At 31.3% G+C, this 57,671-nt stretch carries 54 protein-coding genes and 1 pseudogene (2 of these 55 cut by a window edge); 34 read left to right on the top strand and 21 right to left on the bottom strand.

Going from position 1 to position 57,671, the window contains the following annotated elements:
• The 4 genes from B4H69_RS11650 to B4H69_RS11635 form a co-directional block, all read left to right on the top strand.
• Positions 1–641 carry the 3' portion of a helix-turn-helix domain-containing protein gene (locus B4H69_RS11650; RefSeq protein WP_180906132.1) on the top strand. The gene continues 127 nt to the left of window position 1, outside the view, so the window shows 641 of its 768 coding nt (coding positions 128–768); its start codon lies beyond the left edge, outside the window; the stop codon is at positions 639–641.
• A 229-nt stretch (positions 642–870) separates the two neighbouring features.
• On the top strand, positions 871–3,012 hold the full coding sequence (locus B4H69_RS11645; protein WP_280046044.1) for a TonB-dependent receptor plug domain-containing protein: 2,142 nt from the start codon (positions 871–873) through the stop codon (positions 3,010–3,012).
• An 11-nt stretch (positions 3,013–3,023) separates the two neighbouring features.
• Positions 3,024–4,418, top strand: coding sequence for an HmuY family protein (locus B4H69_RS11640; RefSeq protein ID WP_280046042.1), 1,395 nt, complete (start codon positions 3,024–3,026; stop codon positions 4,416–4,418).
• A gap of 123 nt (positions 4,419–4,541) precedes the next feature.
• Positions 4,542–5,789 carry a T9SS type A sorting domain-containing protein gene (locus B4H69_RS11635; protein ID WP_180906135.1) on the top strand — a complete coding sequence of 416 codons (1,248 nt, stop codon included), beginning with the start codon at positions 4,542–4,544 and terminating at the stop codon, positions 5,787–5,789.
• A 650-nt stretch (positions 5,790–6,439) separates the two neighbouring features.
• Here B4H69_RS11635 and B4H69_RS11630 read toward each other — a convergent pair.
• From B4H69_RS11630 to B4H69_RS11615, 4 genes and pseudogenes are all read right to left on the bottom strand, one after another.
• Complete coding sequence (locus B4H69_RS11630) at positions 6,440–7,477, bottom strand: hemin-degrading factor (protein WP_280046060.1); 1,038 nt, start codon at positions 7,475–7,477, stop codon at positions 6,440–6,442.
• A gap of 81 nt (positions 7,478–7,558) precedes the next feature.
• Positions 7,559–8,263, bottom strand: a pseudogene (locus B4H69_RS11625) (heme ABC transporter ATP-binding protein); the annotation flags it as partial.
• The gene (locus tag B4H69_RS11620) at positions 8,263–9,294 is read right to left on the bottom strand and encodes a FecCD family ABC transporter permease (RefSeq protein WP_038334102.1); all 1,032 of its coding nucleotides are present in this window, start codon (positions 9,292–9,294) and stop codon (positions 8,263–8,265) included. The gene B4H69_RS11620 and the pseudogene B4H69_RS11625, both read right to left, overlap by 1 nt.
• A gap of 16 nt (positions 9,295–9,310) precedes the next feature.
• Positions 9,311–10,180, bottom strand: coding sequence for a heme/hemin ABC transporter substrate-binding protein (locus B4H69_RS11615; RefSeq protein ID WP_038334103.1), 870 nt, complete (start codon positions 10,178–10,180; stop codon positions 9,311–9,313).
• 229 nt (positions 10,181–10,409) lie between these two features.
• Between B4H69_RS11615 and B4H69_RS11610 the strand changes: the two genes are divergently transcribed.
• Entirely contained in the window at positions 10,410–11,138 is a 729-nt protein-coding gene (locus tag B4H69_RS11610) for a metallophosphoesterase family protein (RefSeq protein ID WP_038334126.1), read from the top strand.
• A gap of 229 nt (positions 11,139–11,367) precedes the next feature.
• Here the strand turns inward: B4H69_RS11610 and B4H69_RS11605 are convergent, their stop codons facing one another.
• A complete protein-coding gene (locus B4H69_RS11605) occupies positions 11,368–11,928 on the bottom strand; it encodes a DUF4256 domain-containing protein (protein WP_038334104.1) in 561 nt (186 codons plus the stop codon).
• Positions 11,929–12,155: 227 nt separating this feature from the next.
• On the opposite strand from B4H69_RS11605, the gene B4H69_RS11600 reads away from it, so the two are divergent.
• Genes B4H69_RS11600 through B4H69_RS11585 form a run of 4 tightly spaced genes read left to right on the top strand, consistent with a single transcriptional unit; the run spans position 12,156 to position 16,275 of the window.
• Entirely contained in the window at positions 12,156–12,728 is a 573-nt protein-coding gene (locus tag B4H69_RS11600; protein ID WP_038334105.1) for a helix-turn-helix domain-containing protein, read from the top strand.
• 10 nt (positions 12,729–12,738) lie between these two features.
• Positions 12,739–13,563: a DUF3347 domain-containing protein gene (locus B4H69_RS11595; protein WP_038334127.1), complete on the top strand. Its 825-nt coding sequence runs from the start codon at positions 12,739–12,741 to the stop codon at positions 13,561–13,563.
• A 21-nt stretch (positions 13,564–13,584) separates the two neighbouring features.
• Positions 13,585–14,013, top strand: a complete 429-nt coding sequence (locus tag B4H69_RS11590; protein WP_262487863.1) for a hypothetical protein — start codon at positions 13,585–13,587, stop codon at positions 14,011–14,013.
• A 12-nt stretch (positions 14,014–14,025) separates the two neighbouring features.
• Positions 14,026–16,275 (top strand): multicopper oxidase domain-containing protein, encoded by a 2,250-nt coding sequence (locus B4H69_RS11585; protein WP_291094056.1) that lies wholly within the window; start codon positions 14,026–14,028, stop codon positions 16,273–16,275.
• A 76-nt stretch (positions 16,276–16,351) separates the two neighbouring features.
• Here the strand turns inward: B4H69_RS11585 and B4H69_RS11580 are convergent, their stop codons facing one another.
• Genes B4H69_RS11580 through B4H69_RS11570 form a run of 3 tightly spaced genes read right to left on the bottom strand, consistent with a single transcriptional unit; the run spans position 16,352 to position 18,321 of the window.
• The gene (locus B4H69_RS11580) at positions 16,352–16,930 is read right to left on the bottom strand and encodes a TlpA family protein disulfide reductase (RefSeq protein WP_260392418.1); all 579 of its coding nucleotides are present in this window, start codon (positions 16,928–16,930) and stop codon (positions 16,352–16,354) included.
• Positions 16,931–16,932: 2 nt separating this feature from the next.
• Positions 16,933–17,907, bottom strand: a complete 975-nt coding sequence (locus B4H69_RS11575; RefSeq protein ID WP_280049714.1) for a TQO small subunit DoxD — start codon at positions 17,905–17,907, stop codon at positions 16,933–16,935.
• A gap of 51 nt (positions 17,908–17,958) precedes the next feature.
• Positions 17,959–18,321 (bottom strand): hypothetical protein, encoded by a 363-nt coding sequence (locus tag B4H69_RS11570; RefSeq protein WP_125350607.1) that lies wholly within the window; start codon positions 18,319–18,321, stop codon positions 17,959–17,961.
• 85 nt (positions 18,322–18,406) lie between these two features.
• Here B4H69_RS11570 and B4H69_RS11565 point away from each other — a divergent pair, with 85 nt between their 5' ends.
• The 9 genes from B4H69_RS11565 (at position 18,407) to B4H69_RS11525 (ending at position 29,731) form a co-directional block, all read left to right on the top strand.
• Positions 18,407–19,411, top strand: a complete 1,005-nt coding sequence (locus tag B4H69_RS11565; RefSeq protein WP_291094051.1) for a FecCD family ABC transporter permease — start codon at positions 18,407–18,409, stop codon at positions 19,409–19,411.
• Positions 19,408–20,397, top strand: coding sequence for an ABC transporter ATP-binding protein (locus tag B4H69_RS11560; protein WP_291094048.1), 990 nt, complete (start codon positions 19,408–19,410; stop codon positions 20,395–20,397). Before B4H69_RS11565 ends, B4H69_RS11560 begins: the two co-directional genes overlap by 4 nt.
• Positions 20,366–21,055 carry an SDR family NAD(P)-dependent oxidoreductase gene (locus B4H69_RS11555; protein WP_114999363.1) on the top strand — a complete coding sequence of 230 codons (690 nt, stop codon included), beginning with the start codon at positions 20,366–20,368 and terminating at the stop codon, positions 21,053–21,055. Before B4H69_RS11560 ends, B4H69_RS11555 begins: the two co-directional genes overlap by 32 nt.
• A gap of 120 nt (positions 21,056–21,175) precedes the next feature.
• The gene (locus tag B4H69_RS11550; RefSeq protein WP_114999365.1) at positions 21,176–21,865 is read left to right on the top strand and encodes a response regulator transcription factor; all 690 of its coding nucleotides are present in this window, start codon (positions 21,176–21,178) and stop codon (positions 21,863–21,865) included.
• Positions 21,849–23,216 (top strand): HAMP domain-containing sensor histidine kinase, encoded by a 1,368-nt coding sequence (locus B4H69_RS11545; RefSeq protein WP_280046041.1) that lies wholly within the window; start codon positions 21,849–21,851, stop codon positions 23,214–23,216. The genes B4H69_RS11550 and B4H69_RS11545 overlap by 17 nt, the downstream gene beginning before the upstream one ends.
• Positions 23,217–23,484: 268 nt before the next feature.
• Entirely contained in the window at positions 23,485–24,162 is a 678-nt protein-coding gene (locus B4H69_RS11540) for an MgtC/SapB family protein (protein WP_260392420.1), read from the top strand.
• Between the two features lie 41 nt (positions 24,163–24,203).
• Positions 24,204–25,334, top strand: coding sequence for an efflux RND transporter periplasmic adaptor subunit (locus B4H69_RS11535; protein ID WP_291094042.1), 1,131 nt, complete (start codon positions 24,204–24,206; stop codon positions 25,332–25,334).
• 13 nt (positions 25,335–25,347) lie between these two features.
• Positions 25,348–28,455 (top strand): efflux RND transporter permease subunit, encoded by a 3,108-nt coding sequence (locus tag B4H69_RS11530; protein ID WP_291094040.1) that lies wholly within the window; start codon positions 25,348–25,350, stop codon positions 28,453–28,455.
• Between the two features lies 1 nt (position 28,456).
• The gene (locus B4H69_RS11525; protein ID WP_291094038.1) at positions 28,457–29,731 is read left to right on the top strand and encodes a TolC family protein; all 1,275 of its coding nucleotides are present in this window, start codon (positions 28,457–28,459) and stop codon (positions 29,729–29,731) included.
• 162 nt (positions 29,732–29,893) lie between these two features.
• On the opposite strand, the gene B4H69_RS11520 is transcribed toward B4H69_RS11525, so the two are convergent.
• From B4H69_RS11520 to aroB, 4 genes are read right to left on the bottom strand one after another with little or no spacing between them, the layout of a single operon-like run.
• Positions 29,894–31,225, bottom strand: a complete 1,332-nt coding sequence (locus B4H69_RS11520; protein ID WP_291094035.1) for an MATE family efflux transporter — start codon at positions 31,223–31,225, stop codon at positions 29,894–29,896.
• 9 nt (positions 31,226–31,234) lie between these two features.
• Positions 31,235–31,621: a hypothetical protein gene (locus B4H69_RS11515; RefSeq protein WP_147279964.1), complete on the bottom strand. Its 387-nt coding sequence runs from the start codon at positions 31,619–31,621 to the stop codon at positions 31,235–31,237.
• Positions 31,622–31,667: 46 nt separating this feature from the next.
• A complete protein-coding gene (gene msrB / locus B4H69_RS11510) occupies positions 31,668–32,204 on the bottom strand; it encodes a peptide-methionine (R)-S-oxide reductase MsrB (protein ID WP_180906153.1) in 537 nt (178 codons plus the stop codon).
• A complete protein-coding gene (aroB, locus tag B4H69_RS11505) occupies positions 32,192–33,244 on the bottom strand; it encodes a 3-dehydroquinate synthase (protein ID WP_084106957.1) in 1,053 nt (350 codons plus the stop codon). Before aroB ends, msrB begins: the two co-directional genes overlap by 13 nt.
• A gap of 161 nt (positions 33,245–33,405) precedes the next feature.
• On the opposite strand from aroB, the gene B4H69_RS11500 reads away from it, so the two are divergent.
• The 7 genes from B4H69_RS11500 to B4H69_RS11470 all read left to right on the top strand — a co-directional run bounded on the left by B4H69_RS11500 (position 33,406) and on the right by B4H69_RS11470 (position 41,295).
• Positions 33,406–34,560 (top strand): GlmU family protein, encoded by a 1,155-nt coding sequence (locus B4H69_RS11500; protein WP_180906154.1) that lies wholly within the window; start codon positions 33,406–33,408, stop codon positions 34,558–34,560.
• A 129-nt stretch (positions 34,561–34,689) separates the two neighbouring features.
• Positions 34,690–35,727, top strand: coding sequence for a PLP-dependent cysteine synthase family protein (locus B4H69_RS11495; protein WP_038336998.1), 1,038 nt, complete (start codon positions 34,690–34,692; stop codon positions 35,725–35,727).
• Positions 35,728–35,820: 93 nt separating this feature from the next.
• Positions 35,821–37,080: an aminotransferase class I/II-fold pyridoxal phosphate-dependent enzyme gene (locus B4H69_RS11490; RefSeq protein ID WP_180906155.1), complete on the top strand. Its 1,260-nt coding sequence runs from the start codon at positions 35,821–35,823 to the stop codon at positions 37,078–37,080.
• A gap of 162 nt (positions 37,081–37,242) precedes the next feature.
• The gene (serC, locus tag B4H69_RS11485; RefSeq protein WP_180906156.1) at positions 37,243–38,313 is read left to right on the top strand and encodes a 3-phosphoserine/phosphohydroxythreonine transaminase; all 1,071 of its coding nucleotides are present in this window, start codon (positions 37,243–37,245) and stop codon (positions 38,311–38,313) included.
• 87 nt (positions 38,314–38,400) lie between these two features.
• A complete protein-coding gene (locus B4H69_RS11480) occupies positions 38,401–39,351 on the top strand; it encodes a D-2-hydroxyacid dehydrogenase (RefSeq protein WP_180906157.1) in 951 nt (316 codons plus the stop codon).
• A 33-nt stretch (positions 39,352–39,384) separates the two neighbouring features.
• Positions 39,385–40,632 carry a DUF1015 domain-containing protein gene (locus B4H69_RS11475; protein ID WP_180906158.1) on the top strand — a complete coding sequence of 416 codons (1,248 nt, stop codon included), beginning with the start codon at positions 39,385–39,387 and terminating at the stop codon, positions 40,630–40,632.
• A 3-nt stretch (positions 40,633–40,635) separates the two neighbouring features.
• A complete protein-coding gene (locus B4H69_RS11470) occupies positions 40,636–41,295 on the top strand; it encodes a YggS family pyridoxal phosphate-dependent enzyme (protein WP_180906159.1) in 660 nt (219 codons plus the stop codon).
• 77 nt (positions 41,296–41,372) lie between these two features.
• On the opposite strand, the gene B4H69_RS11465 is transcribed toward B4H69_RS11470, so the two are convergent.
• Together B4H69_RS11465 and B4H69_RS11460 are read right to left on the bottom strand one after the other, a co-directional pair.
• Positions 41,373–42,308, bottom strand: coding sequence for a pyridoxal-phosphate dependent enzyme (locus tag B4H69_RS11465; protein ID WP_180906160.1), 936 nt, complete (start codon positions 42,306–42,308; stop codon positions 41,373–41,375).
• A gap of 2 nt (positions 42,309–42,310) precedes the next feature.
• Positions 42,311–42,688, bottom strand: a complete 378-nt coding sequence (locus tag B4H69_RS11460; RefSeq protein WP_180906161.1) for a RidA family protein — start codon at positions 42,686–42,688, stop codon at positions 42,311–42,313.
• 105 nt (positions 42,689–42,793) lie between these two features.
• Between B4H69_RS11460 and B4H69_RS11455 the strand changes: the two genes are divergently transcribed.
• Complete coding sequence (locus tag B4H69_RS11455) at positions 42,794–43,291, top strand: MarR family winged helix-turn-helix transcriptional regulator (RefSeq protein ID WP_180906162.1); 498 nt, start codon at positions 42,794–42,796, stop codon at positions 43,289–43,291.
• A gap of 58 nt (positions 43,292–43,349) precedes the next feature.
• Here B4H69_RS11455 and B4H69_RS11450 read toward each other — a convergent pair whose 3' ends face one another.
• The 3 genes from B4H69_RS11450 to B4H69_RS11440 form a co-directional block, all read right to left on the bottom strand.
• Positions 43,350–45,752, bottom strand: coding sequence for an outer membrane beta-barrel family protein (locus B4H69_RS11450; RefSeq protein WP_180906163.1), 2,403 nt, complete (start codon positions 45,750–45,752; stop codon positions 43,350–43,352).
• A 150-nt stretch (positions 45,753–45,902) separates the two neighbouring features.
• Positions 45,903–46,265: a hypothetical protein gene (locus B4H69_RS11445; RefSeq protein ID WP_180906164.1), complete on the bottom strand. Its 363-nt coding sequence runs from the start codon at positions 46,263–46,265 to the stop codon at positions 45,903–45,905.
• Between the two features lie 54 nt (positions 46,266–46,319).
• Entirely contained in the window at positions 46,320–47,561 is a 1,242-nt protein-coding gene (locus B4H69_RS11440; protein ID WP_180906165.1) for a MutS-related protein, read from the bottom strand.
• Positions 47,562–47,662: 101 nt separating this feature from the next.
• Between B4H69_RS11440 and B4H69_RS11435 the strand changes: the two genes are divergently transcribed.
• From B4H69_RS11435 to B4H69_RS11400, 8 genes are all read left to right on the top strand, one after another.
• Positions 47,663–48,088 carry a VOC family protein gene (locus B4H69_RS11435; RefSeq protein ID WP_180906166.1) on the top strand — a complete coding sequence of 142 codons (426 nt, stop codon included), beginning with the start codon at positions 47,663–47,665 and terminating at the stop codon, positions 48,086–48,088.
• 75 nt (positions 48,089–48,163) lie between these two features.
• Positions 48,164–49,204 carry an o-succinylbenzoate synthase gene (locus B4H69_RS11430; RefSeq protein ID WP_180906167.1) on the top strand — a complete coding sequence of 347 codons (1,041 nt, stop codon included), beginning with the start codon at positions 48,164–48,166 and terminating at the stop codon, positions 49,202–49,204.
• Positions 49,201–49,812, top strand: a complete 612-nt coding sequence (locus B4H69_RS11425) for a DUF1684 domain-containing protein (RefSeq protein WP_280046037.1) — start codon at positions 49,201–49,203, stop codon at positions 49,810–49,812. The genes B4H69_RS11430 and B4H69_RS11425 overlap by 4 nt, the downstream gene beginning before the upstream one ends.
• A gap of 1 nt (position 49,813) precedes the next feature.
• Positions 49,814–50,836 carry an AMP-binding protein gene (locus tag B4H69_RS11420; RefSeq protein ID WP_280046036.1) on the top strand — a complete coding sequence of 341 codons (1,023 nt, stop codon included), beginning with the start codon at positions 49,814–49,816 and terminating at the stop codon, positions 50,834–50,836.
• 141 nt (positions 50,837–50,977) lie between these two features.
• Positions 50,978–52,111 carry a DUF4932 domain-containing protein gene (locus B4H69_RS11415; RefSeq protein ID WP_280046034.1) on the top strand — a complete coding sequence of 378 codons (1,134 nt, stop codon included), beginning with the start codon at positions 50,978–50,980 and terminating at the stop codon, positions 52,109–52,111.
• Between the two features lie 13 nt (positions 52,112–52,124).
• Positions 52,125–53,288: a sensor histidine kinase gene (locus B4H69_RS11410; protein WP_280046033.1), complete on the top strand. Its 1,164-nt coding sequence runs from the start codon at positions 52,125–52,127 to the stop codon at positions 53,286–53,288.
• A 2-nt stretch (positions 53,289–53,290) separates the two neighbouring features.
• Entirely contained in the window at positions 53,291–53,989 is a 699-nt protein-coding gene (locus tag B4H69_RS11405) for a LytR/AlgR family response regulator transcription factor (protein ID WP_280046032.1), read from the top strand.
• A 60-nt stretch (positions 53,990–54,049) separates the two neighbouring features.
• Entirely contained in the window at positions 54,050–54,922 is an 873-nt protein-coding gene (locus B4H69_RS11400) for a tetratricopeptide repeat protein (protein WP_280046031.1), read from the top strand.
• A gap of 123 nt (positions 54,923–55,045) precedes the next feature.
• Here B4H69_RS11400 and B4H69_RS11395 read toward each other — a convergent pair whose 3' ends face one another.
• From B4H69_RS11395 to B4H69_RS11385, 4 genes are all read right to left on the bottom strand, one after another.
• Entirely contained in the window at positions 55,046–55,705 is a 660-nt protein-coding gene (locus B4H69_RS11395) for a DUF4240 domain-containing protein (protein WP_180906170.1), read from the bottom strand.
• A gap of 233 nt (positions 55,706–55,938) precedes the next feature.
• Complete coding sequence (locus B4H69_RS16485; RefSeq protein ID WP_414647222.1) at positions 55,939–56,220, bottom strand: T6SS immunity protein Tdi1 domain-containing protein; 282 nt, start codon at positions 56,218–56,220, stop codon at positions 55,939–55,941.
• Positions 56,221–56,372: 152 nt separating this feature from the next.
• Positions 56,373–57,509, bottom strand: coding sequence for a glutathionylspermidine synthase family protein (locus B4H69_RS11390; RefSeq protein WP_180906172.1), 1,137 nt, complete (start codon positions 57,507–57,509; stop codon positions 56,373–56,375).
• Between the two features lie 9 nt (positions 57,510–57,518).
• Positions 57,519–57,671 carry the 3' portion of a hypothetical protein gene (locus B4H69_RS11385; RefSeq protein ID WP_180906173.1) on the bottom strand. 237 nt of this gene lie beyond the right edge of the window, so the window shows 153 of its 390 coding nt (coding positions 238–390); the start codon falls outside the window, past its right edge; it ends in the stop codon at positions 57,519–57,521.

Below are 57,671 nucleotides of genomic sequence, written 5' to 3'. Positions count from 1 at the left end.
AAGGTTACCAATATTTTCATATCGAACAAAAGATTTATTTAGTCCCTCAAAATCATGTTATTTGGATTCCTGCAAATAAGCTACATCGTACAACTTCTGAGGCGAAAACCGTCAATCCAATGTTGATTTTGTTTAAAGAAACTTTTAAGGAGGATTTTTACAACGATATTCATGTTTTTGTTGCACCGCCAATTCTAAAGGAAATGATGCTATATGCTTCAAAATGGAATAAATTTTTGGTAGAAGATAAGGAGCAAAAGATTTTCTTAAATTCGATGTTGTATAGTTTGCCTCATTTTTGTGATGAAAACCATAATTTGGAGTTGCCAGTTCTTGTTGATAAACGTTTAATTCCTGTGAGTGAGTACATTCATTTTCATTATTCGACAAATTTTAATTTGAATGAATTGACAGATAAAGCGAATATGTCTGCTCGAAATTTGCAACGAATTTTCAAACAAGAAACGGGAATTACACTTCAAAAATATATGCAACTTGTCCGAATTCTAAAAAGTATTGAATTAATAGATACCAATAATTTTACATTGAGCGAAATAGCTTATCAAGTCGGTTACAAAAGTTTGTCTGCTTTTACAGCGTCTTATTTTGCTGTTACAAAAACAAAACCTAAACGAAAATAATTCGTTTTAATTTCCTTCAATTTTTAGTTTCCTTAATTTAATTTTCAACAAATTAAGTTGATTGATAATGTTTTAACATCTCATTCTTTTATCAGAATTAGAAGATGAAACTCGATTTTTATCATTGTTCAATAAATTAATTTAGAATAAATAAAAATAAATTAAAAAATTCGTTTACATTTGTCTTATTAATTATTAGACTAATTCTAAATAATAAAATTAAGGACAAATGAAGAGGCGCTTTTTTCTACTAAGCTTACTTACAACACTAACTCTACAGGCTCAAGAAATTAATTCGTTTCCAAAAGATTCGACGATTAATTTGGAACAAACCGTTATTTCTGGGCAATATAATGCACAATCGGTCAGGAAATCTATTTACGAAGTAAAAGTGATTTCGCAAGAAATGATCGAGCGACAAGCAGGAAATACATTGGCAGATGTTTTAAATCAAACATTGAATATGAATATTATTCCGAGTTCTTCTACAGGAAAATCGACGGTGCAAATGTTTGGTTTGGATGCGCAATATTTCAAAATTTTGGTAGATAATATTCCATTAGTTAACGACGAAGGTTTAGGAAATAATACCGATTTAACGCAAATTAATTTAGATGATATTCAGCAAATAGAAATCGTAGAAGGTGCGATGGGAGTTGAATACGGAGCTAATTCTATAGCGGGAGTAATCAATATTATTACTAAAAAAGGAGGGAAGAATAAATTTGATATTTCTGCGACTTTGCAAGAGGAAACCATTGGCGACGAATACAATTGGAAAAATAAGGGAAGACATATACAATCCTTGAAAATCGGGCATAAATTTTCAGACAAAATCTACGCTAATTTAAGTTTTTCACGTAATGATTTTCAAGGATTTTTTGATGATAAAAAAGGAAAGAATTATCCTAATAATGATGGATTGAGAGGATACGAATGGTTGCCAAAAGAGCAAAATGCAGCAAAAGCATTTGTTCAATATAAAAAAGACAATTATCGTTTGTTTTATAAATTCGAATATTTCAACGAAGAAACCAAGTATTACGATCCCAATCCAATTGCTTCAACGAATGCGCCAACTGCGACAATTGATTATTTTGGAAAAGATAGAACGTATACAACAGATCGTATTTACAATCACTTAAATGCTTCTGGGCGATTTAGAAAAGCAATTAATTATGATGTTTCGTTTTCATATCAAGAACAAAAAAGAAAACTGAAATCGTATAATTATGAAATTCTTGAAGGTATTGAACATGATGTAAACAAATTCGAATATGAAAGTCGAAAAGTGTATTATTCTAAAGGGATGTTCAGCAATTTTATTAATAAAAATGATTATTTCGATTTTCAATTTGGTTATGAAATCGATCAAACAAAAGGTTTTGCTTCAACTTCGGCAGGAGAATTTTTTCAAAAACAGATAGAAAGAAAATTAGGAACTTATGATTTTTTTGCTTCTTCTGAAATTAATCTAAATGATAAACTTTCGTTTCGCCCAGGCGCTCGCGTGATGTTTTCGGAGCAATTTGATACACAATATGTAATGAGTTTGAGTGCGAAATATCTACTTGGAAAACAGTGGGAATTGCGTGCGATTGTTGGGACTTCGCCGCGTTTGCCAAATTATGAGGAAATGTATTCGTATTTCGTAGACGTCAATCATAATGTTCAAGGAAACGAAAATCTGAATCCAGAAAAAGGAGTTTCTGCTTTTGTTCACTTAAAAAAGAATTGGAATATCGGCGAAAATAATTCGTTGGAGCAAAAAGTTTCGTTGTGGAAAATTAATCTGAAAGATAAGATTGATTTGATTGTTGTTGAAGAATCTCCATTGAAATATCAATATCGTAATATTGATAATTATGATGTGCAAGGAGTTACTTATTTGAATCAATTCAAAGTTCATCAATTTATGGGTGGAATTGGCTTTACGTTGACAGGAATCAAGCAAGATATTGATGAAGCAGTTGCTGTAAATTCAGTTAAAAATAAATATTTCTATTCAACGCAAATCAATGCAAATGTATCGTACACCTTGCCTAAAACCAATACAATTTTCTCACTTTTCTATAAATACAATGGAGCGCAAGAGCAATTTGTCTTGAAAAATAATCCGTCAAATACAAGTGAACAAATTTTAGTAAAAGGCAAACAAGAAGCTTTTAACTGGATGGATGCGTCGATTAAACAAAGTTTTTGGAACAAAAAACTTGATTTAACAATTGGTGTGAGAAATCTGTTTGATGTGAAATATTTGAACAGTTCATCTGGAAATGATGGTGCGCACAGCCAAGATTCTACAAGTATTTTGTATGGATATGGACGTTCGTATTTTGCTAAACTTACGTTCAATTTAGGAATTAATTAATCAAAAAAATTATGAAAAAAATATTTATATATACCTTATTGTTTAGTATTTCTTTTTTGTGGTCGTGTAGCGAAGAAAACAATCCAATTGGACAAGATTTTGTTGTTGCTTTTAAGGATGCAAGTATCGATTTTAGTAAGATTGATAATGAGAAAACAATAAATTTAATTTATTCTAAAGTAGCAGAGCAAGATGGACAAATTCATATCAAAGTAACCGAAGATAAAGCAACTTATAATGTCGATTATTCAACTTCTGTTGCAGTTGCAAATCAAGAAATTATTATTCCAATCAAAAAAGGTGAAACGTCGACAAGTTTTACGTTCAAGAATTTGATTTATCCATTTGATCGTTCTGATAAAACAATTCAGTTTGAAATTACAAAAATTGATTATCCATCAGCGATTATTCAAGGATATTCGTCAACAAAAATCTCTTTCGAAAATTCGATTGGAGGAACAATGGATGTGGAAATCGGCGGACCAAATGAGCAATATCAGGTTTATGTAGACTTAAGTAAAGGAACGCAAACAAAGGTAAAAAGAGATTCTTGGGATTTAGGTTTTTACAATGGAACAAATTTCCGCGTGATGCTAAATACTTCTATTTATATGGCGGTAAAAGCGTTGGACGAAACCGATTTGTCGAAAGTAACAAAAGCATCTGTTGGGAAATTAATCAACGAAGTTGCGGTAGGTACATTTACAGATTCTAATAAAGAATATGTTGACGATCCTGCTGGAGATATTTTGAAAACAGCGATTGCGGAAATTAAAGAATCAGATAACCCAGTTTATTTACTGAATTTGGGTTACGAAGTCGGAACATCAACGCCTGCGGTTGGTTCTGCGGCTGTTGCTGGAAATTCACGCGGTTGGAAAAAAGTGAAATTCATCAAAAAAGATGAGCAATATGTGATGCAATATGCCGATTTAGATGATACGACTTACAAAGAAAAAGTTATAGCAAAAACGTCGACGCATAATTTTGTTCACTTCAGTTTTACGACGAATGATATTGTAGATGTTGAACCTCCAAAATTAGAATGGGATTTGAATTTTACAGTTTTCACTAATCTTATTACAGGAAATGGTTCTTATGGATATTCGGATTACGTAGTCAATAATCTGAAAGCAGGCGCAAAAGCCTATCGTGTGGATGTAACCAATGAAATTACCTACGAAAAATTTAATGAAACGATGATTGATGAAACAAAATTTTTAGACGATCAGCGTGCAATTGGTGATTCTTGGCGACAAGTTACTGCTCCTCAAAAATTATTTTCGGATCGATTTTATATCATCAAAGATGCAGAAAATAATTATTACAAAATTAAAATGTTAGCTTTTCTGAATGCTTCTGGCGTGAGAGGTTATCCAAAATTTGAATATAAACTTATCAAATAAATTTATCATAAACATACTCATTATTAGTGGTTAGAATGCGTCAATCCGAGTCATACGGGTCAGAGTGTAATCTCTCGGATTGACTGTTCTAATTCTGAATAACAATTAAAAAATTATTATATCATGAAAAACAAATTTACACTTTTAGCAACAATCATTCTAACATCTGTTGCAATAAATGCACAAACCATAAAAGGTGAAGTCACAATGGGTGCAGCTTATGCAAATGATGTTTATTATGGATTGGCAGATCAATCGACGAATTCTGTAAATAGAAGCGATTGGGATATTTCATTTTATCGAAAATCGAATATGTCAACAGGAATTCGAGTGAATGATGGTGCAGGAATTCAGGTGTACGAAGCATCAAATGATTTGTCGAAATGGAATGCAATTGATGTAGCAAATTTATCTACTTGGACTGCTTTGTATAATTCGGATACTGATTGGCAAAAAGGCGCTTTCAATAATGGTTCTGCGACATATGGTTGGGGTAATTATAGTATTGCAAATCATTACGTAAATGGTTCAATCATTTTTGTCTTGAAATATGCAACAGGAGAATATGTAAAATTGAAAATAGATAATTTTGCAGCTCCTTTAGGCGAATATAATTTTACGTATTCTAAATTGACAAATGGAACTTGGTCTGCTGATACAAAAGTAAATCTTCCACATAAAACCAATTCAACTAATTTGTTCAATTATTATAGTTTATTGACTGATAAAGCGGTTACACCAGAGCCAGACCAAAGTAAATGGGATTTGAAATTTACAAAATATGTTACACCACTTACGACGAATGATGGTGATATTGTGATGTATACGGTAACGGGAGTTTTGCAAAGTGATTTGATCAAAGTAGCGAAAACAGAATCTGGAAATCCTACTGATGATACAGCTTATGTAGCAGATATTAATGCAGTTGGATATAATTGGAAAACCTTATCGGGTTGGTCTTATGTAGTGAATCCAACGAATCATTTTATCAAAAATACATCTACGAATCAGATTTATAAATTAGTTTTCAAAACTTTTGAAGGAACTTCTACAGGAAAAATAACATTCGATTACGAAAATGTAACAACTAATTTAGGAACAACAGAATTAGCCAAAACGAAGTTTGAAATTTATACCACTTCTCAACCTAAAACAATTGGTTTGGTGTACAATTCTCAAGAAGCGAAATCGTCTCCATTAAATATTCAAATTTATGCGATAAATGGACAATTGGTGCATCAAGAAAGCTATCAACCAACGTCATCATTTACAAATAAAACAATACAATTAAATAAACTTTCGGCTGGAGTTTACATCGTAAAAGTACAATCTGCCGATAAAGTTGAAACGAAAAAAATAGTTTTGAAATAAAGTTTTGAGTACTTTATTTGTCTCTTTGTGTGAGGTCGTCTGAAAAGACGACCTTTTTTTATTATGTGATTTTATAATGCTTTAAAAATTGATAAGTTAGAAAGAATTGTAAAGTTGGTTATTAGATTTTACTTTCGCGAATTTTAGGCTAATCAAAAAAACAAAAAGAGTAAATATTTCTGAAAAAATAAATAGCATTAATGGTTCTATCAACTTTTCATTCAGTAAGTATTTTGAGATGGTAAGTTGAAGTAAAAATAAAGGTGTTATTGTACAGAATAAAACTAAACGTGTAAAATTTAATTTATTATCAAACACTAAATTTTGAAAAGGAAACTTGAATAAATAGATAAAAACATATATGAGTCCAAATATAACAGGAACAATAAAATCTACAATAAATACATCAATATGATCAAGAAAGATGGTTTTCAGAAGAGTAAAAAATAGTGTAAATCCTACTGAAAAAATCAACATACTTAATATATAAGGTTTGAAAATGAATTTTATTTTTTCTTTTGTCGTTAGCATAATCAAATATATAAAACTCTTGATGAAAGACTAAATTATAGTACAATAAAAACCCGATTAACATTTTCTATTAATCGGGTAAAATTTAGTGTGAAATATAAAATTTGGTAAGATTCTTCTTAATTCAATTCAGCGACAATCTCGCGCCATTGCTCCAATTCAGGGATACCTGGTTTTCTTTTTCCAAAGAATTGCACAATGATTTCTCCTTTATCATTAAAAACCTCAATCGCTGTTACAATACCGTCTTCAGTTGGTTTTCTAACAATCCAAGTTGAAGCAATTTTTGACATATCCAAGTGCATATTAAAATCTGGATCCAATATATTGAACCAGTTTTCATGCCACATCGTACGTTTAATTTCACCAGTATGAATCTGAATATTTCCTTTGTTTCCTGTGAAAACCATGATTGGCGTTTGCGTTTCGGCAGATTTTTCTAAGAACTGAACAATTGCTTCATTCGAAATTTGTTTTGCATGATAATCTGTCGGAGCCAAACGCAATGCTTGCGTACGTGTAACTCCGAATTTGCGTAACATTGTAAAGAAATTGTGCGTGTCTTTCAACTCAACCCAAGCTTGTTGAAAACCTTCAACATCAATCTCGTTATCAGGTTTTTCTGTAACATTATTTTCGATGATTTCTGTTGCAGGAATAGTTTCTTGATCTTCGTCTTTGTATTTCTCAACCAATGCATCAAAGGCTTCTACATTGCTTTGCGGAACCAAATATATTTTGTGAATAGCTTCGCCATCTTTCCCGAAAAATTGTAAACTTTTGCGTTCTCCATGTTCAGATTTTTCTACAACTGCAAAAGCTGTTTTCCAATGATTCAAGAAAATTCGCATATCAATATCTTCCCCAACAAAAAGTTGTGCGTGAGGCGAAGAAAAATCAGGGTTCAGATAAATACCTTTGCGTTCGTGCACACATTCGTTGTTGCGCGTCAAAGCCATCACTTTTCCAAGTGACTCTATTTCTTGTAAAATCGCAGCAAATTCAGGCTTTAATTTTGTAACATTATCGCCTAATTGCGTTGCTAAAAGTTCCATTTCGCTAACGCCAAGTTCTTTCGCTGCGTTACGTATTCTAATTTTAGGTTGATTTGCTTTCAAATCTTCCCATTGTTGTTTTAAATCTGTAAGTGTGTTCATTGTAATTGTTTTTTTACCGAATAAAATAAGTGGTTTTTGGTCGATTGGATTTTTACAAATGGTACAAGGAAATCTATAAATTTTGGAAATGATTTCTGGTCGGAAAACCTTTTCTGGACTATCTTGATAAACAATTTTTCCTTTGTTCATTAAGATCACTTCATCAGCAAACTGAGAAGCCAAATTAAGGTCGTGCATTACCAAAATTACTAAGTTTCCTTTTTGTTTAAAATCATTCAGAATTTCTAACAAATTAAATTGATGAGAAACGTCCAAATTATTCAAAGGTTCGTCTAATAATAGTAGTTTTTGATTGACTTCATTCTCTAATTGCACAAAAACGCGCGCCAAATGTACACGCTGTTTTTCGCCACCAGAAAGATGAATGTAATCCCTGTCTTTTAAATGATTGATATCGGTTTTGGTCATCCAATAATCAACCGAATCGATGTCTTGTTGTTGAGGTGAATTTTGGAAATATGGATAACGTCCCATCAGCACAACTTCCTTCACTGTAAGCGGAATATCTGTTGGTTGATGTTGCGAAAATTTAGCTTTATGTTGCGGTAAATCTTCTTTTTTCCAGTTTTTTAAGGCAATATCTTTTAGTCGAATTAGGTTAGCATTTGGTTCAATTTCATTCGCGATATAGCTCAATAAAGAAGATTTTCCTGCACCGTTTGGTCCAACGATTGCAATCATTTTTCCTGCTTTTGCATCAAACGAAATCGTATCTAAAATCTTGAATGATTTGTATTGATAATTAATATTTTCTACCGCTAACATTACAATGATTTTTTATAATTCATTAAAATTGAAATAAAAACTGGTGCGCCCATTAACGAAGTTAAAATACCGATTGGGATTTCAGATGGAGCAACCAATGTTCGACTGATTGTATCTGCAACAATGACTAATATCGCGCCTAAAAATGCAGATAAGGGAAGAATGATTACATAATTTGATTTGAAGACTAATCGTAAAATATACGGAACGATTAATCCTACAAATCCGATTGTTCCTGTAAAAGAAACAATTGTTCCGACTAATAAAGCTGAGAAAACAATGATTTGTCTTTTCGTTTTTTCGACATTAATTCCCAAATGTTCAGCATCTTTTTCGCCCAACATCATCGCGTTTAATATTTTTCCTTTTCCAATTAAAAAGTAAAAACTTACACTAACAACGATTGTTAAAATTAAGATTTTGTCCCAGTTGGCACTTGCAATGCTACCTAATGTCCAAAATGTTAGGTTGCGTAATTCTTCTTCTGATGATAGATATGTTAACAATCCGGTTGCAGATCCGCATAAAGCAGAAATGGCAACTCCGGCTAACAGTAAAATGGTGATATTTGTTTTTTGATGATGTGAAGAAATTTTATACACAAAAACTGTGGAACACATAGCGCCGACAAATGCCATCAAACTAAGCAATGAGTAATGGATAATTTCTGGAACAAAATCTTTGATATATCCTCCCAAAACAATCGTAATTGCAGCAAATAAAATACTTCCTGATGTTATCCCAATCAAGTCTGGAGATGCCAATGGATTTTTGAAAATACCTTGTAGACAAGTTCCCGCAACCGCCAAACCAGCACCAACCAAAATAGACATAATAATACGTGGTAATCGTAAATCGAAAAGCACATAATAATCGCTGTCGTTGATGGCAGTTCTATTGGTAATCGCTTTATTGATAATGGATAGGATGGATTCGTTAAATTGATAAACACCCAGAAATAATGCAAGAATTGCAAGACCAAAGATGCCTAAACTTAACAAAGAAAGATGTATTCTGATTTGCGGATACATATTGTTTTAGACTTTTTTATTTTTGAAGTAATTGATTTAATTGCGCTGCTGCTTGTCCAACACGTGGTCCAAATCCAGAAACCAATTGACCATCCATCGCGATGATTTTTTTGTTTTTTCCTGCATTTGTAGAAGCAACACCTTCTAATTTTAATACGCCGTCAACGCCACCAATACTTTCTAAGCCTTTGTCAAACATCAAAATATAATCAGGATTTGATTTTACAACCGCTTCTGGCGTTAATGGTTTGAAATCTTCAAATTCTGTAATAGCATTTTGTCCACCAGCAATTCCAATAATTTTTTCCATTGGTGTATTTGTTCCAGCAACCATCAAGTTTCCTGCTCCACGAGCGTAAATGAACAATACTTTTGGTTTTGTAGCCAAAGGTTTTACAGCTTTAAGATCTGTGTCAATTTTAGTAGTAATAGCATCGAAATCTTGTTTGTTTAGAGAAGTTGCAACTGTTTTTACTAACTCTTTCGTTCCTTCAACTGAATAATCTTGTTTGATAATTTCAGTCTGTATTCCTGCATTTTTTAGTTGTGCAATTTGTTCTGGATTCAAGTCTTTATCTGTCGCATATACTTTTGTTGGTTTCAAAGCCAATAAAGCCTCGATTGACAAAGAACGAGTATGCCCCAAATCTGTTGCTTTTTCCTTTACAGAAGCGGGGTAAGTACTTGTAACGTCAACACCAACAAGGTTATTTTCTTCTCCTAAATCAGCTAAAATTTCAGTAATCGCTCCATTTAAAGAAACAATTTTTTCTTTCGAAATAGTATTCTCTGTTTTTACTTCTTCAGTCGATTCATTTTTTGATTCTTTATTCGTGCAGCTTGCTAATAGAGCTAAGATTGCAGTAGAAATAAATAGTTTTTTCATTATTATTTGTATTAAGTCTAAATTAAAATACAAATATTAGGAAAAAGATTTAGTTAGACAATATTTATTTAGAATAATTTAAAATAAATGTATGCAATTAAAATTAATTGATTTGTAAATATTGTTTTAGAGATAAAAGTAATTTGATAATAATCATAGAATTGGAGAGAATAATTGTTTTTTAGTTTGTAATAAAAAATCTAAATTAGTTTTTTTAATGTGGGAAGAAATGATGAAGATTGCAATTATTAGTGACATTCATGGAAATTTATTGGCTTTGAATGAAGTTTTAAAGGATATTAAGGATAAGAATATCAATCAAATTTATTGTTTAGGAGATTTAGTTGATTTTGCACCTTGGAGTAATGAAGTTATTTCTTTTTTTATCAAGAATAAAATTCCATGTTTATTAGGAAATCACGATGAGCGAATTGCGTTAGATTTACCTTTATTTCCACTTTTACATCATGACGATATTGAAACTAAAAATAGATTTGAAGCGATTAATCATAGTAAAAGAACCATCAGTTTAGAACATAAAGAATGGTTAGGTAATTTACCTTATCAACTTGAATTGGTATTTAAAACTGGGAATTCGTTTAAGAAAATATTACTTGTTCATGCAAGTTTAGAGACCAACGACCAATATGTGTATGAAACCGATGATAAGCAAATGATGTATTCTTTTTTGAAAGATAAAAATATAGATGCTTTGGTGATGGGGCATACGCATCAATCTTATATTCAGCAGGTTTCGGATGTTTTATTCATAAATAGTGGTTCTGTAGGCAGAAGCAAGGAAGATGATAGGAAAGCAACTTATACAATTCTAACTTTGGATGAGCAGAAGATTGAAGCTGAAATTATCAAGGTTGATTATCCAATAGATGAAGTTGCATCTGCTATTTATTCGAGCGATATTCCTGATTTTTATGGTGATTTTTTATTAAAGAAATAATCTTGGTTTTGATGCAATCAAGAATTTATAGAAGTGTCTTTTTTAAGAGGAATAATTAATTTGAAAATGAATATGATAATTCCAATGATTTGAATAATGGAAGCTAAAAATAACATCAAATTGGCAGAAATAATAAAGTAAAAATGTGTGATTTTACACATAATGCCAATAATAAATAGAATTGAACCAAGAAGAAAAACAATTAATGGAAATACAAATTTCATAGTTTTTAAACTTTTAAAATTCCTCTAAAACCACGTGCTGCATAATACGATTGTGCGCCGTTGTGATAAATAAAAACAGTTCCATAACGATAATCACCAAATAAAGAGCCACCTAATTCTCTAATTTTTTCAGGAGTTTTTAACCAACTTGACGTTTTTTGATCTACAATTTCTACAGCTTGCAACAAACGATATTCTTCTTCGGTCAATAATTCAATTTTCATACTTTTTGCAACATCAATCGCATTGTTTTTTGGTTGATGCTCTTTGCGAGACGTCTGTCCTTCGTAATCATACGCCAAACTTCTACGCTCTTTCGGACTTTCTGCCGAACAATCTACAAAATAATATTCGTCTGTTTTATCATTATAAAAAATAACATCAGGTTCACCACCAGTAATTTCCATTTGATGTAAAGACCAAATTTTTTCGGGTTGATTAATGATCCTTTCTTCTATTTTTTGCCAATCTAAATCTTGATGTCGGTGCATATTTTTCTCAAAACGTTCTTTCAAAATCTGAATGCAGTTATTTTGTTCTGCTGGAGTTAGTTCTTTTTTTGTCATAGAATTTATTGTTTTGAGAAATTAATTTCTAACCAAATATATTCAAAAAACAGATGATTTTGGTAATTCATTTATCAAGAATAGGTTAATGAAAAATGATTAATCTGAAAATTATATACATCATCTTGCAAATTGTATAATCTTTTGAAATGAAGTTGTACGAAATTTGTAACATAAGATTTTGTAAATTTAAGTGAATTAAATCGCTCAATTTCGAAGAATATATTATGGAAAATACAAGTAAATTATTTATAAAAAATATGGTTTGTCATCGCTGTAAAGTAGTGGTTGGACGAATTTTGAAGATGAATAACATCGAAACAAATCATATCGAATTGGGAGAAGTTGAATTGAAAAATCCTATTGATAATGAACAATTAGAATTGGTTCGAAATGAATTAGAAGAAGTTGGTTTTGAGTTGATTGATGATAAAAGAAGTAAGTTGATTGAACAAATCAAAACATTGATTATTCAGCTGGTTCATCAAGAAAATAACGAACTGAAAGTCAATTTATCTGATTATTTGAGTGAGAAAACTAATTTGGATTACAAATATATTTCGAATCTATTTTCGGAAATGGAAGGGCAAACAATTGAGAAATATTTTATTCAACAAAAGATCGAAAAAGTCAAAGAATTAATGATTTATGACGAATTATCATTGAGTGAAATTGCGTTTCAATTGAATTATTCGAGTGTGGCACATCTTAGTGCACAATTCAAAAAAGTAACTGGTTTAACGCCTTCTGTTTTCAAACAATTGAGCAAACATACGCGTCGACCAATTGATAAAATCTAAATTAAAAATCATGAAAAAATATAGTTTTTTAGTTATCGGAAGTTTTCTTGCTTTTGCTGCAAATGCACAATTTAAAAATCAAGAAACCAAACAATTTCAAGTGAAAGGAAATTGTGCAAATGCAAAAGAATTAATTGAAAAAGCAGGAAATCAACCTCGAATTTCGAAAGTAGATTTTGATACAAACACCCAAACAGCTTCGATTTCATATAATAAAGCAAAAACAAATTCGAACGAAATCTTAAAAAATATTGCGCTAGCAGGTTTCGATAACTCAGAGTATATGGCGCCTGATGAAGCTTATGCAAAATTGGAAAAAGATTGTCAATATTCTCGGGATAAAAAAATGTTGATGAACCATCAAGAAATGGATCATTCTACTCATAATCAAGCTGAAACTTCTCAACAAAAAAATCAATTGTCACACGTTTTTGATGCTTACTTTTCGTTGAAAGATGCTTTTGTAAAAGCCAATGAAAGTGAAATTTCGAAACAAATTACTGCATTTACTAAATCAATTTCTGTTGTAGAAATGGGTAAACTTTCACATGAATCGCATATGATTTGGATGGAAGTTTTGAATGATTTAGAAACAACTTCGAAACAATTATCGCAAGAAAAAAATATTGAAAAACAACGTTCAACTTTTGCGAAATTATCACAACCAATGTACAAATTAGCTCAGAAAGCAAATCTTGGTTACACAGTTTATTATCAAAATTGTCCAATGTTTAATGGTGGTTCGAATTGGTTGAGTAAAGATTCGGATATTAAAAATCCTTTCTACGGAAATATGATGTTGACATGCGGAAGCACAGTTGAAACATTGAAATAATAATTAAAAAATTGAATGAAAATGAAGAATTTAAAGATAGTTTTAGGCGTTTCAATATTAAGTATTTTTGCATTAACATCTTGTCAAAATAAAACAGAAGAACCAACAGTTACTGCTCACGAAGAACAGATGTCAGATATGATGCAACCTTCGCAAACAATGGCTTACAATGTTGGAGATAAGGTTCCGAATAAGCAAGTTTGTATGGTGAACAACGCTTATATGGGCAAAGATCAGTTCGAAGTTCCTTATGATGGAAAAACGTATTATGGTTGTTGTAATATGTGCGTAGAAAGAATTCCGAATGATGAAACGGCGCGTAAAGCAAAAGATCCTTTTACAGGAAAGGAGATTGATAAAGCGAATGCGTATATCGTTTTGAAAGATCAACAAGGAAATGTTGATTATTTCGAAAATGAGGAGAATTATAAGAAGTTTAGTCAATTATAATAAATCATTCATATGAGGAAATTACTTTGTTTACTTTTTATTCCGTCGGCGATTGCTTTGCATGCGCAAAAACGTGTGGAATACGATTTATATGTACGTGATACCATTGTTAATTTTTCAGGAAAAGAGAAAAGAGCGATTTCGGTAAATGGTCAAATTCCTATGCCAACTTTGGAGTTTACGGAAGGTGATACGGCTGTCATTCGTGTACATAATAAATTGAATGAAGATACTTCTTTGCATTGGCACGGCGTGTGGTTGCCGAATAAGGAAGATGGGGTTCCGATGTTGACGCAAATGGGAATCAAACCTGGCGAAACGTACACGTATTCTTTTCCGATTATTCAGAACGGAACGCATTGGTACCACAGTCATTCAGGCTATCAAGAACAAATCGGGATGTACGGTTCGATGATTTTGAAGAAACGCGAAAATGATCCAACTTTCAGAAAAGGAATTGATGATTTACCTACAATTCCTGTGATGTTGAGTGAATGGACAGATCTTAATCCAAAAAATATTCAGCGAATGTTGCATAATGCAAACGATTGGGCGGGAATCAAAAAAGGTTCTACGCAAAGTTATGCAGAAGCAATTCGTGAAGGGCATTTCAAAACAAAATTGACCAACGAATGGAAACGTATGTTGGCAATGGATGTGAGTGATGTTTATTACGAAAAATTCTTGATAAATGCGCAGAATGAAAGTCAACTGAAACAATTCAAAGCAGGTGATAAAGTGCGTTTAAGAATTTCGAATGGTGGTGCGTCGACTTATTTTTGGTTGCGTTATGCGGGAGGGAAAATTACCGTTGTTGCGAATGATGGAAATGATGTAGAACCTTTGGAGGTTGATCGTTTGATTATTGGCGTTTCCGAAACCTATGATATTGTAGTTACAGTTCCCGAAGGTGGTTTGTCGTACGAATTTCAAGCAACTTCTGAAGATAGAACAGGTTCGGCTTCGTTGTTTATTGGTGAAGGAAAGAAACAATTGATGGAACCACTTCCGAAATTGAAATATTTCGAAGGTATGAAAATGATGAACGACATGATGAATATGGACGGAACGATGAACGATATGGGCATGAAAATGAGCTTGCAGCAAATGGACATGAATACCGTGATGTATCCTGAGATTTCTGGAGAAGCGAAAAAGAAATCCAAAAAATCAAAGAAAGATTCGGCAGAAAATCATCAAGAAATGGTTGAAATGGATCATTCTTCGCACGGAAATACATCCTCAAACATTACCACTTTAAATTACGGAATGCTAAAATCACCTGAAAACACAACACTTCCGAAAGATGCTCCAATAAAAGAAATGCGTTTCGAATTAACAGGAAATATGAATCGTTATGTGTGGAGTATGGATAACAAAGTGTTTTCGGAATCGGATAAAATTCCAGTCAAAAAAGGTGAGATTCTGCGTATTACCTTATATAACAATTCGATGATGCGTCACCCAATGCATTTACATGGTTTCGATTTTCGTGTCATTAATAAAAATGGTGAATATTCTCCGCTGAAAAACGTGTTGGATATTATGCCGATGGAAACAAATGTCATCGAATTTGAGGCAAATACAGAAGGTGATTGGTTTTTCCATTGTCATATTTTGTATCACATGATGGGCGGAATGAATCGCGTTTTTGAGGTTGGAGATTATCAAAATCCTAATTTACCAAATAAAAAACATGCTTATAAAATGTTGCAAATGGAAAGTAATATGAAGCATGTTATGGTAGAAAATGATTTCGCTACAAATGGTTTAGATGGTATGTTGATGGTGCAAGATGCACGTTGGGCTTTTACTTCGGAGTGGGGAATTGGTTACAAACCAGAACACGGTTATGAAGTAGAAACACATTTGGGACGTTTTATTGATCGAAATCAATGGTTTCAAGTTTTTGTAGGTTTTGATTGGAATCAACACAAAATGTTAACAGACCACGGAATTGTAGAAAAGAATATTTTTGGTCAAAAAACAGATAGAAACAAAGGATTATTCAGTGCTGGTTTTGTGTATAAATTACCAATGTTAATTGATTTTCAGACCGAAATTTATCAAACAGGAAAAGTTCGTTTGCAACTGATGAGAGAGGATATTCCAATTTCAAAACGAGTTCGCGCTGGTTTTATGTGGAATACAGATAAAGAATATATGGGCGAGTTGAGCTATATCTTGAACAGAAATATGCACATCAGAACTCATTACGATAGCGATATGGGATTCGGTGTAGGATTGAGGTTAGTTTATTAGAAATATAAATAGTATAAAACATAAAAAGCTTCGAGAATTTTCTTGAAGCTTTTTGTTTTTAGATGATGTTGAATGATTAATCCATCGCTTTCAGTTCATTTAAGAAATCAACAATATCTTGTCCAGAATAATCCGCCATTCCCATTGTTGTATGTGCAATATTTCCTTTCTTGTCTAAAATAACTGTTGTTGGTAACGAACCATTAAAAAACTCAGTAGGAATAGATGAATTTGGATAAACTACAGGCAACGATAAATTTTTACGTTCCATAAATTTTGCTACTTTATCACGTTTTCCTTCTACTTCAACCGTCAAAATAACGATTTCGTTATCATCTTTTACTTTATCATAAAGTTTTTGAATTGATGGCATTTCCGCGATACAAGGCGGACACCAAGTTGCCCAAAAATTCATGAATACAACTTTACCTTTCAAATCTTCCATATTGATTGCTTTTCCGTCAGCATACACCATTTCGAATGTATAATTTGCTTTAGATTTTGGTTGAGTTGTTGGTTCAACTTTTTCTAATTTCGGTTCAAATAAGCCTAATTTCATTAAACCTTGTTGCATCATTGCTTTTGCTTCTGGCACAAAAAGTAAGACCAAAGCCAGCGCACCTATGATAATTGTTGAATAATTTCTTTTTAACATTGCTATAAATTTGTTATTGTTTGTTCCCATTGTAATCCGCTTATATCGGTTAAAACTACTTTGTGAATTTTGTCTGAAATATCAAAATTCAGATTTGCTTTCGCTCCCAAAGGTAACACCAAACTGTGTTTGTTCGGTGTAACTTTTGCTACATAATAATTCGAAATTTGTTGTTTGTCCAAATTAGATAACTCTTTCATATCCAAACTTTCAATTATTTCATTTTGATGATTATGAAAATCTATTTGAATTAAAAAAGAGCCATAAACATCAGCGCCTTCTATTCGCATTACATCAAATGAAACCTTGTTTTGATATTGTTTCAAATTAGATATTTCTACTTTTGGTTTGACAGATTTATTGTGCAAAGTCCCGTAAACTCCACCATGAAAAACCTGATTTGTAAACAAAGTAACGAATAAAATAAAAAAACTAAGACCTACAAAATAAGGTCTATACTTTTTGATTGAAATTGAATTCCAATTATTTTCTTGTTGAATAAATTGATTTTTATTGAAAAAATAATCCAACGAAATTTTTCCAGAACCAGCCTGAAATAGCGTAAAACCTCCAGCTAATCCTAAAACACCAATTTGCCATTCATCCAGACAAGTTGTACCAATCCAGCCCGAACCAAGTAAAATTCCCATTGCCAAAAAGAAAACGGCAATACTCATGATTCGTGTTTTGTAACCAAGCATTAAGAGTAAGCCTACAACGCCTTCTACAATGGTGAAAATCCACATGTTCCAAAGTAAGGCTTCAGGATTTTCGACTAAATATTGAATAAGTGGTTTGATGAAAAGGGCATTTGGTAAAAAATGATTGAATTTTTCGCCAATATAACCCGCAGCTTCTGGATCAAGTTTATTTTCTAAAATTAAACGCCTCCAAAAGGCAGAAAAGTACGTCCAACCAATGACTAAACGTAACGCCAATACAGCATTACCCATTGATAAAACAGATTTATTTTGCATGAATTTTTATATAAGTGATTGAATATTGTTGTCTAAATTAATTGTGAAAAATTAAGATATCAACGAATATTTCAATTGCTTATACAACAGATAAAAAGGTATTTTTGGTGATTGAATTTCATTCGAATCAATATCTTCTTCAATTAATGAAGAACGTGCTAACCCAATGAAATGAATCGGTGAATTTGGTAAATCGAAATTCGGAACATCAAGATTCTTTGTTGATTTTTTAATAGTTTCAAACTTAACAACAGAACATGAATTCGAATGATTTTGATTGATTTTGACTTGAGAAGTTTTTGTTTGATGAACATTTTCTACTTCCAAAATCGTATGAATAGAAGCTTTGATGCTACATGGCGTAAGTAGCACAAAAATCGAAGAGATAATTAAAATGAAACTTCTAAAATTCATGAAACGAAACTAATCATTAATTTTCAATAAAAACCAATTCACAATTAAACTTTAAGAAATTATTAGAATTTCTATCTTTGTCTTGATGAAAGAAAAACTACTATTTTTTGTTTTAATAATTCTAACACTTTTATTCTTTGTTTTGAGTTTAAGCGTTGGAAAAGTCTCGATTTCTTTCACCGAAATTTTTAATGTTTTTTCTGGTCATTCAGACGAAATGTTGCACAACCTTGTTCTTAATTTTCGTTTACCAAAATCATTAACTGCTTTATTGGTAGGTATTTCGTTGCCGATTTCAGGTTTTTTGATGCAAGAATTATTCAAAAATCCGTTGGCAGAACCTTCTGTTTTGGGAATAACTTCGATGGCAAGTTTAGGTGTTGCGATTGTGATTTTTCTTTTTTCGATGATAGGTTTAGAAGAATTTCTCAATAATCCTTGGATTACAATTATTGCTTCATTTTTAGGCGCAATTATCGCGTTGTTTTTAGTAATTTCGTTATCATTTCGTGTCAAATCATCCGCTTCTTTGGTGATTATCGGATTTATGATTGCTGGTTTAGCGGGCGCATTAATTGGTATGATGCAATATTTTGCTCCTTCAGATAAAATTAAAGCGTATTTAGTTTGGGGATTCGGCTCATTGAGCGGTTTGTCGTGGGAACAATTAGGCGTTTTTGGTTTATTTGTTTTGTGTGGAATTATCGTTTCCTTATTTACTTTGCGAGGAATTACAGCTCTTTTATTGGGAGAAAAATATGCACAATCTTTAGGAATTAATATCAAAAAATTACGTTTTACGATTTTAGTTTCAACAGCTTTATTAACTGCTTCAGCTACGGCTTTTGCAGGACCAATTAGCTTTATAGGATTGGCAGTTCCACATATTTGCAGAACATTGTTACGAACAGGTGATATGAAAATTTTATACCGATGGATTTTCGTTTCAGGAATATTTTTTATGTTATTATTTTCGATTTTGACCGAAGTTTTTCCGTTCGGAACATTACCAATTAATATCATTACCGCATTGTTTGGAGCGCCGATTGTCATTAGTATTTTGTTGAACAATAAAAACGAAGTGCGATGAAAAATTCCGTTTTGAAATTAGAAAATGTTTCAGTTGGATATGGTTCAAAAGAAATTGTTTCAGCTATAAATGCGGGTATAAATTCGAATGAATTAGTTGCTGTTTTAGGTAAAAATGGTGCAGGAAAATCAACATTGATTAATTCGATTTTAGGTTTTCAGAAAACACTGAATGGAGAAATTTATTTAGAAAATCATTCAATCAAAAAATTATCTTCTCAAGAAATTGCGCAGCAAATTGCAGTCGTTTTACCACGTTTGTCAGTTGTTCCAAAAATTAAAGTTTCGGAATTGGTTGCGATGGGACGTTTGCCTTATCACAAGGTTCTGAAAAAGATTTCTATTGAAGAACAAAACTTAATTGATGAGGTTTTGGAATTGGTTGGAATTTCGAATTTAGCGAATCAATTTGCGAATGAAATCAGTGAAGGTCAATTGCAATTGGTGATGATTGCGCGTGCGTTGTGTCAAGATGCGAAATTGGTTATTTTGGATGAGCCAACTTCTAATTTAGATTTAGCGAATCAATATCGTATTTTCAATTTGTTGAATGAATTAAAATTGAAAACAGATAAATCGTTTTTGATGATCACACACGAAGTTGATTTTGCATTGGAAAAAGCGGATAAAATTTGGTGGATTGAAAATGGAAACCTTTTTGAAAATATTTCAGAACAAATGGCTTTTGAGCATCAAATTATTCAAAAATTATCCAATCAAAATTTAACGTATGATGAAAAAAATAATCGCTTTTCAACGCAAAAATCATTTTCTAAAACGATTGGTGTAAAAGGAAATTCGGAATTAGCTTTTTGGGTGAAAAATGCCTTAATTCGAAATGGAATTTCTGTAGAAAATAATGCGGAAAATCATATTGAAATCACAGAAAATAACATCATCTTTGAAGGAATAAAGTTTGAAACGATAGAAGAAATTGTAAATTTTGTACAACACTATGAAAAATATAATTGTAACGGGAGCGAGTAGAGGAATTGGTTTTGAATTGGCAAAACAACATTTGGAATTAGGAAATCGAGTGTTGACAGTCTCTCGAAATGTAGATAAATTGAAGGAATTAACAGCTTTTGCAAAAGAAAATCAATATCAGTTTATCGGTGTTGATTTGGCTAATTTTGATGAGATTTCAGATGTTTTGAAAGCTGTGGAATCTTGGAATAAAGTAGATGTTTTGTACAATAATGCGGGAGTTTGTATCAACAAACCATTTATAGAAATGCAACAAGAGGATTTGTTAACTTCTTGGCAGATTAATTTTATGGCACCTTATCGCTTGATACAAGTTTTGATGCCAAAATTTGATACATCTTCTCATGTAGTTAATATTTCGACAATGGGAGCTGTACAAGGTTCGGTGAAATTTCCTGGTTTGTCTGTTTATTCGTCTTCAAAATCTGCAACGGTTAATTTGACTGAATTGTTAGCAGAAGAATTAAATGAACTTGGTCCAAGAATAAACGCAGTAGCGTTAGGAGCGGTGCAAACAGAAATGTTAGAAGAAGCGTTTCCGGGATATATTGCGCCTTTACAACCAGATGAAATGGCCGAATATTTGGTCGATTTTGGATTAAACGGTTGGAAATATTTTAACGGAAAAATTCAACAAGCTTCTATTTCTACGCCATAAAAAAACGTAATAAGAATCTATATAGAAGATGTAATCTGCATAAAAAAATAAGTTTTTATGCAGATTTTTTTATTTGAAATTAATGGAATGTCCTTAAAACTAAAACCTTATTTTTGTAGTATGCATATTTTAGTAGTAGAAGATGATCAAAGAATGTCTGAATTAATTCGAAGAGGATTAATAGAAAATGGATTCGAAGTTACTGTAGTTTATGATGGTGAAATGGCACTTAAATTAGCTCTTCGCGAAGAGTATGATTTAATTGTATCTGACATAATTTTACCTAAATTAAGTGGATTAGATTTTTGTCAAGAAATCAAAAAACAGAAACCTTTTCTTCCTATTATTATGTTAACAGCTCTTGGAACAACAGATGATAAAGTAGAAGGATTTGATGCTGGTGCAGATGATTATATGGTGAAACCTTTTGAAATGCGAGAACTTGTTGCTAGAATAGGGGTTTTATCAAAAAGAAATTTTAATCATAATTCACAATCCTTTTTATTAAAATATGATACTTTAGAGATGAATCTTCATACTAAAATTATAAAAAGAGAAGAAAAAGAAATTGATTTAACACCTAAAGAATTTCGATTATTACAGTATATGCTAGAAAATAAAGAACGAGTTTTGTCTAGAAATGAAATTGCAGAAAATGTTTGGGACACACATTTTGATACAGGAACTAATTTTATTGATGTTTATATAAATTATTTAAGAAATAAAATTGATAAACATTTTTCTACAAAACTAATTCACACAAAAACAGGTCAGGGATTTATATTTAAAAAAGATGAAAATAAAAGTTAAACTGACGATTTTATTCACTTTGCTTACAGCTGCAATACTTTTCTTTTTTGCTTTTATTATTTATTATTCAGCTAAAAAAGATAGAGAAAAAGAGTTTTTTGAATTATTGAAAAAAGAAGCAATTACAAAATCAAATCTTTTTCTTAAAGCTAAAGTTCCTTCAGAAGTTTTACATAATATTTATCATAATAATAGACAAACAATCAATGAAGTAGAAGTTGCGGTTTATAATCAAAACAAAAAACTACTTTATCATGATGCTGTTGAAATAGATTTTGTAAAAGAAACTGACGAATTATTTGATGAAATACAACAAAAAGGATTTGTAATTTTTTATCAAGATAAATGGCAAGTGGTTGGAATGAATTATGTTGTAGATGGCAATCATTACATTGTAACAGCGGCTGCTTTAGACGAATATGGATACAGTAAAATGAACAATTTATTGAAAAACATCATACTGATTTATATTCTTTCTTTGCTATTAATTATTTTGTCTGCTTTCTTTTTTACAAATAAAGCAATCAATCCTGTAAAAGAAATAACAAATAAAGCCAAACAAATTTCTGCTTCGAATTTAGATTTGAGAATTGAATTGAAGTCAAAAGGAGATGAGTTAGCAGAATTAACAACAACAATTAATCAAATGTTGCAACGATTAGAAAACTCTTTTGATGCACAAAAAAACTTTGTTTCTAATATTGCGCATGAACTTCGTACACCTTTGGCGGCAATTATAACAGAGTTAGAAATGGCTGTAGATAAAGAGCATACTAACGAAGAATATCAACAGTTAATCCAATTTGCATTGAATGATACGAAAAGAATTGTTCGTCTTTCAAATAGTTTGCTTGATATGGCAAAAGCAAGTTATGATCCTTCGGAAATAAATTTTAAAACGATTCGGATTGATGAAATACTTTTAGATTCTGTTGCGCAAATTCAAAAAAGCAATAAAGAGTATAAAGTAGATTTAAATTTTATTAGAATACCAGAAGAAGAAAACGAAGTTGCAGTTATAGGAAATGAGTATTTATTAAAGGTTGCTTTTACTAATTTAATAGAAAATGCTTGCAAATATTCAATTGATAATAGTTGTATTGTTCAAGTTGATTTTGATGATAAAGAAGTGAAAATTAATTTTATTAATAAAGGAGATAAAATTGATCAAGAAGAATTAGCATTGATTTTTAAACCTTTTTTTAGAAGTGATAAACATAAAAATATTCAAGGACAAGGAATAGGATTACCTTTAACAAAGAAAATTGTCGATTTACATGATGCTCGTTTAGAATTATATTCCGAAGAAGGAAAAGAGACTATTTTTCAGATCGTATTGAAGAAGTCATAATAAAACTTAAATCATTAAAAAAATATAATGGAAGCCTGCTATTTAGCAGGCTTTTTTTGTTCTAATAAAATTCTAATATTCTTCTAAAGGGTTTCTAACAGCAGTAGCTTTTGATGTATTGTAGATTTGCACCAGAAAAAAATATAATGGAAACAGATTCCCAATTTGTCAAACAATAAACCTAAGATTCATTTATAACTGCTTTTGAGATAATTGAAACTTAGGTTTGTCTTAAAAAAGGAAAAAAATGAATTTAGTGAATTTTACAATGCAGCTAGGATTAGCTTTTCTATTAGGAGCTGCAATAGGTTTAGAGCGAGAATATCGCCAAAAAAGTGCTGGATTAAGAACAAATACTTTAGTATGTGTAGGTTCAGCAGCGTTTATATTAATGTCTTATTCTATCGGAGGTGATGCAGTAGGACGAATAGCTTCATATGTTATCAGCGGAATAGGTTTTTTGGGCGCTGGAGTAATCATGAAAGATGGATTAAGTGTAAGAGGATTGAATACTGCAGCTACGATTTGGTGTTCAGCAGCAATTGGGTTATTTGTCGGTTCAGGACTTTCAATAGAAGCAGTTATACTTACTTCAATTATAATGTTAGCCCATCTATTATTAAGACCAATTAGCAATCACATTTATCGTTATTCTTTCAAAAATAAAAACCACAAGGATACTGAATATTTATTGGTAATAAAATGTAGAAATGATGTAGAAAATCATTTGAGAGTATTACTAATGCGATCAATAGAGAATAATGAAAATCTTATGATGAAGTCTCTTTCAAGTGATGATGATTTAATAAATGATTCTGTAATGATTTCAGCAGAAATATCAGCTTTAAATCAACAAGATAGTCTTTTAGAAAAAATAGCAAGTCGATTAACAATTGAAAAAGATGTCCAGAAAATTCGTTGGGAAATTATAAGTAACGAAGTGTAAAAATAATAAACAGTAATAAGAATATACAGAAAAAATATCTCATGAAAATAACAAGATTAACTCATTTTATACTGCTTTTAGTAGGAAGTGCAATGTTTTTGACGAATAGTTGTAAAAATAAAACAGAGCAAACTGATAATCCAGATTTTTATTGGGTAAATAATGAAATAGAATTATCAGAAAATTCTCTAATAGAATCTAAATTGAAATTAGAAACAACAAAACTTCAAACGATAGAATCGGAGTTAAGTTCGACAGGAGTTGTAAAAGCAATTCCTGAACGATTTGCTCAGGTAGCATCACCTTTTGCAGGACGCATAGTAAAATCTTTCGTCACATTGGGACAGGATGTACAAAAAGGCTCTCCCATTTTTGAAATAAAATCTTCAGAATATTTTTCAGCTCAGCAAGAATATTTTTCAGCTCAGCAAGAGTTAAAACAAGCAGAAATAAATTTGAAACGTCAAAAAGATTTATACAATCATGCTGTAGGTGTAAAAAGAGAATTAGAGGAGGCTGAGACAGATTACAAGTTAAAGAAAATAGCAACAGATCAAACTGCTGCATCATTGAAAGTTTTTAATTCATCTTCTAGAGTAGGAATGGGGCAATCTTTAATTGTTCGGTCTCCTATTTCTGGACGAGTTGTAAGCAGTGATTTAGTTGTTGGACAATTCATAAAAGAAGATCATGAAGCTTTAGTTACAGTAGCAGAATTATCAAAGGTATGGATTTCGGCACAAGTAAAAGAACATAATTTAGGTTTCTTAGAAGAGTTAAAACATATAACATTTACAGTTGATGCTTTTCCATCAAAAATATTCGAAGGAAAAGTAATTAATATAGGACAATTATTAAATGAAGAAACGAGGAGTGTTGATGTGCTTATAGAAACGGATAATAATCAATTTGTTTTAAAACCAGGAATGTATGTTAACGTAACATTGAATAGTCTAGATAAAGAAGAGATAATCCTTCCTGCTAAAGCTGTTTTTCAAGAAAAAGAAAATCAATATGTTTTTGTGAAAATAGGTGATAGAAAATATCGAAAAGCAAATGTAAAAGCAATTGGAACTTCAGAAAATAACGATTTTGTTCGTGTTACAGATGGTTTAAAAGTAGGAGAAAGAGTAGTGATTGAAGGAGGTATCTTTTTAATGGGAGCAAAATAAATAAGCTATTGAGATGAATAAACTAATAGAAATGGCGATTGCCAAAAAATGGTTAATGGTAGCTTTGTTTTCTTTGGCTGCATTCTTTGGATATTATTCTTGGAAACAATTATCTATCGAAGCTTATCCTGATATCGCAGATGTAACTTCACAAGTTGTAACTCAAGTTCCTGGGTTGGCTGCGGAAGAAGTAGAACAACAAATAACAATTCCAATAGAAAGAGAGCTAAATGGTTTACCAGGTATGCATGTTATGCGTAGCAAAAGTACATTTGGATTATCTATAATTACGATTGTATTTAAAGATGGAGTAGATGATTATTGGGCTCGTATGAGAATTCAAGAACGATTGAATGATATTGAGTTGCCGTATGGAGCTGAACCAGGATTAGATCCTTTAACATCTCCTATTGGAGAAGTATTTCGTTATATTATTGAAAGTGACACAAAAAGTTTAAGAGAATTAACAGATTTACAACGTTTTGTTATTGTACCAAGAATTAATCAAGTTTCAGGAGTTGCAGAAGTAACAAATTTTGGAGGAATCACAACGCAATATCAAATAGAAATAGATCCAAATAAATTAACTCAGTATGATGTATCGTTAAATGATGTTGTAGAAACAATAGAAAAAAACAACATTAATGCAGGAGGAAGTACATTACCTCAAGGAGATATAGGATATGTGATTAGAGGAATAGGTCTTGTAAAAGATTTAGAAGATTTTGGTAAGATTGTTATTAAATCAGAAAAAGGTGTAACTGTTTTATTATCAGATATTGGAGAGTTAAAATATGGAAACTTAGAACGAAAAGGAATTTTAGGTTATAGCGATAAAAGCCGAAATCATAGTGACGGAATTGAAGGGATAGTTTTATTGTTAAAAGGAGAAGATACTTCTGTAGTTTTAGAAGGTATTCATGAAGCTGTAGATGAATTGAATAATGATTTGTTGCCAAAAGATGTAAAAATACATGCATTTTTAGATCGTACAGATTTAGTCGATACAACACTTAATACTGTTTCATACACATTAATGGAAGGTATTTGTTTAGTCGTTATTGTACTTATTGTATTTCTTGGAAGTTGGAGAGGAGCTCTTCTAGTAGCGATAACAATTCCTATTTCATTGCTTATTGCATTTATATTAATGCATTTTACATCTATTCCAGCTAATCTACTTTCGTTAGGAGCTATAGATTTCGGAATTATTGTAGATGGAGCTATTGTGATGATGGAAACTGTTTTGAAAAAAAGAGAGGAAAATCCAAAAGAAGAATTAAAGGAGAAAACTATTTCAACGGTTGCAAAGCAAGTAGCAAAACCAATATTTTTTGCAACACTAATTATTATAACAGCTTATTTACCATTGTTCGCTTTTGAAAGAGTAGAACGTAAACTTTTTACTCCGATGGCTTTTACTGTTGGTTATGCATTATTTGGAGCTTTATCAGTTGCACTTTTATTAATCCCAGGATTAGCATTTGTAATGTATAAAAAACCAAGAAAAATTTATCATAATAAATGGTTGGAAAAGCTGACGAAATCTTATTCAAAGGTTATCAAAAAAATAGTTGCTAAACCCAAAAAAGTTATTCTACCATTACTTCTAATTCTTGCTAGCGCGATAGTATTATCTATTTCTGTTGGAAAAGATTTTTTACCAACATTAGACGAAGGTTCTATTTGGTTACAAGTAGAATTACCTCCAGGATTATCGGTAGAGAAGTCAAAAGAAATGAGCGATGTATTGAGAGAACATACAATGAAATATGATGAAGTTACTTATGTAATGGTTCAAGCTGGTAGAAATGATGACGGAACAGATCCATGGACAGCATCTCATTTTGAAGTTTCAATAGGACTGAAACCATATAAAGAATGGCCTAGAGGAAAAACTAAGAATGATTTGATTCGAGAATTAGAATCAGAGTATGCTAGTATGCCAGGATATACAGTTGGTTTTTCTCAACCAATGATTGATGGGGTTATGGATAAAATTTCAGGAGCACATAGTGAGTTGGCTGTAAAAATATATGGGAAAGATTTTACTGAAACACGCAAAATAACTGAGAATATCATGAAAGAATTAAAAATGGTAAAAGGTGCTGCTGATGTATCAATAGATCAAGAACCGCCTTTACCTCAACTTCAAATTCATGCTAATCGAGATAAAATTGCACAATATGGATTGAATGTTTCTGATGTTTCAGAATTAATAGAAGTCGCAATTGGAGGAAAAGCTATTTCTCAAATATTTTCAGATGATAGAGTATATGATTTTACTTGTAGATATAAAGAAGATAGTAGAAATACACCAGAAAAAATAAGACAATTAACTTTGACAAATGTAGATGGTGTAAAAATACCATTAGCGCAAGTTGCGGATGTAAAACTAAATACAGGAGAAAGTACAATTACACGTGAAATGAATAAACGTCATTTGACAATAAAACTGAATTTGAGAGACCGCGATTTAAGTTCTTTCCTAAAAGAAGCCCAAAATAAAATAGAACAAAATATTGATTATGATCATAGTCAATATCATATTAAATGGAGTGGACAGTTTGAAAATCAAGACAGAGCTTATAAAAGACTTTCAGTTATTATTCCAATTGCAATATTAGTCATGTTTATACTTTTATATGCAGCATTCGGTAAATTGAGACAAGCTTTGCTTTTAATAGGAATTATTCCTTTGGCGATATTCGGTGGAATGTTAGCTTTAAATGTAAGAGGAATGACGTTGAATGTATCTTCAGCAGTAGGTTTTATTGCATTATTTGGAGTTGCAATTCAGAATGGAGTGATTATGATTTCTCAAATCAATTTACTGAAAAATAAAGGAATGGAACTTTCTCATGCTGTTATAGAAGGGACAAAAAATCGTTTCAGACCTGTTTTGATGACAGCCACAGTTGCGATTCTAGGATTATTACCAGCTTCATTAGCAACAGGAATAGGATCAGATGTTCAACGTCCATTGGCAACGGTTATCGTATACGGATTATTATTCTCAACAATCATTACACTTTTTGCCCTTCCAGCTTTGTATTATATGATCGAAAAGAAATGGGGAAAAGATTCAGTAGAAAAATCAGTTAATCAAAAACAAGATTAAAATGAAAAAATATTGGTTATTAGTTGTGTGTAGTTTGTTTATAGTAAATACTAAATTAATTGCTCAAACAACAAGTGAAAGCGAGTTAGATTATAAAAAATTTATAGAAACAGTTCAGGCAAATAATATTTCTTATACAGCAGAACGCTTTAATGTAGATATTGCCGAAACAGAAATTTTAAGTGCAAAAGCATTTGCGGATCCCGAGCTTCAATTTGAATATTTTGATAATGGAGAAGCCAAAAGAAAAATGGGACTTGGATATTCAGCGGAAGTTGGATGGGTTTTAGAATTAGGAGGAAAAAGAAAAGCTCGAATTAATTTAGCTAAAAGTGAATTTGAATTAACGAAATTAATTCTTTTAGATTATTTCAAAAATTTAAAAGCAGACGCAACATTAGGATTTCTTCAAACAATCTATCAGAAAGAAATGTTGAATGTAAAAGAGAATTCTTATAACATGATGAATCAGTTAGCAAATTCGGATGAAATAAGATTCAAATTAGGAGAGATTTCTGAAACTGATGCAAGACAAAGTCGATTAGAAACTCAGTCATTAAAAAATGAAATAATACAAGCAGAAACAGATTTTGCTACATCAAAAATTCGATTGTCAACTTTTATGGGAATTGATCAATATGCAGATTTATTTTCTACAGTAGGAGATTTGAAAACGTTTCAACGTGATTTTGATTTAATCAATTTGACTGAAATGGCCTTAAGTAATCGAACAGATTTATTAGTAGCCTTGCAAAGTAAAGATGTTAGTCAAAGAATGATTGATTTAGCTAAAGCAAATCGTGCAATAGATTTGGGATTGATTTTAGGATTAGAGCATTCAACAGCTGTTAGAAATTTGGAAGCAGAAACTCCTCAGTTCACACAAATTAAAGGAGGAATAAGTATTCCATTGAAATTTTCTAATAAATATAATAAAGAGTTAAATGTTGCTAAAATGCAATTTAAACAAGAGGAGCTAAATTATAAACAAATAGAATTAGAGATTAAATCTCAAGTAAAAGAAGCATATGAGTTGTATGAAGGTTATAAAAAACAGTTGAAACAATTTGATATTGAAATATTAAAAAATGCGAATTTAATATTAGAGGCTAAAAAATACAGTTACAAAAGAGGAAATTCGTCTTTGTTAGAAGTTTTAGATGCTCAACGAACTTATAATGAAACTCAAAATCAATATTTGGAAACTCTTTATAATTGCGCTTCAGGTCTTATTGATTTAGAAAGAGTAGTAGGAATTTGGGATATTGATTTTTAAATCTTGACTAATACTAAAGATTTATGAATTATATTCGTGATAATTTTTCAATTAAATGTCTAGGACATATTTCAACGGAAAAATTCAAAAATCTTTTATTTCAACACTTTAGGAAAATAGAATTTAGATGAAATAGTAAAAGTCGTTTTAGTGCGACTTTTATTATTGATTTAAAACTCGTTTTCTAAAAATGTACATTAACGGAAAACTGCGTAAAAACATCCAAATTCCGAATGCAATCCAAATTCCATAAATATTTAAACCAAAGTAATCTGCAAGATAAATGGTTGGTAGAAATCCAAGAAATGTTGCGATAATTAAGTTGTTTCGCAAGAGTTTTGCATCGCCCATTCCCTTGAAAAATCCATCAAAAATATAAGCCAATGTGTTGATTGGTTGCATCAGTAAAACCATCCAAAATACAGAATTGAAAATGATCAAAACATTTGGATCTTGATTGAAAATTTGCCCAATTTGATTATAAAAAATGAAACAAATCGCAATTAAAATACACGCAATTAAAACTGAATATTTGGAAATATCTTTGCTTAAAATCCAAAGTTTAGGATAGTTTCGTTCGCCTTGTAAACGACCTGCCATCGCGTTTCCAGCACCTGCATATCCGTCAATAAAGAATGAAAAGAACAACCAAATATTCATCAAAATACTTTGCGCGGCGATATAATTTTTTCCGTAATCGGTGGCGTAAGAATTCGCAAGAAAAAATGCAACATTCAACGAAGCTGTTCGTAAAATAAAATTGAAACTTAAGTTGATATATTTCTTAAAAAGTGGATGAATGGTTTTTCCTGGATTTAATCCAAATGAAGTTTTCGTGAAATAGTAGTAAAACGCCATAATTACCATAATCAATTGTGCAATCAAACTTGCATAAGCAGCGCCTTTAATATGATAAGCGGGAATTATCCCATTTACTCCAAAGATTAGAATATAGTCTAAAAAGACATGAACAAATGCAGCTGTTAAACTACATTTCATTGCCCAAACGGTGTTTTGCATTCCTCTAAATGCTCCAAAAAGAGTGAGCGAAATAAGTGTTAATGGAAAACCAAATGCTCTGATTTTGTAATAATCTACTGAAAATTGAAGAACCAAATCTTTTGCATTGTACAATTCGAATAGATTTTGTGCAAAAAAATACGTTGGAACAAAAATAAGTAAACTCAAAAATAGATTGAAATACAACGCTTGCGGAACTAAAGTTTTGAGACTTTCCAATTTATTTGCTCCAAAACTTTGCGAAACCAAAGACGAAATAGAGGTTTTGGTTTGGGCAACAATCCAGATAATTCCTGAAAGAAAAGAACCAGCTAAACCAGTCGCAGCAAGTGCTTCAACCGAATATTCTTTTACATTACCCACCATCGCAATATCGGTTAAGGTAATAAGAGATTCGGCAATTCCCGAAAAAATAGCAGGAATCGCTAATTGATTAATTTGTTTGAACGTAATTCTATCCGAAACCAAATTCATTTCGAAAAATTATTTTTTTACGCGTTTGTACGGAGGTTTGTTTTTGATGATTTGACTCAACATAAATAAAGTAGTTCCGACCAATGTGAAATAACCTAAAAGTGGTAAGCCCGGAATGTGATAATCGTTGTATTTGAACATGAAAATACATGCTAAATATCCAGCGAAAATCAAATAATAAATTACTTTTTTGAATGATCCGTATGTAAATTTTCCTCGAATATATTCAATCAAGTTCAACAGAATTAAGAAGAAATAAAAACCGAAAAAGATATAGCGTAATGGATTAATCGGACGATCGGTTGTTCTTATATTTACCATTAAATTGTAATTGTAAACACCGTTATAAATTAATAACAATAAGATAAGAACGATAATAATACGAAGTATTTTCATAAAGTATTTTTACATTAAAAAAAGCTGTTGAAACAGCTTTTTGATTTTATTTTACAGGTTTGAAATCTAACGAAAGCGAATTTACACAATAACGTAAACCAGTTTCTGTAGGTCCGTCATCAAAAACGTGTCCCAAGTGGCTTCCGCAATTTCCACAAAGAATTTCTGTTCTCTTCATTCCGTGTGAAGTGTCTACGCGTTCTACGATTTTACCTTCTTTTATTTCTTTGTCGAAACTTGGCCAACCACAATGTCCGTCAAATTTAGAAGAAGAAGAAAACAATTCTTCTCCACACGCATTACACGTATAAATTCCGTTCTCGAAATGCATGTTGAATTTTCCTGTAAAAGGACGTTCTGTACCAGCTTCTCTTAAAACATAATACTCTTCAGAAGAAAGTTCTTTTTTCCATTCTTCGTTTGACTTATTGATATTGAATTGAGGTTTTTCGTTCATCGTAACAGTGTTTGAAGGTTGTTCTACTTTAGCATCTTCTTTCTTGTGTTGAGATGTACAAGCAACCATAAGGCTTAATATTAATCCAACAACAAAAAAAGAAATATTTTTTTTTAGGCAATCCATTGATTATATTTTTCAAAAGCTTGTCTGATTTCTTCTTCAGTACAAACTACATCATAACGACAATTTCCAATCTTGTTGATCAAACTAAAGTTGATTGAATTGTTTTGATTTTTTTTGTCGTGTTTCATCCATTCCATTAAGTTCGGAAAAATTTTCATATCAATTGTATTTAAAGCATACATTGACGAAAAACTTTCACAAACTTCTTCTACATCAGCTTTAGAAATTAATTCTTGATCATAACTAAGGAACGTTTCAATAATCATTCCGATTACAATTGCTTCACCATGTAAAAGTGGAAAATCAGTTTCTAAGGATTCACTTTCGATGGCATGACCAATTGTATGACCAAAATTTAAAATTTTGCGTTCACCTTTTTCATACGGATCATTGTCAACCACATTTTCTTTGATATGAATAGAATCCATGATAAAAGGCGCCAAAGCTTCAGCATCGTGCGAAGGTAATTGCACCAAATTATCCCAATGATCACGATTTTTGATTAAACCATGTTTCAACATTTCTGCCAAACCAGATTTTACTTGACGTTGTTCTAATGTCAACAAAAATTTAGGATCAACTAACACCATTTCTGGCTGTGTAAATGTCCCGATCATGTTTTTCATTCCTTCTAAATCAATTCCATTTTTTCCGCCAGCAGAAGCATCGACTTGCGATAATAAGGTAGTTGGAATGTTAATAAATTTGATTCCACGCTTGAAAGTAGAGGCCATAAAACCTCCCATATCCGTTAAAACTCCACCACCAACATTGATAACTAATGAATGACGATCTGCACCCAATTCGCTTAATGCTAACCAAAGATTGGTTACAGTATCAATGTTTTTATTTTCTTCTCCAGAGTCAATTTCAAGGATTTCGTAAGCAGAAATATTGTCCAAATCGGCTAATAATAGCGGTAAACAATGCACATGAGTGTTCTCATCTACCAAAAAGAAGATAGAAGAAAAAGTGTTATTTGCAAGGTAATCGTCTAATATATATGCGATTGAACCAAAATGAATCGGAGCTGATTTCAAAATGAAAAATGTTTTTAAAATGTGCCTAAAATTACGACGACCTTTTTACATCGACCAAATATTTTGAATGATTTATTTTAGGAGGGCTGTCGATAGAATCTATATTGATATTATCGACTTATAAAATAATTATTTTTAAATTTGCACAAATTCATAGATCAATGAACATAGTTCTTTTTGATGGCGAAGAATGGGAAGATTTTTTGCCCCTAACATTTACAAGACCTGTAGCAGCCCTAAGAATGGGAATATTGAGTTTTGCAGAACGTTGGGAAAAAATACTAAATACAGAGGTTTCTTATCAAACGAAACCTTATTTGCAAGAAAAATTTCCTGCTAAACTTCAAACAGAAAATACATTTATCAACCCAACTTTTTTTCCGAATGAAAAATTAATTGAAGCGATAAAGGATTTAAAACCAAATCAAACCCTAATTTTTGACAATCAACTTGTAGCAGTTAAATCAACTGAAGAAACTCCAAAAATCACATCAGACGTTATTCAATTTGAAGATGAAGTAATACATCTACAACATTCTTGGGATATGTTTACATACAATTTTCAAGCAATTGAATTTGATTTTGATTTAGTTACAAAAGGAAGAACTTCTCAACCAATATCAGCAACCAACCAAGTTTTAGCTCCCGAAAAAATATTTATTGAAGAAGGTGCGAAAGTTGAATTTTCTATTTTGAATGCATCAGAAGGTCCAATTTATATCGGAAAAGATGCCGAAATTATGGAAGGTTCTATGATTCGTGGCGGATTAGCTTTATGCGAGCATGCAAAAATAAATATGGGTGCAAAAATATACGCTGGTTGTACGATTGGTCCTTTTTGTAAAGTTGGTGGTGAATTAAATAATTCAATCTTAACAGCATATTCAAATAAAGGACATGATGGGTTTTTAGGGAATTCTGTAATTGGAGAATGGTGCAATTTAGGCGCGGATACAAATAACTCAAACTTGAAAAATAATTATGCAGAAGTAAAGTTATGGAGTTATAACCAAAAAAGATTTGTAAAAACAGGTTTGCAATTTTGTGGTTTAATAATGGGCGATTATGCTAAATCTGCAATCAATACACAATTTAATACTGGTACAGTTGTTGGAGTTTGTGCGAACGTTTTTCAATCAGGTTTTCCACCAAATATGATTAAACATTATAGTTGGGGTGGACAATCAAACGCTCCTGTTTTTAATTTTGATAAAGCTTGTGAAGCTGCAGAAAAAATGATGGAAAGAAGAAAAATTGCTTTTACACTTGCTGATAAAAGAATTTTAGAACATATTTTTAATTTAAATAATAACTAATTTAATAACGAGTAAATCATAAGAATTTTAGTTTAAAATTGTAATATGATTAATTTTACGTGTTAATCTTTTAACAATTAATTAAAAAATCCTTAATTTTGCTTTTTGTTAGAAAAGAATATTTGTGAAATGACTGGTAAATATAAAAACGTTTTAGAGTTAATTGGAGATACTCCATTAGTTCAATTAAACAGAATTAACCAAGACATTCCAGGCGAAGTTTATGCAAAGTTAGAATGTTACAATCCTGGACATTCAACAAAAGACAGAATAGCTTTACATATTATAGAAGAGGCTGAAAAAAATGGTCTATTAAAACCTGGTGCTACGATTGTAGAAACAACTTCAGGTAACACTGGATTTGCTGTAGCTATGGTGGCTATCGTAAAAGGGTACAAATGTATCTTAGCGGTATCGGATAAAACAAAGGCAGAAAAGATTTCATTCTTGAAAGCGATGGGAGCAAAAGTATTTTTGTGCCCTGCGAATGTACCTGCTGATGATCCAAGATCATATTACGAAGTAGCAAAACGTATTGCTGCGGAAACGCCAAATTCTCTTTATATTAATCAATATTTTAATCAAGGGAATACAGAAGCTCACTATTTAACAACAGGTCCTGAAATCTGGAATCAAACAGAGGGTAAAATTACTCACCTAATCGGTTGTACAGGTACAGGAGGAACTTTGACAGGTAGTGCACGTTATATAAAAGAGCAAAACCCAGATGTAAAAATCATCGGAGTTGATGCTTATGGATCAATCTTGAAAGGTTATCACGAAACTGGTAAAATTGATCAAAATGATATCTATCCTTACAGAATCGAAGGAATGGGAAAAAATTTGGTTCCTGGAGCTTTAGATTTTGAAATGGTTGATTCTTTTATCAAAGTGACAGACGAAGAAGCTGCTTATCGCACAAGAGAAATTGCTTTGAAAGAAGGAATTATGGCAGGATATACTTCTGGTGCTGCTACACAAGCATATAAACAATTGGCTGAAGCTGGAGAATTTGACGAAAATTCTTTAGTTGTAATTTTGTATCCAGACCACGGATCACGTTATATGACAAAAGTCTTTAGTGATGATTGGATGGCAGAGCAAGGCTTTACAAATAGCAGACTCAATGGTTTAGAAGCTCGAGCAACAGTCGAAAGAATCAAATAATACGTATATTTGTAAAAATTAAATATTTAAAGTAGGTAGTGTTCGTTCACTTTCTACTTTTTTTCAATTAATAAAAAATTAAACTATAATAAAATGGACATTTTTGAACGTTTAAAACAGAACCCTGGACCATTAGGTCAATTCGCTGATTATGGTGAAGGTTATTATGTTTTTCCACAGTTAAAAGGAGAAATTGGACCCGTAATGGAATTCCAAGGTAAAAAAGTAATTACTTGGTCAATCAATAACTACTTAGGTTTAGCTAATCACCCAGAAGTTCGTAAAGCGGATGCTGATGCTGCGGCACAATATGGTATGGCTTATCCAATGGGAGCTCGTGCAATGTCTGGTCAAACAGATTATCACGCTCAATTAGAGCAAGAATTGGCTGATTTCGTTCAAAAAGAATCTGCTTATTTAATGAATTTCGGGTACCAAGGTATGGTATCTACAATTGATGCTTTAGTATCTAAAAATGATGTAATCGTTTATGATGCTGAATGTCATGCTTGTATTGTTGATGGTGTTCGTTTACACTTTGGTAAACGTTTTATTTATCAACACAATAATATCGAGAGTTTCGAAAAAACAATTATTCGTGCACGTAAATTAGCTGACAAACAAGGCGGTGGAATTTTAGTGATTACAGAAGGTGTTTTCGGAATGACAGGTAAACAAGGAATCTTGAAAGAGATTGCAGCTTACAAAGACGAATACAAATTCCGTTTATTGGTAGACGATGCACATGGTTTTGGTACTTTAGGTAAAACTGGAGCTGGAGCTGGAGAGGAGCAAGGTTGTCAAGATAAGATTGATATCTATTTCTCAACTTTCGCAAAATCTATGGCAGGTTTCGGAGCATTTATCGCTGGTAACAAAGATATTATCCGTATTTTAAAATATAATTTACGTTCTCAAATTTTCGCTAAATCATTGACAATGCCAATGGTAATCGGAGGTTTAAAACGTCTTGAATTGTTACGTTCTCAACCAGAACTTAAAGATAAGTTATGGCACAATGTAGAAAAAATTCAGAAAGGATTAGAAGAAAGAGGATTTGATATTGGAGGTTCTAACACGTGTGTTACACCAATCGTATTGAATGGTTCTCCTATCGAAGCGACTGTATTAGCGAAAGAAATGCGTGAAGAATATGGTATTTTCGTTTCTGTAGTGGTTTATCCAGTTATTCCAAAAGGAATGATTATTTTCCGTATTATCCCAACTGCTGCTCACGAAGACGAGCACATCGAATATACGTTAAACTCATTTGCTGAGATTAAAGATAAATTAGCTGACGGATATTACAAACGCAAAGCAGAAGAATTGAATGTTGATTTTGTTCAATACTAAAATAAATATTCAATCAAATAATAGAAAAACCCTAAACTAAATAAGTTTAGGGTTTTTTGTTTGTATTCTGTTCAAAAGTTAAGTAATTATTCCCTTCTTTCCACATTTGATTTACTATATTTGTTTACAAATTAAACACACAAACACACAACAATTTTAATTATGAAAATTCACAATTTTAGTGCAGGACCATGCATTTTACCACAAGTTGTTTTTGACAAAATGGCTCAAGCTTGTTTAGATTTCAACAATTCAGGAACATCAATTTTAGAAATTTCTCACCGTCGCAAAGATGCGGTAGAAGTGATTGATACAGCAAGAGCGTTGGTAAAAGAATTGATGAATGTTCCAGAAACGCATGACGTAGTTTTTATGCAAGGCGGAGCTTCATTGCAATTTCCTACTGTAGCTTACAATTTATTGAAAGAAGGCGGAAAAGCAGCTTATACACAAACAGGAAAATGGGCAGAAAATGCTATCAAAGAAGCGAAGCGTTTCGGAGAAATTGAAGTTATAGCTTCTTCAAAAGATCAAAATTATAATTATATTCCGAAAGGATATACTGTTCCTTCAGATGTAGATTATTTTCACTGCACATCAAATAATACTATTTTTGGAACACAAATGAAAGAGTTTCCAAATTCTCCAGTTCCAATGGTTTGTGATATGTCTTCGGATATTTTATCTCGCACAATTGATGTTTCTAAATTCGGAGTAATCTATGCTGGAGCTCAAAAAAATATGGGACCTGCAGGTTCTGCCGTTGCAATCGTTCAAAAAGATTTATTAGGTAAAACAGGACGTAATATTCCTGATTATTTAAACTACGAAACACATATCAAAAAAGAATCATCGTTTAACACTTGGCCAGTAATTGCAATTTACGGTGTTATGTTAAATTTACAATGGTTAAAAGAGCAAGGTGGAGTAGAAGCGATTGCAAAAATTAATACTGCAAAAGCGGATGCAATGTATGCTGAAATTGATCGTAACGGATTATTTACAGGAACTGCTACAACAGAAGATCGTTCTCAAATGAATGCTACTTTTGTCTTAAATAACGAAGATTTCAAAGCTGATTTTGACGCAATGTTAAAAGAAGCTGGAGTTGTTTCTTTGGCTGGTCACCGCGATGTTGGTGGATACCGTGCGTCAATGTACAACGCTTTACCATTAGAATCTGTTCAAGTTTTGGTAGAAGTAATGAAACAATTTGAACAAAAATTTGGTTAATCAGCAGATATTAGACGCTAGATATTAGTATTGAGAAATATATTATCTAACATCTAAAATTTCGCATCTTAATTCTATAATAAAAACATGAAAATATTAGCAAACGACGGAATTTCTAAGGCAGGAATAGAAGCTTTAGAAGCAAAAGGTTTCGAAGTAATAACTGCTCACGTAGCACAAGAACAATTAGAAAATTATATCAACGAAAACGGAATAGAAGTACTTTTAGTACGTTCTGCGACTAAAGTTCGTCAACCTTTGATTGATGCGACAAATCTTAAAATTATTGGTCGTGGTGGAGTTGGTATGGACAATATCGATGTTGCTTATGCACGCGAAAAAGGAATTCAAGTCATTAATACGCCAGCATCTTCTTCTCAATCGGTAGCAGAATTTGTGATTGCGCATTTGTTTTCTATCGTTCGTAATTTGCACCAAGCCAATCGTAATATGCCTTTAGAAGGAGATTCTAACTTCAATGGATTGAAAAAAGCTTACGCAAAAGCAATCGAATTGAGAGGGAAAACAATGGGTGTGATCGGTTTTGGTCGTATCGGTGTAGAAGTAATTCGTGAAGCGATTGGTTTAGGAATGAATATTTTAGTGTATGATAAATTTCCAGCAACACGTGACATCGAATTAGAATTTTTTGATGGTCAAAAATTAACGTTTACAATCACTTCTGTTGATTTTGATGAAGTCATTACAAAAGCAGATTTCATTTCGTTACATGTTCCAGCGCAAGATGGATATATTTTGGGCGAGAAAGAATTTGCAAAAATGAAAGATGGCGTGATTGTAATTAACACGGCTCGTGGAGGAGTTGTTGATGAAAAAGCGTTAGTTGATGCAATCGAAGATGGTAAAGTTGCAGGTGCGGCTTTAGATGTTTTCGAGAATGAGCCAACACCAGAAATGGGCTTGTTGATGAACGAATCGTTGTCGTTATCTCCTCATATTGCAGGTTCTACGAATGAAGCGCAGGACAGAATTGGAACTGAATTAGCTTCGCAAATCGTTGAGATTTACGGAAAATAATTTTGAGTTTCATTCTATCTAAAACTATTCAAAATGCCTCAATTTAAACCATTCAAAGGAATTCGACCTACAGAAGAAACTTCTCAAGAATTTGTAACGCTTGCCGTTAATCAATATTCGAAAGAAGAATTGGACTATTATATCAATAACAGAGAACACTCTTTTTTGCATATTATTTTGCCAACTTGGGACGAAACGATTCAAGATCCGAAAGAAAAATTCAGAAAAGTTCGCGAGAATTTCGAGAATTTTATTTCGAAAAAAATATTAACGCAAGACAAGTCTTCTTTTTATATTTATCAAGTGATACAGCCTGATGGACGCGAAACAAAAGGACTTTTGGGCTTGGTGAATATTGATGATTATCGTCAAAATAAAATTAAAAAACACGAAGAAACATTGGAACGTCGTGTGGAATTATTTGCTGATTATTTGAAGGAATCTCACTTCCATGCGGAGCCTGTTTTATTGACTTATAAACCTGCTCAACGTGTAGATTTGTTAATTGATACAGAAATGAAACGCAAGCCGATTCTAAAAATAGAAGAAGAAAACGGAACGCAACATTTATTGTGGAGAGTTGATAATCGATTGAATTTAAAACAATTAAAAGATTCGATCGAGAAATTGGACGAATTGTACATTGCAGATGGACATCATCGTATGGAAAGTTCGGAACGATACACAAAATTTGCGGTTGAAAATTCGAAAGATGAAGTCTATGGTGATGAAGCGTTTAATTATACGTTAGCACTTTTAGTTTCGAATGAAGATTTGATTATCAATGATTATAATCGATTAATTAAAGATTTAAATGGCTTAACTCCAGAAGCATTTTTAACTGCTTTAGAAGTTGATTTTGAAATTATTCCGAAAGTTGATGAATTAGTTGTGCCAACAAAAAAACATCATATTGTGATGTATTTAGATGGTCAATTTTATAGTTTATATGTCAAAAATAACTTATTGACAACCGAAGGATTAAGCGAGTTGGATACGTATATTTTCGAAGAAAATGTGATGAAACCAATTCTTAATATTCAAGATTCTAAAAAGGATAAACGTGTTCATTACGAATGTGGAACGCGTAATAGAGAAGGAGTGGAAGCACTTAAAAACAAGGTTGATCATCACGATTATATTGCTGCTTTTGCTTTCTATCCAGTGGATGTGAAGGATTTGCAATTGATTGCAGATTTAGGGCTTAAAATGCCTCCAAAAAGTACATATATCGAACCAAAACCTTTAAGCGGTTTTGCTGTATTCGATTTGAAAGAATAAAAAATGAGTATTCAAGAAAATTTAAAAACAATCGAAGCTACAATTCCTGCTCATGTGACATTGGTAGCGGTTTCTAAGACAAAACCTGTAGAGGATTTGCAAGAAGCTTATGCGGCTGGAATGCGAGATTTTGGAGAAAACAAAATTCAAGAAATGTGTGATAAATACGAAGTTCTTCCAAAGGATATTCGTTGGCATATGATTGGACATGTACAAACCAACAAAGTGAAGTATATGGCGCCTTTTGTGCATTTAATTCATGGAGTTGATAGTCTAAAATTGTTGAAAGAAATTCACAAACAAGCCGAAAAAAATAATCGCGTAATTGATGTATTGTTGCAACAATTTATAGCAGATGAAGAAACTAAATTTGGTTTGGATCAAGAAGAAATTCAACAAATTATGCAAGAAGAAGTTCAGCATTTACCAAATGTTCGCGTAGTTGGATTGATGGGAATGGCAACGTTTACGGAAGATGAAAATCAAATTAGAGAAGAGTTTCGTTCTTTAAAATCTAACTTTGATTCGTTGAAAAATAATTTCGAAAATCTAACTATTTTATCAATGGGAATGTCCGGAGATTATCAAATTGCGATAGAAGAAGGTAGTACAATGGTTCGCATTGGAAGTTCGATCTTTGGACATCGTAATTATTCGATTTAATAGAATATTTTTACAATACAAAACCCCTAAAATTTATGTTTTAGGGGTTTATTTTTTTATTATTTATAGAAAAATTTTTAAAAAGGTAAAGTGTCTAAATTGACATTTCCACCAGAAACGATTATCCCTATATTCATATTTTTATGACTTTCTTTTTCTTTGATTAATGCAGCTAAAGCCACAGCAGAAGAAGGTTCGCAAACAATTTTTAAACGTTCCCAAATTAATTTCATTGCTGCAATTATTTCTTGTTCTGTTACACGTATTATTTTTTCTACACCTTTTTGGATGATGGGAAAATTAATATCACCTAATTCTGTTTTCAAACCATCTGCAATTGTATTTGTTGTAATGTTAGATTCTATTTTTCCACTTTCTAACGAACGATAGGCATCATCTGCTTCAAAAGGTTCTCCACCGATTACTTTACAATTTTCACCAAAATTTTCCACAGCAATAGCTGTTCCCGCAATTAAACCTCCACCACCAACAGGAGTAAATATATAATTCAGGTCTGGATGTATTTCTAATAATTCTTTCGCTGCAGTTCCTTGTCCAAGAATAACATTGAGATCATTTGAAGGATGAATAAACGTTGCACCTTTTTGTATTTCGATTTGTTTTGCTGTTTTCTCTCTCGCTTCTAAAGTTGGTTCACACTCGATTATTTGCCCATTGTATCCTTTTACAGCGTCTTTTTTAACTTGTGGAGCAGTTTTGGGCATTACAATAAAAGCTTCAATTCCCAAGCTTTTTGCTGCAAGTGCTAAAGCTTGAGCAAAATTACCAGAAGAATGTGTCACAACTCCTTTTTGCTTTTGTTCGTCTGTAAGTTGCATGATAGCATTTGTTGCACCACGCATTTTGAAGGCACCCATTTTTTGAAAGTTTTCGCATTTAAAAAACAACTTCGCTCCAACTATTTCGTTCAATAAACTTGACGTTAAGATTGGTGTATTGTGAATAAAAGGTGAAATTCGTTGATGAGTTTCTATAATAGCTTGTTTGTACATCGTTAGGATTTTTTGATTGCGGTTACTTCAACTTCGATTAATGCGCCATAGTGCAATTTATTTGTAGGAATAACACATCTCGTTGGTTTATGAGTTCCGAAAAAGTTACTGTAAACGGTATTTACTTCATCCCACAATTGAATATTCGGAATGTAAATTCGAACCTGTAATATATGGTTTTTATCGCTATTAGCTTCATGTAATATCGTTTCGATATTTTTTAAAACTAAGTTAGTTTGCTCTGAAATTGTTGTTGGAATTTTCTTGGTTTTGCGGTCAATTGGTAATTGACCAGAAAGATATAGAATTCCATTATGTTCTATGCATTGTGAGTAATGTCCATTTGCAATTGGCATATTTTCGGTTTGAATAATTTTCATTTTCTTATTGATTTTAAATATATCTTTATATCAAGATATATTTAAAATATATCAAATTATCTTTACATCAAGATAATTTGTACATTTGTTTTTCAATTAATTGTGATGAAAAAAGATAAAGATTTAATTGATGCATTAATTGCTGATTGGAATATAGAACGTCCAGATTTGGATGTTGATGCAATGCAGATTGTAGGTAGAGTGATGAAATTGGGTAAGATTTTCGAGAATAGAGCAAGTTTGGCTTTAAAGGAAAATGGAATCTATTATACTGATTTAGATGTGTTAGCAACGCTTCGTCGTTCAGGAGAACCTTATCAATTAACGCCAAAACAATTGATGGAATCTGTTGTAATTACTTCCGGAGCGATGACAGCACTTTTGAATCGCTTAACAAAATTAGAATTAATTTATCGTGCGGCAGATGAAAATGATGGACGAATAAGTTTGGCTGGACTTACAGAAAAAGGAAAGAAAATTATTGATGAAGCTATCAAAAAAAGATTTGATGAAGCTAAAAATTCAATTCAAATTTTGAATAAAAAAGAACAAGAGAATTTATCTATTCTATTAAAAAAGCTTTTGATAGAATTGGATCAATAATTATTATAAAAAAAACCTGAACAGATTTGTTCAGGTTTTATTCATTCAGGAATAAATTTTAACCATTTCCTCCACTACTGCTTTGTTCTTGGTTAGATTTTGAACGTTCTATATTAAATTGTTTTCCGAAATTGTAACTAATTCCAATACGATACATTCTGAATGGTTGACTAATACTTGTGCTGACTACGTCGTTTGATACATTTGTGTAAGTTCCATTTCTATTTTCGAAAAGGTTAGAGATATTTGCCGAAAGTTGCAATTTCTTATTAAATACCATTGCTCTTAATCCTATATTATGGCGCATAAAATCTCCAGATTTCTCCAAACCATCTGTACTTTTAGTGTAATATGAATACGTATAATTCGCAAAAAGTGTTTTCTTTTTATTTAAATCTAAATTATTTGTAATTCTAAATTCCCCATTCATTCCATCCAATGTATAATTCATTTCCGGAATTTTACTTGTTGTTTTACGATAGAAAACATCTGCCGAGGCATTTATTTTCCACCATTTATAAGGTTTTATATTAATGTTTTCACTTAGACCAATACTATATGTTTTTCCAATATTATAAGGCTTAGAAAGTGTAATCTTTGTATCAGGATCTTTTATGCTTACTTGTTCAAAAAGATCGTTCGCATTGCGGTAATACAAACTTGTTACCAATAAATCTTTGTACGCATGTTCTAACTCGAAATTATTTGAATTAGAAGGTGTTAAATTTGGATTACCTTCCGAATAACTATATTCATTTTGTTTCGTTCTTCTCGGATTTAAATACCAAATAAATGGACGATCCACACGACGACTATAGTTTAAAGTAAATGAATGATTTTCTGAAGATTGATACATTAAATAAGCAGTTGGATATAAGCCATCGTAAGTTTTTTCGTAATTATCTTTCGGATCTTCCATAATACTTTTCACTTGTGCATGCTCATAACGTAAACCAACTTTTCCTGTTAACTTTTCGCTCAATTTTTTTTCTATCGAATAGTATAACGCATAGACATTTTCCTTGTATTTGTATTTGCTAGCAAAATCAGTATCTTCATGGAAATCATTATTCGGATTAAGTTTTAAAAATCGTTGATTTTCTGCTTCATCTGTTGCCCAACGTAAACGTGTTCCATAATTCATCTTCCACGAATTAATAGGATGCTCCATATCGATGCTTGCATTGAATCGGTTTGAAGAACCATTATTTAAGCTGTAATTATTTTGGTATTTACCAGGAATTTCTGTCCAATTAGGATTAAACTCATTGCTGATATTTTTGAGATTCATATCATTTTCATTGTTCGAATAATCAAAATCGAAGGTTAACTTTTGTCCATCCGTTTTGAATTTTTTGATGATATGGTAATTCAATCCTAGATAATTCCAATTCCACTTTCCACCATCTCTATTCGTTGTCATATAACGATCTGTTGTGTTATTTTCTAAATCGAAAATATCAAAGATTGAACCTCCTTTATTTTTTCCTTCACTCTTCGAAATATTAAAATTGAAACCTGTGATTAAATTGTCATTAATTTGATAATCGACTCCAATTCGACCGCCATAATAATTATTATCATTTTTATTGATGTCATCCGAACTCCATTTTTCGTCGGGATACAAAGTTGTATTTTTACTTTTATCATACCAATTTCCTGCACCGTTGTAAATATTAGAAGTTAAGGTCCATTTTCCTTTGCGGTAATTGATATTTCCACTCAAATTAAATCCACCGTATTTTTGCTGATTGTACGAAGTAGAAATAGAACCATTCATGCTATCTTGTTTTGCATTTTTCAATACAATGTTGATGATTCCACTGTTTCCTGTCGCATCGTATTTGGCTGGAGGATTTGTAATGACTTCAATTTTATCAATATCTTCTGTTCGAATGGTTTTCAGATAATTTGCCAATTGTTCACTACTCATTTGCATTAATCGGTCATTAATCATGACGCTAACCGAGCCTTTTCCAATAATAGAAATAGCGTCTGTCGCTTCTTCCACCTTAATACGAGGAGCAAGTTTTAACGCATCTAAGGCATTTCCTCCTTTTGCACCTTCTGCTTGATCGACATTGAAAATTAATCGGTCTACTTTCTTTTCAACTAATTTTTTTTGTCCTGTTACAACGGCTTCCGTTAACGTTACATTTTCATTTTTTGGAACTAAAATAACACCTAAATCAGCATTTTTAGTAACTTGTAGCGTAACTGAATGTAATGTAACACCAGCTTCTTCTATTTTGAAAGTATACGAACCTTCATCTAAAACTACTGAGAAATGTCCATTTTCGTCTGTAGAGATTTCATCTACAATTTTATCACCCTGCGAAATCACAACATCTGCTAAAGCTACAGGTGTTTGATTGGTGTATTGAATAATTCCTTTTACATTTTGTTGCGCATACGTTTGAATTGCTGCAATGCAAACAATAGGAAAAAAGTATTTTTTCATAGTTATTAAGTTATTAAGTTATTAAGTTATTAAGTTATTAAGTTATTAAGTTATTAATATTAATAAGGCGCAACAACATTTGAAAAGTTACATGGCTAAATGTTAAACAATTCTTAAATATATTTAATGTGAAGTATGATTGATAAAAATTTAAAAACTGTTAATTTTATAATCAACAAAAACGGTGTCATTTTTAATAATTATTTGCATATTTTTATCTAAAGGTTTACCATTTGTAAAATATCCAGTATTAATAGATTTAGTTAGATTGTTAATTTTATATGTTAATTGATAGGATCCATCACCATGAGAAATATTGTTCATATCAAGTACATTATTGAAATTTTTCCCTTTTTCAAGTTTTTTTACATATATAAATGAATTTTCAGCAGAAAATTTTACGTTTTCTATTTTAAAACTAGAATCATTTATTATTTTAATCTTGATTCCTTTTTTATACGTACAAGATGTAATTAAAAACAATAATATTATTAATTTAAGATTTTGTTTCATAAAAGTGCTTTGAAAAACAAAGTAAGAAGTTATTTATTAATTTTAAAATATATTTTATAATAATTTTTCTAATCCTTCTTTCTCAAAAATTAATTGTCCAACTCGAATGTCGGAAGAACCATTTTTTATTTTGTAGGTATAAATTGGCAAATTATCTTCAATAATACATTCCAAATGCAGAAATTCTGTGTTATCAAGTTGTTGTAATTCGTCCAGAATTTCATTGAGATGTGTTGAAATAAATGTCAAGGTATTTTGATGTGAATCTAGACCTTTTATTGTTTTTGTTAATAAATTCGTTGCATCTATCGAATTTGTTCCGCTAAACAATTCATCGAAAATAGCAAAACTATAACCTGCTTCTTTACTCGAAATGAGATAATTTTTTAGGTTCATAATTTCATTCATAAAATGACTATATCCTTTCAACACATTGTCTGTATGATTGATATTGATACTAATAGTTTGATAAAAAGGAATTGTTGCTGATTTGCATGAAACTGGAAGTCCAAGATTTCCCAAATAACTACAAAAAGCAATTGCACGAAAAAAAGTTGATTTTCCTGACATATTTGCACTTGTTAATACAACAACATTTTTAGAAGTTTTGAAATTATTTTTGACAGGATTTTTGAGTAATGGATAATAAAAGTCAACTAAATCGAGTTCGTTTTGTGGTGAAATAGTCGGAAAAATAAATCGATGTTCAATTACTTTTAAACTAATAGATAAATATGCTTCGAAGAGATGAAGTTGCTCGAAAAATGAATTGATTTGTGCTTTGTTTTCAATCAATAAATCGTTTGCGTTTAGAATTTCCTTGCTCTTAAATTTTCTATTTCGAATGAATTGATAATTTTTTTCCGTTTCAATTGACATCAATGTAGCAATCATATTGTCTAATAGATTTCGAAATTTAGTTGGAAACAATTGTACTTCTAACGATTGCAAAAACGTATAAATTTTATTGAAGAAAATATAAAGTTGTGTTAGCGAACTTTCGAGAGTAGATTTAACAGATGAATAGAATTTTATCTTTAGAAAATCGACTGATTCAACGTTATTTATTGTATTCAAAACCTCGTTATATTCCGTTTTAGAATAATTGTATAGCGACTTTCCTTCCACTTGTTGTACAAAACTTTTGATAATATTTTGTCTATCTATGACTTCTTGTAACGTTTTCGGTTTTGTATCCAATAATTGGAGTAACGTTGAACGTGAATTATAATTCAATGTTACATTAAAAAGAGGTAGAATATCTTTTTCTACATTCAAATTATCAATGTTCATCATGGTTGGCAATTATTTCTATTGAAACTATTTTTCAAGATAATCATATTTGATTAAATTACTGAACAAAATAGTATTTAACACCAATTTAAAAACTACACAATATGAAAAATGAAATTTATCCATGTCTATGGTTTGATGGACAAGCGCAAGAAGCCGCAAATTTTTATTGTTCGATTTTTCCTAACTCAAAAATTATAACCGATAATCAGATGGTGGTTATTTTTGAGTTGAACGGAAAAAAGTTTATGGGATTGAATGGAGGTCCAAATTTTAAGTTTAATGAAGCGACTTCATTTGTTATCGATTGTGAAACGCAAGAAGAAATTGATTTTTATTGGAATAATCTTACTTTGGATGGAGGAGAAGAAGGGAATTGTGGTTGGTTAAAAGATAAATTTGGTCTTTCTTGGCAAGTTGTACCAACTGTTTTACCAAAACTTTTGAGTAATCCAGATAAAGCTCAAAGCGTGATGCAAGCTTTTATGAAAATGAAAAAGTTTGATATCGCTGCATTGGAAAATGCTTAATTGGTAGGAAAATTTTACAGATTATTTCTCCTAAAACTACTTTCGGAGCTCATCATATTTGACTAAATTTGAAGTATGAAAGCAAGTTTTAAACCTTATATTTTGAAATTCAAAAATCCAAGCGGTACTTCGCGCGGCGTTTTGACAGAGAAATTGACCTATCTTTTTACATTAGAAGAAGATGGGAAAGAATATGTTGGTGAATGTGGATTGTTTAAAGGATTGAGTTTTGATGATCGTCCTGATTATGAAGAAAAATTGCAATGGGTTTGTGACAATATTGACTTAGGAGTTGATGAATTGTGGCGTGAATTGCGTGAATGGCCTTCGATTCAGTTTGGTATAGAGCAGGCTTTTCAGAGTATGTTTGCGAATCGTTACAATGAAAATTATACAGATAAATTGAATCCTGATATGTATGAATCAGCTTTTTCGACAGGTGATCAAGGTATTCAAACTAATGGTTTAATTTGGATGGGTTCGATTGATTTTATGCGCGAACAAATCAAAGAAAAATTAGCGATTGGTTTCAACTGTATCAAGCTGAAAATTGGTGTTGATTGGGAAAATGAGCATAAGATTATTCAACAATTAAGACAAGATTTTTCTGCAGATCAATTAGAATTAAGAGTAGACGCGAACGGAGGTTTTACGTTTGAGGAAGCAAAAGGGGTGTTGCAACAATTGGCTGATTTAAAAATACATTCGATTGAACAACCTATCAAAGCAGGACAAGTAGAGTTGATGGCAGAGTTATGCGCTGCTACACCAACACCAATCGCTTTGGACGAAGAATTAATCGGAATTGTTCATCAAGAAGATAAATTCAAATTATTAGAACAAATCAAACCGCAATATATTATTTTAAAACCAAGTTTGGTTGGCGGAATTAGAGGTTCGTTGGAATGGATTAATGCAGCAGATACATACGAAATCCCGTTTTGGATAACATCAGCTTTGGAAAGTAATATAGGCTTAAACGCTATTGCACAATGGACAGCTATTTTATACCCAGAAATGCCACAAGGATTGGGAACAGGCGGTTTGTTTACAAACAATTTCCCAAGTCGATTAGAATTAAGAGGAGAATATTTATTTCGAAACAAGTTAGCATGAATAAAGTAATTATCGCATTTTTTGCAACAATCGTTTTAATGAGTTGTCACACGACAAAAAAAACAATTGATTTAGCTGCAATTCAAAAATATCAAACCGAATTGGCTACTTTTTATACTGATCCTAAAACGACGCCATTGGTAGACGAAGAAAAAACGAATTTCAAAGGGATTACATTTTTTCCGATCAGTGAAAAATATATTGTGAAAGCGAAATTTACGCCAATCAAAGATGGAAAGGTGATTCCGTTTCCTACTTCTGCGAAGAAAATCAAAAATTACAAAGAATACGGAACGGTGACGTTTATGTTGGATAATGTTGAGCAAACGCTTACGGTTTATCAATCTTCACCAATTATGGAGAAATATGCAGACAGCTTGTTTTTACCTTTTATGGACGAAACAAACGGCGTGACGTCTTATGGAGGTGGACGTTATTTGGATTTGACTACAAAAGATTTAGGTGCAAAAGCCAATGAAATTACGTTGGATTTTAACCAAGTGTACAATCCTTATTGTGCATATAGTAAGCATTACAATTGTCCGATTCCGCCAGCAAATAATGTGTTGGATATCGAAATTAATGCAGGTGTAAGTTATCATAAATAGCATGTTGTATTTAGATTTTTCTCGACCTAATTTTGATGTCAACGCTATTCAAGTTACCAATGAATTTGAGCAGTCGGTTAAAGATTTTTTGGTTGAATGGTTTTCTGATTCTGAGGTGATGATTGCGCATACTTCTGGCTCAACAGGAACTCCGAAAGAGATTATTTTGACTAAAGAAAATATGCGTAAAAGTGCGAATATGACGGGAAAATATTTGCATTTAGAGAAAGGAAATTCGGCTTTATTGGTGATGCCTGTTACTTATATTGCCGGAAAATTGATGTTGGTTCGTGCAGTAGAAATTGGTTTGAAATTGATTTGTATGCAACCAACTTCGCATATTTCTCTGGATGAAATTAATCGCGGAATTTCGCAAGGTTTTACTTCTATTGATTTTGTTGCGTTAACGCCTATGCAAGTCGAAAATTCGTTAGATTTTGTTTCGAAATGTCAAAAGTTAATCATTGGTGGAGCTCCTCTTTCGGAGAAAGTGAAACAAGAATTGTTTGCTTTTGAGAATGAAGTCTACGAAACGTATGCAATGACGGAGACGATTACGCATATTGCGTTTAAACAAGTTTCGAATCAAAAAAATCCTAATGCTGAACAAGTTTTTGAAGCTTTTGATGAAGTAACGATTTCACAAGATGAGCGAGGTTGTTTGGTGATTGATACGCCTTATGATGGATTGCAAGTTGTAACGAATGATATCGTTGAAATCGTTGATTCGCGTAAATTTAACTGGATTGGACGTGCAGATAATGTGATTAATTCAGGTGGAATAAAATTATTTCCCGAACAAATAGAAAATAAGCTGAAACCGTTTATCCATTCTGATTTTTATATTACATCTAAAGCGGATGAATTATTAGGTCAGAAATTAATTTTAGTGGTAGAAGGAGAGGAGAGGAGCTTGGATTTTTCTTCGACAGATTTAACCAAATATCAAGTTCCGAAAGAGATTGTTTTCATACCTAAATTTCCTCGAACGGAAAGTGGTAAAATAAAACGACAACAGTTTTAAGCATAAAAAATCATCAAGTAATTGGTGATTTTTTTTGTTTATCGGAAAAAAATAAGTTTCTATCCGATAAGAAATAGACTTTATCGATAATAATTTCATTTACGTTCTTAACAACTTAGATTTGGTTAAAATATATAGAATATGAAAAAAGTAAGTGTAATTTTTATGTTTTTATGTTGTTTTCAGATTGCTTTATCTCAAGACAAAGAAGTGAACTTTGATCAAAGTTATATTCAAGCAAATAATGGACAAACGACAATTGAAATTAATGAAATGCAAGAGTTGGTATATTTGATACTTGCTTTAACTGAAACGGCTAATAATCCCAATATAATTAATCAAACAACTCCTTATTATCAAGAAATTTTGACAGATTTTAAATCATTTTCTTCTCATGAAATTGTACAAGCTTTTGACAAAGAACTGAAAACAAATCTTGTTAATTTTATTTTATTACCAGCAAATGCATATGGATTCAAGTTTGAGGGAGAAAAAATAGTTGCGACAAATGTGTATATTTTCCCCGCTAAGGGAATTGGTAAATTTGAAGTGAAAGAAAATCCAGTTTTAGGTTATATTGATCAATTAGAAGATTTTTCGAAGAAAACAAAATTTAGATCTTTTTATAAAACTCATCAAGCTTATTATGATTCTTTGAAAACAGCATATAAGAATTTTGCAGCCATTGAAAATCAGAAAAATTGGTTAGAACAGAAATTTGATACATCTATTAATAGTTATCGTGTTTTAACTTCTCCATTAATTGGAAGTATAAATGCAACACATACTTTTCAAGATAATGGCTTTAAAGAGATTTTACTTTTTTTACCTACTATTCGTTCAGACAAAGATTGGTCAGCATTATTCCAAAAAGCTATGAATACACGCATTATTTTTACTGAAATTGACCATAATTATGTTGGCCCAGTAAGTGAAAAAAATAGTGATAAAATCAATTCAATTTTTGATAAACGTCATATTTGGGTTGATGAGACAAATAAAGGAACAGCTCATTATCCAACTCCTATTAAGATTTTTGATGAATATTTGACGTGGGGATTGTTTGTGTTGTATGCATATGATACATTTGAAAATAATAGCGAAGTTTTAGAACAATCGATACAAAATGTAAATGATGTGATGGTAAATAAGAGAGGATTTATCAAGTTTAAAGAGTTCAATGAGTTTTTATTAAACCTTTATCAGAAAAACAAAGGAAAAAAGATTGAAACGTTGTATCCGCTATTGTTAGAATGGTCATCTAAACAATTATAATTTGAGCAATTTTATGACACGAAAAGAAACGTCAAAAGGTTATTTTTATACCAAAATAGAACACTTCGATTTCGAAAAGTTTTATACTAAAAAGATGCGTTTTAGTTTGCATTTTTTGATGTGGAGTGTTTTTGGCATTTTATTGATGATTACCTATCAATTGGCCTATCATTTAACTTTTTTTGAAGCTTTAATGATGACGGTTCGAATGACGTCTGTTAATATGAGTGTGTTTTACATTTTTTTCTACCTTATTTTTCCAAAATTTATTTACTTAAATCGATTCAATTCGATTATATACCTGTTATTAAGTTGTATATTTTGTGGATTTTTATGGCTTTTTGTGACTTATTTTTTTTCTAAATTATATGTGCTTTTAGGAATAGATATTAGCAGTGGAGAATTAAAAGGAGTAATTTCTATGAGTGCTCATCAACCATTGAGAGAAGCTATTTCTCCCAAACGTCTGCTTTCTCAAGCAATGATTATTTTTGCAAATTTATCCCCTTTTTTCTTTTTTAAATTGTTGTTCGAAATTTTTAGAGTTTATAATAAAGTGTTGAAAATTCAGAAACAGAAAGCGAGTTTAGAAATAGAAAAAATCAATATTGAAAGAGATTTTTTGAAAGCACAATTGAATCCTCATTTTTTGTTCAATACGCTAAATAATTTATATGGATTAACCATCAAAAAAGATGATACTGCCCCCGAAATGATTCTAAATCTTTCCGAAATAATGAGCTATACATTGTATGAATCTGATACTGATAAAGTGCAATTATCGAAAGAGTTAACTTTTGTGCAAAATTATTTTGAATTAGAAAAGATGCGTTATCCAAATAAAGAGAATATCACTTTAGAATTACCAAATTATGATTGTTCAAATTTTATGATAGCCCCTTTATTAACATTTACTTTTATCGAAAATGCTTTTAAATATGGATTAAAAAACAAAAAGAATCCTTTTTTACATTTAAAAATTGAACTAAAAAACAACGTATTTCTTTTTCATCTTCAGAATGATAAAATGATTGAAGAGATAAGTCATAAAGCTGGAGGTATTGGAACTGAAAATGCTAAAAAACGTTTGCAACTTCTTTATCCATCTATGCATCATCTAACAATTCATGATAAAGAAACTATATTTGAGGTGAAATTAATGATCGATTTGAATTAATTATGAAAAAATTAGCTTGTATCATTCTTGATGATGAACCGCTTGGAAGAGAAATTATGGAGAGTTTTTCTTCGAGAATCTCTTTTTTAGATGTAAAAAAATCATTTGATGATCCGATAGAAGCTATGTTGTTTCTACAAGATAATCCAATTGATTTACTGATTACCGATATCAATATGCCTCATCTAAATGGAATTGAATTGGTGCAGTCTCTTCGTTATCCACCTTCAATTATTTTTGTGACAGCTCATCGTGATTTTGCATTAGCTGGTTTTGACTCCGGTGCTATAGATTATTTGGTGAAACCTGTTCGTTTTGAACGTTTTTTAACTGCTGTTAATCGAGTGAAGGAACGACAAAAAGATATTGACGATTATAAAACATCTGTTCGTGATTTTGTATTCATTAAAGTAAATGGAAAATTAGAGAAAATTATTTTTAATGATATCATTTACATTGAAGCACAAGGTGATTACTTGAAAATTGTTACAAAAAAAGAGACTTTAACTACTTTGTCGACAATGAAATCATTCGAAAAGGATTTAGATTCTTCTAGATTTTTACGTGTTCAACGATCATTTATCGTTAATGTATTGATGATACAATCTTTTTCTGGTCATATAATAGAATTGGAAAATGGAAAACTGATTACTATTTCAGGTTCAAAGAAAGACGAATTATTTAAAATTCTGGGTGTTTAGAAAACGAACTTTGTTAACTACTAAAAATAGCTTAATTTTAGCACTACTAAAACTTATACTGTGGATTACAATCGACTTTTTAATGATATTTTTTTCTTGATTTTTGATGATGAAATGGATGAAAATCAATATCCAATTTGGAAAAGTTTTTCGTTTATTCACAATCCAATTCAGCAATTAATTAAGGCACAAGATTTATTAAATCAGTTACTTCACGAATATCCAAAAGATAAAAAGGCACTTTTTCTGAAAGGAGTTGTTCAGCGCAATTTAAACTTCAACGAAGAGTCGATTTTGTATCTTTTAGAAGCAAAAAAGGAAGATTATTACTTGTATGCAGCGAATTTCTACATTGCCGAATATTATATTCATAAATTGAAATTTGAGGAAGCACAAAAGTATTTGAAAGAGATTGAAATTGTGTATCCTACAAATCAACGTTTTCTTTTCTTATCGATTTTAGTGAGTTTGGAATTGTTTGAGTTTGAAGAAGCAAAGCGTTATTTGAATATTTTATATCAATTGGTTGAGGATAAACAAGTTTTAGAATTATTGAGTAAAAATCTTCAGATTACCGAAGAAATTGTTTTGAAAACCACAAATCGATTGGTCTTGAAAAACTTCAAATTAAGAAGTTTTAATTATAATCTTCAACTCAAAACAAATTTGATTGCTTTTTATAAAAATTTCGCTGATATCGGGGTTAATTTTAATGGAATCAATTGTTTTATTATGGCACTTACCTTAAAGCAAATTACGTTGTATCCTACGTTTCATAATCTTGAACTTTATAATGTTCAAACGATTTTAGATTACATTGATGTTGATAAAAAAGGCGTGCAAATGCGCTTAGAAGACATTGATTTTGAACATGATTTTGTCAAAAATTACCACGAATATTTAGAAGTAGAGATTTTATTGAAAGAGGATTAGTTTTTTAACACAACTACATTTCTCTCAAGGGAATATTTTTGTTGTGATCTGATCTTGAAACGAGTGAAAGATGACTGAGTAGTTTAGAATGATAACTTTATTAAGTTAAATTTAGAAAAAAAACTACAAAAACTCGTCTTCATCATCAAAATCATCTTCCATTTCGTCGTCGTCTGGAGAATAATCTTCTATAAAAACTTTGAATAATCTTGGGCAAATGATTTGTAAATTGGTTAAATTTTCGTCATCCCAATCAAAATCAGGTTTTGGAGATTTTTCGGTATAAAATTTAAAACATTCTTTGTCTACAAAATCAATAATTTTGTGTTCAAATTTTTCGTAGAAAACATCATCAGCGATTAAATGAAAATCTTCAAATTCATATAAATCATCTTCGTTAAAGCCTTCGTTAAAATAATCGGCTAAATTATCAGGATTCAAAATTGCCTTTTCAAACAATTCTTGTCCTTGCGAAATAATCCAATTTTTGAAATAATAGAAATGCGTAGGATCTGTATCGTCATTCATAATACAAGCAGCACACCATATTTCAGGCGAATGTAATGAATACGAATAGAACTCTAATCGAAGTTGAAACCCAATAATGTCCTCGGCAGTTAGATCTTCTAATTCTTGCTCCAAAGCCTTTTCTTGATCTTGCAAATTATTGGCATTGAGCAAAGAATTTTCTATAATTTGCCAAAACAAATCTTCTTCGAGCATACGCGAAATGCGCTCTGTGGGAAGGGTTGAAGAGTTAAACAAATCATCTAAAAAATCCATATTTCTACTTTTTGGTTTGTATTTAGTTGGTTTTGATTCGTGAAAAATTATCTAACGTTTTATTTCTTAAACCTTTAATTGATAAAACATTTTAACAGAATCTTTTTATAATTTATGAAATAAATACGATGAAACCTACGAATTTTTAAACTATTTGCAATTTTTGAGCTAATTATTTGATTTTGTTCCAACTAAAAAAGTCTAATTCGGAGTGAAATTAGACTTTTTAATTTTTATTTATTTAATGTTTTGAAAATAATTCTTTGACCATTTGCTAAATTATTTACTTGAAAAGCTAAATCAGCTGAAATACTTATTAATTCCTCGAAATTAATCTTACTTATATTAGAAGTTTCGTATTTGCCTCCGAGAATAGCCGGAATTATTAAATAATATTTTTCATTTAGTTCTAAATTACCAATTTCTTCCTTGCATTTATTTACTAAATGTTCAAAATTCCAATCAATAATAAAATCATTATCTAATTTTAAACTATTAAAATCTTCTAAATTGATTGCTATTTTTATACATTCTAATTCTTCTGGGCAGATTCTCCAAATTGAATTATCAATGTTTTGAAAAATAATATTTCCAAAATCATTTTGATCAATTATTTTGATAGCATTTACGCCTTTCTATTTCCAATTTTCGTTGATTGTTGTTAACATTACTCAATAATATGCGGAACAAAACGACTTTTATCGGTTGTAATAAATTCGTCACTTTCGCGGAAAGTAATTCCACACGATTCTTGTCCAATAATCCAACTTCCGATAATAGTATAACCCGTATCTTCGTGATGTAAATTTGCTAAAGCTTGATAAATAAAACCTTCTTCACCATATTCGCCCGAAGTTTGTTCAGAAATAGTGCCGTTTTTTACAACTTCTACATTTGCACCTTCACGCGATAACAATGGTTTTTTGACATAATTTTTCATCTCATTCGGCGAATCTGCATAAGCTTCTAACAACAACGGATGATTTGGATATAATTCCCACAAAATAGGCAAAATAGCTTTGTTTGAAAGAATCATTTTCCAAGCTGGTTCTATCCAATTTGCGTTGATTTCATCATTTTTGATGTTGTACGCAAACAACTCGTTCATCATCCATTCCCACGGATAAAGTTTGAAAATATCTGTAATTGGTTCTTCTTCTAAATCAACAAAATTGACATTATTCCAACCGATTTCGTCGACGTAAATTAATTTGGTATTAATTCCGGCTTGTATTGCACAATCTCTGATATATTCGATATTCGTCAAATCTTCTAACGATTCTCTCACGCACGAAAAATGTAAAGTTTCACCATTCAAATAAGGTTTTAACATTTTCCACGTTTCAATTAATTTATCATGAACAGAATTGAATTGATCTTTCGTTTCTCCAAAATAATTCTCCATCCAAAGCCATTGTATAACACCACATTCGAACAAAGAAGTTGGTGTATCAGCATTGAATTCTAACATTTTTAATTGATCATTATCATAAGCAAAATCAAAACGACCATAAATACTTGGCGCATCATTTTCCCATGTATCAATCAAATAAGGTTGAATAAATTTTGGAATTTTAAATTCGTCCAAACGATTATTTTGAATCACATGTTCGACAGCATTCAAGCACATTTCCCATAATTCGTTTGTCGCTTCAAAAATTTTATCCGCTTCTTTTTCTGAAATCGAATAATAATAATCTTCTACCCAATAGGTTTGTTTATTTTCGTCTGTATGATAACCAAAGCCGATATTTTCTAACCTTTCTTGCCAGTTTTCGTCAGCTTTTATTCTTTTTAATTGCATAAAATTTGTTTAAGATGAAACTGAACGAGAAGAAGCAGATTTTCCGAATCCACCACGAACAGTTTGACTTTTGTACGCTTGTGCTTTTGCCGCGTTTGTTCCGACATTAGATTGTTGATGCAAACCTTGACTTGCATAGCCCATTCCACCACCAGTTAAGCT

Source organism: Empedobacter sp. UBA6745, from assembly GCF_002453775.1.
Lineage (GTDB): Bacteria > Bacteroidota > Bacteroidia > Flavobacteriales > Weeksellaceae > Empedobacter > Empedobacter falsenii_C.
Note: the sequence above shows the minus strand (reverse complement) of the source record. Positions and strands in the feature narration are given on the sequence as shown.

Bases quoted from the DNA above. Each gene is read 5' to 3' on its own strand.
- B4H69_RS11390 (WP_180906172.1), bottom strand. From the start codon at position 57,509: ATGCAATTAAAAAGAATAAAAGCTGACGAAAACTGGCAAGAAAGGTTA.
- B4H69_RS11640 (WP_280046042.1), top strand. From the start codon at position 3,024: ATGAAAAAAATATTTATATATACCTTATTGTTTAGTATTTCTTTTTTG.
- B4H69_RS11405 (WP_280046032.1), top strand. From the start codon at position 53,291: ATGAAAAAATTAGCTTGTATCATTCTTGATGATGAACCGCTTGGAAGA.
- B4H69_RS11525 (WP_291094038.1), top strand. From the start codon at position 28,457: ATGAAAAAATATTGGTTATTAGTTGTGTGTAGTTTGTTTATAGTAAAT.
- B4H69_RS11565 (WP_291094051.1), top strand. From the start codon at position 18,407: ATGAAAGAAAAACTACTATTTTTTGTTTTAATAATTCTAACACTTTTA.
- B4H69_RS11560 (WP_291094048.1), top strand. From the start codon at position 19,408: ATGAAAAATTCCGTTTTGAAATTAGAAAATGTTTCAGTTGGATATGGT.
- B4H69_RS11580 (WP_260392418.1), bottom strand. From the start codon at position 16,930: ATGTTAAAAAGAAATTATTCAACAATTATCATAGGTGCGCTGGCTTTG.
- B4H69_RS11615 (WP_038334103.1), bottom strand. From the start codon at position 10,180: ATGAAAAAACTATTTATTTCTACTGCAATCTTAGCTCTATTAGCAAGC.
- B4H69_RS11575 (WP_280049714.1), bottom strand. From the start codon at position 17,907: ATGCAAAATAAATCTGTTTTATCAATGGGTAATGCTGTATTGGCGTTA.
- B4H69_RS11440 (WP_180906165.1), bottom strand. From the start codon at position 47,561: ATGATGAACATTGATAATTTGAATGTAGAAAAAGATATTCTACCTCTT.
- B4H69_RS11645 (WP_280046044.1), top strand. From the start codon at position 871: ATGAAGAGGCGCTTTTTTCTACTAAGCTTACTTACAACACTAACTCTA.
- B4H69_RS11470 (WP_180906159.1), top strand. From the start codon at position 40,636: ATGAGTATTCAAGAAAATTTAAAAACAATCGAAGCTACAATTCCTGCT.
- B4H69_RS11465 (WP_180906160.1), bottom strand. From the start codon at position 42,308: ATGTACAAACAAGCTATTATAGAAACTCATCAACGAATTTCACCTTTT.
- serC (WP_180906156.1), top strand. From the start codon at position 37,243: ATGAAAATTCACAATTTTAGTGCAGGACCATGCATTTTACCACAAGTT.
- B4H69_RS11415 (WP_280046034.1), top strand. From the start codon at position 50,978: ATGAAAAAAGTAAGTGTAATTTTTATGTTTTTATGTTGTTTTCAGATT.
- B4H69_RS11600 (WP_038334105.1), top strand. From the start codon at position 12,156: ATGGAAAATACAAGTAAATTATTTATAAAAAATATGGTTTGTCATCGC.
- B4H69_RS11445 (WP_180906164.1), bottom strand. From the start codon at position 46,265: ATGAAACAAAATCTTAAATTAATAATATTATTGTTTTTAATTACATCT.
- B4H69_RS11590 (WP_262487863.1), top strand. From the start codon at position 13,585: ATGAAGAATTTAAAGATAGTTTTAGGCGTTTCAATATTAAGTATTTTT.
- B4H69_RS11480 (WP_180906157.1), top strand. From the start codon at position 38,401: ATGAAAATATTAGCAAACGACGGAATTTCTAAGGCAGGAATAGAAGCT.
- B4H69_RS11630 (WP_280046060.1), bottom strand. From the start codon at position 7,477: ATGAACACACTTACAGATTTAAAACAACAATGGGAAGATTTGAAAGCA.
- B4H69_RS11460 (WP_180906161.1), bottom strand. From the start codon at position 42,688: ATGAAAATTATTCAAACCGAAAATATGCCAATTGCAAATGGACATTAC.
- B4H69_RS11585 (WP_291094056.1), top strand. From the start codon at position 14,026: ATGAGGAAATTACTTTGTTTACTTTTTATTCCGTCGGCGATTGCTTTG.
- B4H69_RS11490 (WP_180906155.1), top strand. From the start codon at position 35,821: ATGGACATTTTTGAACGTTTAAAACAGAACCCTGGACCATTAGGTCAA.
- B4H69_RS11500 (WP_180906154.1), top strand. From the start codon at position 33,406: ATGAACATAGTTCTTTTTGATGGCGAAGAATGGGAAGATTTTTTGCCC.
- B4H69_RS11550 (WP_114999365.1), top strand. From the start codon at position 21,176: ATGCATATTTTAGTAGTAGAAGATGATCAAAGAATGTCTGAATTAATT.
- B4H69_RS11535 (WP_291094042.1), top strand. From the start codon at position 24,204: ATGAAAATAACAAGATTAACTCATTTTATACTGCTTTTAGTAGGAAGT.
- B4H69_RS11540 (WP_260392420.1), top strand. From the start codon at position 23,485: ATGCAGCTAGGATTAGCTTTTCTATTAGGAGCTGCAATAGGTTTAGAG.
- B4H69_RS11595 (WP_038334127.1), top strand. From the start codon at position 12,739: ATGAAAAAATATAGTTTTTTAGTTATCGGAAGTTTTCTTGCTTTTGCT.
- B4H69_RS11495 (WP_038336998.1), top strand. From the start codon at position 34,690: ATGACTGGTAAATATAAAAACGTTTTAGAGTTAATTGGAGATACTCCA.
- B4H69_RS11520 (WP_291094035.1), bottom strand. From the start codon at position 31,225: ATGAATTTGGTTTCGGATAGAATTACGTTCAAACAAATTAATCAATTA.
- B4H69_RS11620 (WP_038334102.1), bottom strand. From the start codon at position 9,294: ATGTATCCGCAAATCAGAATACATCTTTCTTTGTTAAGTTTAGGCATC.
- B4H69_RS11545 (WP_280046041.1), top strand. From the start codon at position 21,849: ATGAAAATAAAAGTTAAACTGACGATTTTATTCACTTTGCTTACAGCT.
- B4H69_RS11410 (WP_280046033.1), top strand. From the start codon at position 52,125: ATGACACGAAAAGAAACGTCAAAAGGTTATTTTTATACCAAAATAGAA.
- B4H69_RS11515 (WP_147279964.1), bottom strand. From the start codon at position 31,621: ATGAAAATACTTCGTATTATTATCGTTCTTATCTTATTGTTATTAATT.
- B4H69_RS11530 (WP_291094040.1), top strand. From the start codon at position 25,348: ATGAATAAACTAATAGAAATGGCGATTGCCAAAAAATGGTTAATGGTA.
- B4H69_RS11475 (WP_180906158.1), top strand. From the start codon at position 39,385: ATGCCTCAATTTAAACCATTCAAAGGAATTCGACCTACAGAAGAAACT.
- B4H69_RS11450 (WP_180906163.1), bottom strand. From the start codon at position 45,752: ATGAAAAAATACTTTTTTCCTATTGTTTGCATTGCAGCAATTCAAACG.
- B4H69_RS11420 (WP_280046036.1), top strand. From the start codon at position 49,814: ATGTTGTATTTAGATTTTTCTCGACCTAATTTTGATGTCAACGCTATT.
- B4H69_RS11610 (WP_038334126.1), top strand. From the start codon at position 10,410: ATGATGAAGATTGCAATTATTAGTGACATTCATGGAAATTTATTGGCT.
- B4H69_RS11435 (WP_180906166.1), top strand. From the start codon at position 47,663: ATGAAAAATGAAATTTATCCATGTCTATGGTTTGATGGACAAGCGCAA.
- B4H69_RS11455 (WP_180906162.1), top strand. From the start codon at position 42,794: ATGAAAAAAGATAAAGATTTAATTGATGCATTAATTGCTGATTGGAAT.
- B4H69_RS11430 (WP_180906167.1), top strand. From the start codon at position 48,164: ATGAAAGCAAGTTTTAAACCTTATATTTTGAAATTCAAAAATCCAAGC.
- B4H69_RS11635 (WP_180906135.1), top strand. From the start codon at position 4,542: ATGAAAAACAAATTTACACTTTTAGCAACAATCATTCTAACATCTGTT.
- msrB (WP_180906153.1), bottom strand. From the start codon at position 32,204: ATGGATTGCCTAAAAAAAAATATTTCTTTTTTTGTTGTTGGATTAATA.
- B4H69_RS11570 (WP_125350607.1), bottom strand. From the start codon at position 18,321: ATGAATTTTAGAAGTTTCATTTTAATTATCTCTTCGATTTTTGTGCTA.
- B4H69_RS11425 (WP_280046037.1), top strand. From the start codon at position 49,201: ATGAATAAAGTAATTATCGCATTTTTTGCAACAATCGTTTTAATGAGT.
- B4H69_RS11555 (WP_114999363.1), top strand. From the start codon at position 20,366: ATGAAAAATATAATTGTAACGGGAGCGAGTAGAGGAATTGGTTTTGAA.
- B4H69_RS11605 (WP_038334104.1), bottom strand. From the start codon at position 11,928: ATGACAAAAAAAGAACTAACTCCAGCAGAACAAAATAACTGCATTCAG.
- B4H69_RS11395 (WP_180906170.1), bottom strand. From the start codon at position 55,705: ATGGATTTTTTAGATGATTTGTTTAACTCTTCAACCCTTCCCACAGAG.